Below are 57,510 nucleotides of genomic sequence, written 5' to 3' on the forward strand. Positions count from 1 at the left end.
GCCCTGCGTCGAGGGTGATGGTGAAGGCCGATCGCGCCCCGTCGGACTCGGTCACCGTCACCGAGCGCACCCGGGAGGTCACGTCGGGCGGCAGCGGGGTGGGCACCGTCGGTCCGGCGAGGACGGTGAGGTGCACACCGAGCAGCGACATCAGCCGGTCACCCCCGGCACGGGCACGACGATCTCGGTGCCGACCGCCTCGGCGTCGACGAGGTCGTCGGGGTCGAGGGCGGCGTTGGCGTCGCAGATCCGCCAGAAACCGAGGGGGTCCCCGGTGTAGCGGAAGCTGACCAGGTCGAGGCGGTCGTCGGGCACGACGAGGTGGCGGGCCAGCGTGCTGTGGTCGGCCGGGTCGGGTGGGAAGCGGCGGCGGTAGTGGCGCACGAGGCGGCGGGTGCCGTCGTCGGCGATGGCCTCGTAGGTCGTGGTTTCGACGTCGGAGTAGCGCGACACGGTCAGCCCCCGATCGAGACCGAGCCGCTGGCGGATCCGCCGGCTGCGCCACCGACGGCGCTCGCGGCCGCCCCGGCCACCGAGGCCACGGCCGCCACGGAGGCCATCGTCTCCTTGAGCACCTGGTGCACGAGGAAGAGGGCGAAGCCCGGATCGGTCGGTGACAGGTCGTTGTAGGACAGCACGTCGAGATTGACGTCGACGCTCGCCCGGATCGGCATGAGGCCGGTGTTGAAGGCCTGCTCGCGGATCGTGAGGCTCTCGACGCGCACCGGCACCACCCGCCCGGGGCCCCAGACCAGCACCGTCAGCGGAGCCTCCGGCGGCAGGACCTCGATCGTGCCGGCGAGGAGCAGGGCGGCGTTCGTCACGACGGTCACGGTGTTGGGATAGAGCAGCATCTCGAGGGTCGCGAGGCGTCCGGCGACCCCCATCGTCGCCGCCAGTGGGTCACCGCGCTCGAGACCGTCCGTCGCGTCGAGCTCGACCGTCATCGAGATGCTCTCGGTGGGCGCCCCCCAGATGCGGTGCGCGTCGGACGCCGAGCTGCCACCGCTCGGTGCGGCTCTCGGTCGGAGGCTGCGGGTGACCTCGTCGGGGTTGTACTGGAAGATCACCGTGCGGGCGAGCGGGCTCAGCGGGTCGACGGCGACGATCGCGCCCGGCATGGTGCGCGGGCTTCCCGGGAAGCTGCTCATGTCGGCGATGGTGCTCGGGTCACGTCACGTCGGTGTCACACCCCTGTCACGCCTGCCGCGACGAGCCGGTGTCCGGCCAACTCGGTGTGCGGCGGACTCGGCACGGGAGTGGGCGAGTTCTTGCGGACCGGCAGTGGGGCGCGCAGGAACGGCGTACCGTCGGAAACGGTGAGGTATCAGGCGCGCCCGCTGTGCGCTCTTGACCTGCACCACGGTTGACGCCCGGCGTGGGCGGCACGCAGTCTCCTGCGGCGACGTCGACCTCGGCGAGACGACCCGTGCGATGCGCAGGAGGTGACGTCGTGACAGAGCACTCGGGGGTGCGTCTGCCAGGGCCCAGGGCAACACCCGTCGTGTCGATCCGCCTGCTCGGCGCCTTCGCCGTCGAGGTCGACGGTCGACCCGTCGCACTTCCGGCGGGAGCGCAGCGACTCGTCGCGCTCCTCGCTCTGCGCGGTCGCACGGGCCGCAGCCGCCTGGCCGGTCTGCTCTGGTCGGGCACGACCGAGCACCGCGCGCTCGCGAGCCTGCGCACCGGCATCTGGCGCGTCAACCAGGCCGCGCCCGGACTCGTCGTCTCGGCGCACGGCATCGTCGAGCTCGGACTGACCGCCGATGTCGACGTGACCGACCTCATCGACGGGGCGCGCGCCGTGCTGCACGGCACGACCGACACGCTGGCCCCCGTCGACGGAGGGGTCGGGCCCGGCGAGCTGCTGCCCGACTGGGACGACCCGTGGCTCGACGCCGAGCGCGAGCGGCTCCACCAGCTGCGGCTGCACGTGCTCGAGGCGGCGGCCGGGCAGCTCGCCGAGCAGGGTCACTACGGCCTCGCCCTCGAGTCGGCGCTCGCGGCACTGCGCGCTGACGACCTGCGCGAGAGCGCCCACCGGGCCGTCATCTCGATCCACCTGGCCGAGGGCAACGTCGCCGAGGCGCGCCGTGCCTACGACCTGTGCCGCCGCACCTTCGTCGAGGAGCTCGGCATCGAGCCGTCGTCCGCCATCGCCGCGATGCTGGCCCGTGAGACCCGCGAGACCCCGGGCCACTCCCGGGGCACGCTCCACGCCGTGACCCGCTCCACGCCCTGACCGCGCCCCGACCGCGCGGTGGGGGGGCACACCAGGAAGGCGGCCCTTCCGGAGAAGGACCGCCTTGCTGTCGTCCTGACGGTGTCGTCGCCGTTGGCGAGTCACGTCTGGACGGTGGTGGTCGAGGGGAGTGAGTCCTGAGGACCCTCGACCACCGACCCGCATCACCTCAGGATGCCGTTACCGACGTGGCGGCCCCACCACTTGCCAAGTCCCCAGGTGTCCCCGGCGAGGGTCGCGGCCAGCACGCCGATGGCGAGGGCCTCGATCCAGTGGCTGTCGATGAGCGGGTTGGTCATACCCTCGGCGCCGAGGGGGAACTGGGCCAGGTACATGAGGAAGAGGAGCAGCGCGGCGGTCCAGGCGGCGATCTTGAGACCGGCGCCGGCGAGGAGGGCGATGCCGATGCCGAACAGGCCGGCCATGAACAGCCAGTCGGCCCACGGGCCGGCGATGTTCTTGAAGAACTCGGCGAACGGGCCCTCGGAGTTCTTCATGAAGCCCTGGGCGGGGGTGCCGCCGTTGACCCAGGCGCGGGCCGCGGGGGTCGCGTAGCCGAGGCCGAACATCTTGTCGAAGAACGGCCAGAGGAACATGAAGCCCATGGCGATGCGGAGGGCGGCGAGCAGCTTGCGAGCGACGCTCGAGCGGACGACCTCCTCCTGGTAGGTGACGACGCCGGTGGTCGGGTCGTGGGTCGAGGCGTCGGCTCTGTTGCGGCTGTCGCGGGGGAGGGTTGTCATCTTTCTCAACTCCAGAACTCAGGTGGGTTCCGGCAGCTTCTCTGTCGGTACTACACAGCGTAGTAGTAGGTGGTGCACAGCCGCCACCCAAACGAGTGTGATCTGGCAGTCATCCAGCCGACCCACCCGGCATACTCGTGCGCACGGCGACCCCGGCGCGGAGGACGGCTCCAGCGCACGTCGCGGCGGCACGGACGGGAGGCAGTCATGCGGGTGCTCGTCCTCGGTGGCACGGCGGAGGCCCGCGCCGTGGCCTCCCGCCTGCTCGACCGGGGAGACGACGTGGTCTCGAGCCTGGCCGGGCGGGTTACGTCGCCAGCCCTGCCCGTCGGCGACGTGCGCACCGGAGGCTTCGGTGGTGTCGAAGGTCTGCGCGACTTCGTTGTGACAGAGGGCTTCTCGGGCGTCATAGACGCGACACACCCCTTCGCCGCGCAGATCTCCGCCAACGCTGCAGCCGCCCTGGCGCCACTGCGCCAGCCGCTCGTGCGCCTGGCGCGGCCGGGCTGGGAGCACCACCCGCTCGCAGCACACTTCACCTGGGTCGCCGACGTGGCGGCGGCCCGTGACGTGGCAGGGGAGCTCGGCCGGCGTCCCTTCCTGACGTCGGGCCGCCAGCAGCTCGACACCTTCGCCCCGTGGTCCGACCGCTACGTGCTCGCCCGCGTCGTCGACCCGCCCGACTGGGTCGTGCCGGCGACGTGGGAGGTGCTCCGGGCTCGCGGCCCCTTCACCCTCGACGCCGAGCTCGCGCTCCTGCGCAGCCGAGACATCGACGTGCTCGTCACGAAGGACTCCGGCGGCCCGCTGACGGTGGCCAAGCTGGAGGCCGCGCACACGCTCGGCCTGCCCGTCGTGGTCGTGCGCCGACCACCCGAGCCCGTCGACGTCGCTGTGGTCGAGACGGTCGACGACGCCGTCTCGACCCTCGACGCCCTCGACGCCATGGGCGCCATCGACGACCGCGCGCGCGGGGTGCAGGCATGACGACGTCCCCGCCGGCCACCTGGGAGCGCTTCCTCCCTGGGGTTGCGGTGCTGCGGCGCTACGAGCGGGCGTGGCTGCGAGGTGACGTGCTCGCGGGAGTGACCGTGGCGGCCTACCTCGTGCCGCAGGTGCTCGCGTACGCCGAGGTCGCCGGGTTGCCGGCCATCGCCGGGCTGTGGGCCGTCGGGCCCGGACTGCTCGTCTACGCCGTGCTCGGGTCGTCGCGGCAGCTGTCGGTCGGCCCCGAGTCGACGACCGCGCTCATGACGGCGGCGGGCGTCGGCGCGATCGTCACCGCGTCCGGCGGTCTCGTGGCGCGGGAGGAGGTGGCGGCCCTGCTCGCCATCGCCGTCGGCGTCGTCTGCCTCATCGGCTGGGTCTCGCGTCTGGGGTTCCTCTCCGAGCTGCTGTCGAAGCCCGTGCTCGTGGGCTACATGGCCGGCATCGCCGCGCTCATGATCGTCAGCCAGCTCGGCAAGGTGACCGGCATCGAGGTCGAGGGCGACTCTTTCCTCCAGGAGCTGAGGTATGCCGTCACGCACCTCGCCGAGGTGCACGTGCCGACGCTCGTGCTCTCCCTTCTCGTGCTCGCCGTGCTGCTCCTCCTCCAGCGGCTCCGGCCGACGTGGCCGACCCCCCTCATCGGCATGCTCGGTGCGACCCTGGTCGTCTCCGTGACCGGGCTCGCCGAGACGAGCGGCATCGAGCTCGTCGGCCCTGTGCCACAAGGACTTCCGCCCTTCTCGGTGCCGACCTTCACCGAGGTCGACCTGTGGCAGCTCGCGCCGGCGGCGCTCGGTGTCGCCATCGTGGGCTACTCCGACAACGTGCTCACCGCCCGCGCGTTCGCCGCGCGCCACCGCGAGACCATCGACAGCAACCAGGAGTTCCTCGGGCTGGGTGCGGCGAACATCGGGGCGGGGCTCGTGCAGGGCTTCCCGATCAGCTCGAGCGGCAGCCGCACCGTCATCGCCGACAACCTCGGCGCCCGCACCCAGCTGCACTCGCTCGTCTCGCTCCTCCTCGTCATCGCAACGCTGCTGTGGCTCGGGCCGCTCATCGCGCTCTTCCCGCTCGCCGCCCTCGGGGCCGTCGTCGTCTATGCCGCGCTGCGACTCATCGACATCGCCGAGCTGCGCCGCTTCGCCGCCTTCCGGCGCAGCGAGCTCGTGCTCGCGCTGTCGACGACGGCGGCGGTGCTGCTCTTCGGGGTGCTCCCGGGCATCGGCGTGGCCATCGCGCTGTCGGTGCTTGACCTGCTGCGGCGGATCGTCCACCCGCACGACGGGGTGCTCGGCTACGTGCCGGGCATTGCCGGCATGCACGACATCGACGACCACCCCCGCTCGGTGCAGGTGCCGGGGCTCGTCGTCTATCGCTACGACTCGCCGCTCTTCTTCGCCAACGCCGACGACTTCCTCACGCGGGCCCGCCGAGCGGTCGCCGACGCCCAGAGCGCCGCGCCGGTCGAGTGGCTCCTGCTCAACGCCGAGGCGATCAGCGAGATCGACCTGACCGCGATCGATGCGCTCGAGGAGCTGCGCCGGGGCCTGTCCGACGAGGGCATCGTCCTCGCGATGGCGCGCGTCAAGCAGGACCTGCGCAGCTCGCTCGAGGCCGGCGGCCTCGTCCAGGCCGTCGGCGACGACCGCATCTTCCCCACCCTGCCGGCGGCCGTCGTCGCGTATGCCGAGTGGTACGAACGCCATCACGGCGCCCCGCCGCCGGGGCTGACGATCCCCCCGGTCCCCCCGACACCCGCAGGCTGAGCACGACTGTCGCACAGGCCTGCTCAGGTGGGACGGAACGGGCCCGGGGAAGATCAGGTCGAGTGCCCACTTTCTGACGCCGAATCTGCGTCGAGTGCCCACTTTCCGACGCATTTCCTGTCGGGAATTGAGCACTCGATGGGGTGGATCAGGTCGAGTGCCCACTTTCCGACGCCGAATCTGCGTCGAGTGCCCACTTCCCGACGCCAGATCAGGTCGAGTGCCCACTTTCCGACGCCAGCTCCTGTCGGGAATTGAGCACTCGATGTGGTGGATCAGGTCGAGTGCCCAGTTCCCGCCGCCCCTCTCCGTCCAGTGGTGAGTGCGGCGAGGGCGACGGCGGTGAGGGCGGCGCCGGCCGAGACGCGTCGGGCGAGCCGTCGGGCCCGTGCGATGTGGCGGACGGTGGCCGGCGGACCGGACGCCAGGGTGCCGCGGTGCTCGACGCGCCCGTCGTAGGCGTTCGACCCGCCCAGGCGCACCCCGAGCATCCCGGCGAAGGCGGCCTCGACCACCCCGCCGTTCGGGCTCGGATGAGCCGGAGCGTCGCGCCGGATCGCCTGCAGTGCCGCTGACCCGTCACCGACCCCGACCCCGGGGCCGGCCACGATCGCCAGTGCCGCGGCAACCCGTGCTGGCACCCAGTTGACGAGATCGTCGAGTCGCGCTGCCGCCCAGCCGAACTCGGCATAACGCGGGCTACGGTGGCCGATCATCGCGTCGAGGGTGTTGATCGCGCGATAGCCGAGCAGGCCCGGCACGCCGGCGACGGCTCCCCAGAGCAACGGTGCCACGACGGCGTCAGACGCGTTCTCTGCCACGGACTCGATGCAGGCGCGGGCCACCTCGTCGGCGTCGAGCCTCGTGGTGTCGCGACCGACGAGGTTGCGCACCTGCACCCGTGCCGCGACCACATCCCCTGCGGCGAGCTGTCGCTCGATGGTCGCCGCCTCCCGGGTCAGGGAGCGACCACCGAGCACCGCCCAGGTGGCAGCGGCGGTCACGAGCGTGTGGGCCAGCGGCCGCCCGCGCGTCACGCGCTCCGCGAGGCTTCCGGTCGCGACGACGGCCCCCAGCAGCAGCGCGACGTGGGCCGCGCCCGGAGCCCGCCGTGCGGCATACGTGCGATGCTCCAGGGCCTTTGCGGCAGAGCCGAATCCGGCGACGGGGTGCCAGCGGCGCGGGTCGCCGAGGGCCTGGTCGGCCGCCCAGCCGAGTGCCAGGCCGAGCGCGCGGCTCACGGGCCTGCGAGCACGTCGAGAGCCGCCACCGCGCCGACGACCGCGACCGCAGGGGCGCCGATCCCCTCCGAGACGCACACCTCGGCGATGCGAGACAGCGGGGCTCGCACCGACCGCATGCTCGGCAGGCCCGCGTCGGCGACCACGGCCGCAGGCGTGTCCGGGGGGAGGCCGTGGACCGTGAGCTCGTCGGCGATGGCGCCGAGGGTGGCCACCCCCATGAGCACGACGATGGTCGTGTTGGAGCGGGCGATGGCCCCCCAGTCGAGCGTGCTGCGCGGGTCGCCGGGTGGCACGTGGCCACTGACGACCGTGAAGCCCTGCACGAGCGCCCGGTGCGTGACGGGGATGCCGGCGAGCGCGGGTGCTGCGATGCTCGACGACACGCCCGGCACGACGACGACGGGGATGCCCGCCTCGGCACACGCCTCGGCCTCCTCACCGCCACGACCGAAGACGAAGTTGTCGCCGCCCTTGAGCCGCAGCACATCCCGGCCGGCGAGCGCGTGCTCGACGAGCACCGCGTTGATCGTCTCCTGCGGCGTGAAGTCGCCGCGCGGGATCTTGCCGACGTCGATGACGACGGCATCGGCTCGCGCATGTCTCAGCGCGTCGAGCGGGGCCAGCCGGTCGTGCACGATGACCTCCGCCGTGCGGATCGCCTCGAGACCGGCCACCGTCAGCAGCCCCGGGTCACCCAGACCACCGCCGACGAGCGTCACCCTGCCGGCCGGCCGCCCGCTCGCCTCGGGGGCCATCGCGGGCGTCGCGTCAGCCCGGGCCCGGATGACGACGTCGTATGCCGCGTGGTCGGCGTCCGTCGTCCGCGTGACCAGTCCTCGCTGCACGAGGTCGTCGAGCGTTGCGCCGATCGTCGCTGCGGGGGCGTCGATGGTCACGTGCGCGCCTCCCCGCAGCAGCGAGTGCACGGCTCCGGCAGTGCCGGCGTCGGTGCCGACGAGGAGCACGCGGCGCCCCCGGAAGGTCAGCTCAGGCGACATGACGACCTCCGAGCCGGCCGAGAGCGCCTGAGACCCGGCGGGAGGTGAGCGGGTCGCGCACGGCGAGGCGGATCCACGTCGGTCCCAGGCCCGGGAAGCTCTCACCGCGCCGCACGGCGAAGCCCAGCGCGGCAAGCGCCTCGCGAGCCGACTCCGGTCCGAGCGCACTGGTGTCGACGAGCACGAAGGGCGCCCGGGACGGCACGGGGGCCAGGCCCACCGCCCTCAGTTCCTCGACGAGCACCTCACGGTGACAAGCGATCTCGAGCGCCGCCGCCTCAGCCTCGGCAAGGCCTCGCGCAGAGAGACACGCGACCGTGGCAGACAGCGCCGGCGACGACACCGACCACGGTGGCTGCACGGCTCGCAGGGCACTGACCAGGGCGGGGTCACCGACGACGTAGCCGGCGCGCAGACCCGCGAGGCCCCACGTCTTGGTCAGCGACCGCAGCACGAGCAGGCCCTCGAGGTCGCCGCCGACGAGCGACTCGGTCTCGCCCGGCACGGCGTCCATGAAGGCCTCGTCGACGACGAGCACCCGTCCGGGCCGCCGCAGAGCGAGCAGGTCGGAGCGGCGGTGCAGCACGCCGGTGGGGTTCGTCGGGTTGCCGACGAGGAGCAGGTCGCAGTTCGCGCCGACGCCCCCTGCCGCAAAGGCACCGGGGTTGAGCGCGAAGCCGTCGCCGGCCTCGAGCAGGTGGCGACGCACCGGCCGTCCCGCGCTGACGAGTGCCGCCTCCGGCTCGGTGAACTGCGGGTGCACGACCCACGGCTCGGCCCCGGTGACCGCGCGGGCGACGAGCGTGAAGGCCTCGGCGCCACCCGCGGTCGGCAGCACCGACTCCTCCGGCACACCGTGGCGTCGGGAGATGGCTCGGGTCGCAGCGCGCGGGTCGGGATAGCTGCCGAGGTCTGCGACCGCGCGGACGATCGCCTCGGCGATCCACGGTGGGGGCCCGGGCAGGCGCACGTTGACCGCGAGGTCGACCAGACCGGCCGCCGTGTCCTGGTCGCCGTGGTGGTGCAGATCGACGGTCATGCCGTGGCCTCCTCGCGCACGAGCAGTCCGGCGCGGGTGTGCACCGCGGCAGCGAATCGCCGGGCCAGCTCAGGATGCCCCGCCCAGTGGGTGTGCAGGTAGGACGTGTGGAGCGTAGCGCCGCCCGTGCCCGCCGGGTCGAGTGCGAAGCCGTCGGCCACGCCGTCGAGCAGCCACCCCGAGGCCGTATGCTGCGTGGCACCGCCACCGGTGTCGGGCGTGGGCACGCACGTGGTGCGGTGGAACTCGTGGCCCGTGACCCGCTGGCCCGACGCCGCGAGCACCGAGTCGGTCGTGGCGATCGCCGAGCGATAGCCGATCGTCAGGCGTGCCCCCATCGTCGCCATGGCGGGCACGGCGCCGACCATCGGCACACCGTCGACCGACTCGCAGAGATAGACGAGACCGCCGCACTCGGCGATCGTGGGCATGCCGTCCGCCACGGCCGCGCGCAGGGCCGAGCGGAGCGAGGTGTTGGCGCTCAGGGCTGCCGCGTGCACCTCAGGGAAGCCACCGCCGACGATGAGGCCGCAGGTGCCGGGGGGCAGGTCGCGGTCGGTCATCGGGTCGAAGGCCACCGTCTCGAGACCGGCAGCGTGCAGCAGCTCGTCGGTCTCGGCATACCGGAAGGTGAAGGCGGGCCCCGCTGCGACGGCCACGACGGGTCGCGGTGTGCTGGACCGGGCTGCGCGTCCGAGTGCCCTGATGGGGAGTGCACCGATGGCCTGACTCGGGTCCCATGGACGTGCCGCGAGCTCGGGAGCCGACCGGGCGATCTCGAGCACGGCGTCGAGGTCGACGTTGTCGGCGATGAGTGCCGCGAGCCGGTCGACGGCAGCACCGGCCTCTTCCCGCTCCTGCACCGGCACGAGACCGAGGTGGCGCGAGGGTGCGCTCACCGCCTGGTCACGCGGCAACGCGCCGAGCACCGGCACGCCGGTGGCCTCGAGCGCCGACCGGGCCTCGCGCAGGTGCCGCTCCGAGCCGGCCCGGTTGAGCACGACACCGGCCACGCGGACCGTCGGGTCGAAGGTGGCGAGCCCGTGCACGATCGCGGCTGCCGTGCGGGTCGTGTTGCCGATGTCGACCGCGAGCACGACCGGGGTACGGGTGAGGGCGGCCACGTGCGCCGTCGAGCCGAAGCCGTCGCCGCCGAGGCGCCCGTCGAAGAGCCCCATGACGCCCTCGATCACGGCGACGTCGGTGTGGCCATGGGCTCGCGCGGCGTGCAGCAGCAGCGGCTCGACGAGTTCCTCGCCGCAGAGCACCGGGTCGAGGTTGCGCCCGGGGCGTCCGGTGGCGAGGGCGTGGTAGCCCGGGTCGATGAAGTCAGGCCCGACCTTGAGGCCGCCGACGGCCTGCCCGGCAGCGCGCAGGGCGGCCATGAGACCCGTGGCGACCGTCGTCTTGCCGTGGCCCGAGCCGGGCGCCGCGACGACGACACGGGGCAGCTGCGTGCGAGGCGGATCGGTGGCGGCGGTCACCACTCGATCCCCCTCTGGCCCTTCTGGCCGTCGTCGAAGGGGTGCTTGACCTTGGTCATCTCCGTCACGAGGTCGGCGAGCTCGAGCACCTCTGCGGGGCAACGCCGCCCGGTGATGACGACGTGCTGGTGACCGGGCCGGTCGCGCAGCGTCGACACGACGTCATCGACGTCGACCCAGCCCCACACCATCGGATAGGTGAACTCGTCGAGGACATAGAGACCGTGCGCCTGCGCCGCCAGCCGACGCTTGATCTCCGTCCACCCCTCGCGGGCCGCCTCGGCATGGTCGGCCTCGGTGCCCTCCTTGCGGGCCCACGACCACCCGGCCCCCATCTTGTGCCACTCCATCGGCCCGCCGAGACCGGTGCGCTCGTGCAGGTCACCGAGGGTCTCGACCGCGGTCTGCTCGCCGATGCGCCACTTCGCGCTCTTGACGAACTGGAAGACCCCGACCGACCACCCCTGGTTCCACCCGCGCAGGGCGAGCCCGAAGGCAGCGGTCGACTTCCCCTTGCCGTTGCCGGTGTGCACCATGACGAGCGGCCTGTTGCGGCGCTGGCGAGTGGTCAGCCCGTCATCGGGCACGGTCATCGGCTGACCCTGCATCAGGCCACTCTCCTTGCGGCAGAGCCGTGCTCGCGGCCGGGCCGCGCCACAGCGACGATCGCGGAGGCCGCGAGCTCCCCGACCGGCAGGTGCTGGGCGCCGAGCTGGTGGGCGAGCCGCGCTGCGAGCCCGAGCCGGAAGCGGCCGGCCTCGCAGTCGAGCACGACGGCGTCGACGGCGTCGCGGCGCAGGTGACCTGCCACGGTGGCCGCGCGGCCGACGGCGTCGGGGCCGCTCGTCGCCCGCCCGTCTGTGACGACGACGAGCAGGGCTCGCCGGTGCGGGTCGCGCAGCCGCTCGACACGGAGCGTGTCGTATGCCGTGAGGAGCCCTTCGGCGAGCGGCGTGCGTCCGCCGTGGGCCAGGTCGGTGAGCCGGCGGGCAGCCACGTCGACCGAGCCCGTCGGCGGCAGCGTCAGCTGGGCGCCGTCGCCGCGGAAGGTGACGAGCCCGACCTTGTCGCGCCGTCGGTAGGCGTCGAGCAGGAGGGAGAGCACGGCCGACTTGACGGCCTCCATCCGCTTGCGGGCGGCCATCGAGCCGGAGGCATCGACGCAGAGCAGCACGAGGTTGGACTCCTTGCCCTGCAGGACGGAGCGGCGCAGGTCGGCCGCTCGCACACGCAGCGCGCGGGAGGAGGGGGCGGCCGCGCCGTGATCGGGTCGCGCGTGGCGGGCCGCGGCGTTGCGGATCGTCGCCGGCAGGTGCACGGGCCCGCTCGGTGCCGAGGTGGCTCCGATGCGCCGACCCGAGCTCGTCACCGCCGGCGAGCGGCGCCCGACGTCACCCCGTCCGAGGCCCCGGGCCCGGAGCAAGCGTGCGCGGAAGGGATTGGCGGGGGTGCTGACACCGGCTGCCTGCACACCTCCCCGCCGTTGGCGGGGCTCGTCGGACTCGGCGGGATCGCCCGAGGCGCCGGAGTCGCCGGAGTCGCTGGAGTCGCCGGGATGGTCGTCGGACGGCTCGTCGGGCCCGGCCGTCTCGCCGGCCCCCCGGGGTGCGTCGCCCCAGGGGCGACCGTCCCCGTCCGTCGACGCGCCACTTCGGTCACCAGCATCTCCAGCGTCGCCGTCAGGGCCGTCCCTGTCCCCAGGGCCGGGGCCACGGTCAGGCTCCGGGTCAGGCTCGGGTTCAGGATCGGGGTCGGGCTCCGTCTCCGGGTCGTCCCCGAGGAGCGCGTCGAGCAGGTCCTCGTCGAGGCCGGGGGAGTCGAAGGGGTTGCGGCGACGCCGGTGCGGCAGGGCCAGCCGTGCGGCGGTGCGCACATCGGCGAGGGTCACCTCGGCGCGCCCCGACCACGCCGCATGCGCCACGGCCGCGCGCGCTGTGACGATGTCGGCTCGCAGGCCGTCGACCTCGAATCCCGCACACACGTGGGCGATCCGCTCCAGCACGGCGTCGGGCAGGGCGACGTCAGCGACTCGCGCACGCGCCGTGGCGATGCGTTGGCGCAGTGCCTCCTGCTCGTCACCGAAGCGCGCGGCGAAGGCGGCCGGGTCCGCGTCGAAGGCCATCCGTCGGCGCACCACCTCGGCTCGCGGCGAGGGATCGCGCGGCGCGGCGACCTCGACGGTGAGGCCGAAGCGGTCGAGCAGCTGCGGCCGCAGCTCACCCTCCTCCGGGTTCATCGTGCCGACGAGCACGATGCGGGCCGCGTGCGTCACGGACACCCCGTCGCGCTCGACGGTGTTGCGCCCCATCGCCGCCGCGTCGAGCAGCAGGTCGACGAGGTGGTCGTGCAGCAGGTTGACCTCGTCGACATAGAGCAGGCCGCGGTGCGCGGCAGCGAGCAGCCCTGGCTGGTAGGCCGTTTCGCCGCGTGCCAGGGCCCGCTCGAGGTCGAGTGAGCCCACGACGCGGTCCTCCGTCGCCCCGATCGGCAGCTCGACGAGTCGGGCCTCGCGGGTCGTGACCCCGCCGACGCGGTCGTGGGGTCCGTCGGGACAGGACCCCGCGGCATACGTCGTCGGGTCGTCGGGGTCGCAGCCGTAGCGGCAGCCCGCGACGACCGACTGCTGCGGCAGCACGGCGGCGAGACCGCGCACCATCGTCGACTTCGCGGTGCCCTTCTCGCCGCGCACGAGCACGCCCCCCACCTCCGGCGACACGGAGGTGAGCACGAGCGCGAGGGCCAGGTCGTCGGAGCCGACGACGGCCGTGAAGGGGAAGGTGGCGGGACCCCGCGGGTGCGTGGGGTCGTTCGAGCCGTCGTCCATGTGGATCCTCCTGCGGGTGCCTCGCCCGCGTGGTTGACCGGACGCGCCCGGCGGGCGCGACCAACGACGGGAGATGTCCTGGCTTCCACCGCGTCAGCAGTGGTTCACAGTGGCGGGACCGCTCCGGACTTGCACCGAATTCCTCTCCAGTCGCCGGTCGCAGTCTGCCACGGCGACAGCCGGGCCGCCCGGCAGGGCCATCGACGGGCGCTAGGGTCGCCGCTGTGATCGAGGTCGTGGGGGTCGGTGCATCGGGGCTGGAGTCGTTGGGTGCTGCCGAGCGGCGGCTCGTCGAGTCCGCCGAGGTCGTCGTCGGTGGTGAGCGTCATCTCGCGATGCTCGATGAGCGGCCCGACCGCGAGCTCGTGCCGTGGCCGTCGCCCCTGCTCCCTCACCTCGGCGAGGTGCTGGGCGGGCTCGCTGGGCGACGCGCCGTGGTGCTCGCCAGCGGCGACCCTCTCGTGTCGGGCATCGGCTCCACGCTCGTCGAGGCGCTGGGGCCGGAGGCCGTGCGGATCCGCCCCAACCTGTCGTCGGTCACGCTCGCCAGGGCCCGGATGGCCTGGAGCGCAGAGGAATCCGAGGTCGTGACCCTTGTCGGTCGAGACCTCGACCTGCTCCGCGCGCGTCTCGCGCCAGGCGCGCGGCTCGTCGTGCTCACCTCGGGGGCCGATGCGCCGTCACGGGTCGCCGCACTGCTCGTCGAGGAGGGGTATGCCGCGAGCCGCCTCTGCGTGCTCGGTGACCTCGGCGGGCCGGCGGAGTCGCGCCTCGACGGTGTGGCCGCATCGTGGGACGACCGTCCCATCCCTCGGTTGCATCTCGTCTGCGTCGAGTGCGACGGCCGACCGGCCGGTGGTGGACGCCCCGTGACGCCCGGGCTGCCCGACACGGCCTACGACCACGACGGGCAGCTGAGCAAGCGGCTCGTGCGCGCGGCCGCCGTCGCGCACCTCGCGCCTCGCGCGGGCGACGTGCTGTGGGACCTGGGGGCCGGTGCGGGCTCCGTGGGCATCGAGTTCGCCCGGGCTCACCCGCGCAACCGCGTGCACTCCGTCGAGCGCGATGCGACGCGGGCGGCGCGCATCCGGGCCAACGCCCGGGCGCTCGGGGTGCCCACGCTCGACGTCGTCGAATCGCCCTCGATCGAGGCGGTCGGCACCCTGCCGCCCCCCGACGCGGTCTTCATCGGCGGCGGTGCCACGACCCGCCTCGTCGACGCGTGCTGGGAGGCCCTGGCGCCGGGCGGGCGGCTCGTCGTGCATGCCGTGACCGTCGAGACCGAGCTGCTCCTGCACGAGGCCCGCCGGCGGCACGGCGGGGACATGGCCCGGATCTCCGTCGAGGAGCTCGAGCCGCTCGGCGCCCTCACCGGCTGGCGCCCTGCCCGCCCGGTGGTCCAGTGGTCGGCGACCAAGCCTGCAGCACAGAACGACCCGGAGGACGCGTCATGACCGTGCACTTCATCGGCGCGGGCCCGGGTGCCGCCGACCTGCTCACCATCCGGGCAGCGCGTCTCATCTCCGAGTCGCCGGTCTGCCTCTATGCCGGCACCTACATCGGTGCCGACGTGCTGAGCCACTGCCCGCCGGACGCCTTGCTCGTCGACACGCAGCACCTCGACCTGGACGCCATCGTCGCCGCCTGCGTCGAGGCGCACGCGGCCGGACACGACGTGGCTCGGCTGTGCTCGGGTGACCCCTCGCTCTACTCCGCCGTCGCCGAGCAGACCCGCCGACTCGACCGCGCCGGCGTGCCGTGGGACGTCACACCCGGCGTGCCGGCGTATGCCGCGGCAGCAGCGCTCGTGGGCCGCGAGCTGACGGTGCCCGAGGTGGCCCAGTCGGTGGTGCTGACGAGGGCCCACCGCGACTCGACCCAGATGCCCGAGGGGGAGTCGCTGGCCCACTTCGCGCGCACGGGCGCCACGCTCGTGCTCCACCTCGCGATCCGCCGCACCCGCGAGCTGATGGCCTCGCTCGTCGGCGACTACGGCCCGGCGTGCCCGGTGGTGGTCGTCGCCGAGGCGGAGCAGCCGGGTCAGCTCGTGCTGCGCGGCACTCTCGCCGACATCGCCGACGCGGTCGAGGCCGCGGGTCTGCGGCAGGCCGCCGTCATCCTCGTCGGCCCCGCCCTGGGAGCCCGTGACACCGACGACTTCGTCGAGTCGCACCTCTACGGCACGCGAATCAGGCCTCGCACGTAGGCAGTTCGGCCCCTCGTGGCGCGCTTCGGCGGCGTGTGTCAGGATGCCAGTGCCGCAGTGCACGGGAAGTCGGTGTGATTCCGACGTGGTCCTCGCCACTGTGACCAGGGAGCAAGTCCCCACCATCGCCACTGGTGACCGCAGGTGCAGAGCCGGGTCGCTGGGAAGGCTGGGGAGGCGTGACGATCTGGAAGCCAGGAGACCGGCTGCGGCGTGATCTGTCCACGAGGCATGGAAAGAAAGGGTCAATCTGCCATGGCCACTGCTGCATCGGCTTCCGCCGTCCCCACGTCCACCCGCGCCGCGATCCACGTCCCCAGCTGGGCCTGGGTCCTGCTCGTGGTCGCCGTCTTCACGCTCTACGTCCTCTCGCAGGAGAACGGTGCGCTCCTCAGCGCTCCCGCCGCCGAGATGCTGCACGAGCTGACGCACGACGCGCGGCACGCTCTCGGCGTCCCCTGCCACTGAGGTGACTCTGAGCTTCGGCTCCGTGCTGCGGCGCGGGGTCCTTGCCGGCCTGTCCGCGGGCGTTGCGTCCGCGGTCGTCACCTGGCTCGTCGTCGAGCCGGTCATCCGTCGGGCCCTCGTCATCGAGGAGTCCCGCACCACCGCCGTGCACGGCGGCGGCCAGTCCATCGCCGTGCACGTGCCGGCCCACGGCGGTGACGAGCCGCTGGTCTCGCGCACCGTCCAGGTCGTCGGTGGCGGCGTCACGGCCGCGCTCGGGGGCGTCGCTGTTGGCGTCATCTTCGCCGTCGTCTATGCGCGCGTGCGCGAGCGACTCGGCAGCAGAGGCGATCTCGTCGGATCGTTGACACTCGCTGCGATCGGTTTCGGTGCCGTCAGCCTGCTCCCCGCGCTGGTCGTCCCGGCAAACCCTCCGGCGGTCGGTGACGCCGACACCGTCGGGCGACGCACCATGCTGTATGCCGTCGTGCTGCTCCTCGGGGTCGCGATCCCGCTCGTCGTGGCGACGGTCGACAGGCGCCTCGCGCAGCGGGGGACCCTGACATCGACCCGCCGCACGGTCGACGTGCTGACCGCGGTGGTCCTGGTCGTCCTCGTCGTCACGCTCGTGCCCGGCTCACCCGACGTCGTGGCCGATGACGTGCCGGCCGACCTGCTCTGGGACTTCCGGCTCGCGTCGCTGGCCCAGCTCGCAGCGATGTGGCTGACGCTTGGCCTCGTCTTCGGGGTGCTCATGGAGCGGGCGGTGACACGCGACCGCGCGCTGACCGCCGTGCCCGCATGACGGCATACGGCGATGACGTGTGCACTCTGCGGGTGTGCCGCGACTGCTGCTGCGGCACGGCGACCAAGCACCCGGGGGTCGACCACGACGGGCTGCTCGACCGCCTCGAGTCCCGCACTCGGGGCCGTGCCCGCGTGCTGCGCAGTGCCTGCCTGCTCGCCTGTGACGAGTCCAACGTCGTCGTCGTCAGCCCGTCACCCGCGGGGCGACGCCGTGGGGGGCGGCCGGTGTGGGTGCGCCGCGTGCTCGACGCCGACGCCGTCGACGCCATCACGGACTGGGTCGCCGCCGGAGGCCCCGGGGTCGCGCCGGTGACCCCGGAGGCCGCGGCGGGCGCTTTTGCGCCGACGTCCCTGGCCCGCGGCTACCTCGAGACGTGACCGCTCACGCCTCCCCGCGCACAGTGAGCGTGACCGTGACGACGTCGCCGATGTCGATGCGTTCGGCGGTGCGCACGGCCGTCTTGAGCGGCACGATGTAGCCGTCGTCCTTGGGCCACAGCGACGTCGCCCACTCCGTGCCACCGACCCGCGCGGTCACGGGGATCATGCCCCACCCATAGCTGACGTGGGCGACGTCGTGCAGCGCGCCGGCCTCCTCGTCGGGCACGGTGACGAAGTGCCACGGGGCGGGGCCGCGCCAGTGCCAGACCTCACCGCTGAACTGCAGCCTCATGGCTCGAGGATGCCAGCCCGGTGCCGCTCAGCGGACGAAGCGTGGCGTCCAGACCTGGCCGCGGTCGGTGACCCGTGTGCCCGAGGCGCCGATGACGACGAGGCACAGCATGTCGATCGAGGCGGGGTCGAGCTCACCGAGGGTCGTGACGGTGAGCGACTCCTCCGCGCGTCCGACGTCGCGCCCCACGACGACGACCGTGTCGGCCGGGCGCTCCTCGAGGAGGATGTCCCTCGCCCGGGCGATCTGCTCGGTGCGGGTGCGTGATGCCGGGTTGTAGAGGGCGATGACGAGGTCGGCGGCCGCAGCGGCGCGCAGCCGTCGCTCGATGACCGACCACGGTTTGAGGTGGTCGGAGAGCGACAGGATCGCGAAGTCGCCGCCGAGGGGAGCGCCGGCGCGCGCCGCAACGGCTTGCGCTGCAGTGACACCCGGCACGACGCGCACCGGCACGTCGCCGTAGCCGTGCTCCTCGGCCGCCTCGAAGACGGCGGAGGCCATGCCGAAGACGCCGGCGTCGCCGCCCGACACGACAGCCACCCGCTCACCCTTGCGGGCGAGCTCGAGGGCGTGGCGGGCCCGGTCGACCTCGACCGTGTTGCCCGAGGCGTGGCGGGCGAGGCCCTCACGCTGCGGCACCCGCTTGACGTAGGGCGCGTAGCCGACGACGTGGTCGACCTCCGCGAGCGCGGCCGAGGCCTCCGGGGTCAGCCACCGGTCAGGTCCGGGGCCGAGCCCCACGACGACGACCTCACCCGACCCGGTCTGCCGTTCGGCCGGCTCCGGGAAGGTCGCCACGAAGGTCGCCGGGGTCGAAGTCGAGGTCGGGGGTCGGGTCGCGGTGGCCGTCGGGATGGGGCGCTGCGCGGGTGGGCTCGAGGATCCGGTGCGACCTACGGCCCGACCGGCTGCGTCGGCCCGCAGGTCGCGCCCCGGCACGACGACCATCGACATGTAGGGGACGGTCGTGGCATCGACCTCTGCCACCGGCAGGACGCGCTCGGCCTCGGAGCTGGCCCGCTCGACGTAGCGGGCCTCGTCGAGCCGGCCGGCCTGGCGCAGCGCCTCCCGCACGTTCTCGAAGGTGCGACCGAGCTTCATGACGACGGCGGCCTCGGTGTCGGCCAGCCGGCGGGCGAGCTCGGGCACGGGCAGGGTGCCGGGCAGGATCGTCAGCACGTCCTCGTGGCGGCACAGGCCCGTGGCGACGGCTGCGGCCGACCCGCTGACCGAGGTGACGCCGGGCACGACAGCGGTGTCGTAGCGGTCGGCGAGGCGGTCGTGGAGATACATGTACGTGCCGTAGAAGAGGGGGTCCCCCTCGGCGATGACGACGACGTTGCGGCCCGAGTCCAGATGGGCCGCAAGGCGATCGGCCGAGTCGTCATAGAAGTCGGCCATGAGTCCGTGATAACCCAGCGGATGGTCGGTGGCGCCGGTCGTCACGGGATAGACGAGCAGCTCCTCGAGCACCCCCGCGCGGAAGTAGGACGCCGCGATGCGGCGGGCGATGGAGTCACGCCGCGGTCCGCTGTGGAAGGCGACGACGTCGGCCTCGCCGATGAGACGGGCCGCCTTGACGGTGACGAGCTCGGGGTCGCCGGGTCCGACACCGACGCCACGCAGCCAGCCGGGGGAGACGGCAGGGTCGGGGCTCACAGCTCCTCCTCACGGGCGAGGGCGTTGACGGCGGAGGCGGCCAGGGCGGATCCGCCGCGACGACCGTGCACGACGAGCCAGGGGATGTCGAAGGGGTTGTCGGCGAGGGCGACCTTCGACTCCGCTGACCCGATGAAGCCCACCGGGATGCCGACGATGGCCGCCGGCCTCGGGCCGCCGTCAGCGATCAGCTCGAGCAGGTGGAAGAGCGCGGTGGGAGCGTTGCCGATGGCGACGACGGCCCCCTCGAGCCGATCGCCCCAGAGCGAGACGGCAGCGGCGGAGCGGGTGGTGCCCCACGTCCGCGCGAGCGCCGGCACGCGCTCGTCCCGCAGGGTGCAGATCACCTCGTTGTCACGAGGAAGCCGGGCTCGGGTGACGCCCGCGGCGATCATGTGGGCATCGGTCAGCACCGGTGCCCCGGACTCCAGTGCCGCCCGCGCCGCGGTCACGAGACGGGGGTGCACGGCGATGTGCTCGGTGAGGTCGACGTCGCCGCTCGCGTGCACCATGCGCACGGCGACGACGCGGGCCTCCTCCGGCAGGTGGTCGAGGCGGGCCTCGGCCCGGATCGTCGCGAACGACCGCCGATAGATCTCAGCACCGTCCGTCACGTAGCCGTAGCGCCGCGTCGGCCGAACCACCGCCCCCTGCTCAGTCGAGTGGGCAGTTTCCCCCACCCCCACCACCGTCGAGTGGGCAGTTTCCCCCGCCCTCTGCTCAGTCGAGTGGGCAGTTTCCCCCGCCCCCTGCTCAGTCGAGTGGGCACTTTCCACCGTTTCCTCGGCGCGACGGATCGCCGCAAGCGCCTCGCCCACGGACGCCGGGGCCACCACGTCGACGTATGCCGTGGACGGCGTCCCGCAACGACGCTCGCATCCGCTGAGGTGCACCGGGATCCCCCCTGCAGGGAGGGCCGGGGCGAGCTCACGGGCGAGGGCGCGCGTGTCGAGAGCCGATCGCGCGCAGCCCGGCAGGCCCGTGCACGCGTGGAGGCGCTGCCACGGTGAGTGCCGGTGTGTGACGAGGCCCGCCGCCTCGAGCATCGTGAGCGACGGGGCGCCCTGCTCGATGACGAGGGAGCGCCACGGCGTCACCCGCACCTCGTCGGTGACCTGGGCGAGGACGGAGAGGTGGTGGGGTCGAAGCAGGCCGAGAGGCACGGCGACGACTGCGTGGTCGCCCACGACGCCGAGTGGTGGGTCCGAGCGTGAGGGCAGAGTTAACGCGGTCGTCGTCTCCGGGCCCAGGGCACTGTCGAGTTCGTTGACGTGCCAGACGGATTCACCCCAGCGGGAGGTCTCGCTCTCAACTCGACGCATGAACTCCCGAGCGAGCCTCAGCACCTCTGGCACGGCCTCATCGAGTGGCATGGCCCAGCCACGCGCCGACCCGCCGACGACCACGACGCCGCGCCCCGGCCCGGTGGCCAGCACGCCGAGGTCGAATGCCTCGTGGATGACGTCGCCCCGCCCGTCGTCGAGGGCGAAGAGGAAGCGTCCGGGCAGCTTCGCCAGCGTCGCGTCGGAGCAGAGCGCGACGTCCAGTGCGCCGACCATCGGGCGCAGGTCGCAGTGCCCCTCACCGTCGAGCCCAGACAACGGGGAGGCGACAATGTTGCGGACGAGCTCGTGCGATGCCGATGGCACGAGGCCCGTCCCGCTGATCGCGGCGGTGACGTCCGGGCTGAGTGGAGTGGGCAGGCCACGCAGCTGGACCGCCCCCCGTGACGTCAGCTGGAGAGACGAATCAACTTGTGCCGCAACGATATCCATGAGAGTCACGAGCGCCGACACTCTCACTGGCTGGGCGGCCGGACGAAGCCTCACGATCGCACCGTCTGCAGCTTCGAAGGGGCGAGTGACTCCGGGGCAGGCATCGGTCGTCGGGTGTCGTCGGGTCGTCGGGGCGCTCACGCGGCAAACCATAGGCCCCCCTCCGGCGAGCGCAAGACCAGCGTCCGGAGGGGCGGGCCTCGCACCCACCGGCTAGGGTGGGCGCAGCGTCGTCGACCAGGAACCCGGTGAGAGTCCGGGACGGTCCCGCCACTGTGAGCCCTCCGTCGAGAGACGGCCGGGTGAGTCAGGAACTGCCGGCAGCGCTTCACATCCGACCGACCGCGGGGCGTGGACACCCCGCCGAGGAGCCTTGATGACGCGCACCCGCGGTGCCGGCGACGGCCTACCCGTCGAGTCCGGCAACCCTCCCGCCACACCCGTCCGGGTGGCCCTGCTCTCGACGTCGGACACCGACCTGCTGTGCGCTCGGGGCAGTGGCGCCGACTACCTGCTCGCCAACCCGTCACGCCCCGGGCACACCTCGATGGCCGAGGCCATCGAGGCCGCCGACATCGTCGTGGCCCGCATCCTCGGTGGACCGCAGGACCTCTGCGACGGGTTCCGCCGCATCCGCGTCGCCGGCTCCACCCCCCTGGTCGTGCTCGGCGGCGAGCAGCCGCCGAACGCCGCGCTCATGGAGCTGTCGACAGTCAGCCCCGGGGTCGTGGCCGAAGCCCACCGCTACCTCGCAGAGGGCGGTGCTGACAACCTGCGCGAGCTGCACGCCTTCCTCGGCGACACGCTGCTCATGACCGGCGAGGGCTTCGCGCCCCCGGCCGAGCTGCCCAGCTGGGGCGTGCTCGGCCGGCCCGAGCCGGCTCCCCGGCACGACGACCAGCCGGCCCCACGCGTCGGGATCCTCTTCTACCGAGCGCAGTTCGCCGCCGACAACGTCGCCTACGTGCACGCCCTGGCCGATGCGGTCGACGCCGCAGGGGGGATCGGTGTGCCCGTGCACGTGTCGTCGCTGCGCGAAGCCAGCGCTGACCTGCTCGAGCACCTCACGGCATACGACGTGCTCATCACGACGGTGCTCGCAGCCGGTGGCACCAAGCCCGCGGGAGCGAGCGCCGGCCAGGATGACGAGGCGTGGGACGTGCAGGCCCTCGCCGCGCTCGACGTGCCCATCATCCAGGGGCTCTGCCTCACGTGGAGCCGCGAGCAGTGGGCGGCGAGCGACGATGGCATGAGCCCGCTCGACGTCGCGACGCAGGTCGCGGTGCCCGAGTTCGACGGTCGCATCATCGCAAATGCCTTCTCCTTCAAGGAGACCGATGCCGACGGGCTGCCGCACTACGTGCCCGACCCCGAGCGCTGCGCCCGCCTCGCCACGCTCGCCGTCAACCACGCCCGCCTTCGGCACACACCTCCGGCCGAGCGGCGCCTGGCGATCGTCCTGTCGGCCTACCCCTCGAAGCACTCGCGCATCGGCAACGCCGTCGGTCTCGACACCCCGGTCTCTATCATCCGGCTGCTGCGTGCCCTCCGCGCCGCGGGCTACGACCTCGGTGCCCCGGGGGAGATCCCGGGCACGGGCCCGCTCGACCCCGTCGACGGCGAGACGCCCGACACGACCGCGGGCAACGCCCTCATCCACGCCCTCATCGAAGCCGGTGGCCAGGACGAGGACTGGCTGACGCAGGAGCAGCTTTCCGGCCAGCCGGTGCGCATCCCCGCCGCGCGCTATCGCGCACACTTCCAGACGCTGCCGGCCCAGCTGCGCGACGCCGTCACGGAGCACTGGGGCGAGGCTCCGGGTCAGGTCTTCGTCGACCGCCACGGCGCCGCGGCGGACCCCGACGGCGAGCTCGTCGCGGCGAGCATCCGCGCCGGCAACGTGGTCATCCTCGTGCAGCCGCCGCGTGGCTTCGGCGAGAACCCCATCGCGATCTACCACGACCCGGACCTGCCGCCGACCCATCACTACCTCGCCGTGCACGACTGGCTGGCAAGGGACTTCGGCGCCCACGCCATCGTGCACATGGGCAAGCACGGCAACCTCGAGTGGCTGCCGGGCAAGACGCTCGCACTCTCGGCGTCGTGCGGCCCCGATGCGACGATCGGCTCCATCCCGCTCGTCTATCCCTTCCTCGTCAACGACCCCGGCGAGGGCAGTCAGGCCAAGCGCCGCGCGCACGCGACGATCGTCGACCACCTCGTGCCGCCCATGGCCCGGGCCGAGTCCTACGGCGACATCGCGCGGCTCGAGCAGCTGCTCGACGAGTACGGCAACGTCTCGGTCATGGACCCGGCCAAGGCCCCGGCCCTCCGAGCGGAGATCTGGACCCTCATCCAGTCCGCCCAGCTGCACCACGACCTCGGTCTGACCGACCGCCCCGACGACAACGAGTTCGACGAGTTCGTCATGCACGTCGACGGTTGGCTCTGCGAGGTCAAGGACGTCCAGATCCGGGACGGCCTCCACATCCTTGGTGAGGCCCCCGCGGGGGAGGGCCTGACCAACCTCGTGCTCGCGATCCTGCGGGCCAACCAGGTCTTCGCCGGCGCGGTCGGCGCGGTGCCTGGTCTGCGGACCGCACTCGGGCTGGGTGAGGGGCAGTCCGAGCGCGGTGCCGTGGATGCCGCGGAGGAGCAGGCGAGCGCGCTCGTCAGCGCCCTCGCCGAGACCGGTTGGGACGCCGAGGCGGTGCCGGGCGTCGTCTCGCACGTGCTCGGGCTCGGCTCGACCGCCGGCTCGACCGTCGACACCGATGGCGTATGCCGTTCGCTGGCCTTCGCGTGCCGGGAGGTCGTGCCGCGCCTGCTGGCAACGACCGGCGAGATCGATGCGGTGCTGCACGCTCTCGACGGCCGCTACGTGCCGGCCGGCCCGTCGGGCTCACCGCTGCGGGGCCTCGTCAACGTGCTGCCGACCGGGCGCAACTTCTACTCCGTCGACCCCAAGGCGATCCCGTCGCGGCTGGCGTGGGAGACCGGGCAGGCCCTGGCCGCCGACCTGCTCGCCCGGCACCGGGCCGACACGGGCGAGTGGCCCCGGTCTGTCGGGCTGTCGGTGTGGGGCACGTCGGCGATGCGCACGTCGGGCGACGACATCGCCGAGGTGCTGGCCCTCATCGGGGTGCGCCCCCGGTGGGACGAGATGTCGCGCCGCGTCGTCGGGCTCGACCCGATCCCGCTCGCCGAGCTCGGGCGCCCACGCGTCGACGTGACGGTGCGCATCTCCGGCTTCTTCCGCGACGCCTTCCCCCACGTCATCGCCATGATCGACGACGCGGTGCGGCTCGTCGCCGGGCTGGACGAGAGCGCCGATGACAACTTCTTGCGCGCCCACGTCGCCGGCGACCTCGCCGAGCACGGCGACGAGCGTCGTGCGACGACGCGCATCTTCGGCAGCAAGCCGGGCTCCTACGGCGCCGGCATCCTCCCGCTCATCGAGGCGGGCAACTGGCGATCCGACGACGACCTCGCGGAGGTCTACGCCACGTGGGGCGGCTTCGCCTATGGTCGCGAGCTGGACGGCATACCGGCCCGGGGCGACATGGAGCGCACCTATCGGCGGATGGACGTCGCGGCCAAGAACGTCGACACCCGCGAGCACGACATCGCCGACAGCGACGACTACTTCCAGTATCACGGTGGCATGGTCGCGACCGTGCGGGCGCTGACCGGGCGCGAGCCGCGGGCGTACGTCGGCGACTCGACAACCCCCGCCGCAGTGCGCACCCGGTCGCTCGCGGAGGAGACGTCACGCGTCTTCCGGGCGCGAGTCGTCAACCCCCGCTGGATCGCGGCGATGCGACGGCACGGCTACAAGGGTGCCTTCGAGCTCGCGGCCACCGTCGACTACCTCTTCGGCTTCGACGCGACGGCGGGTGTCGTCGCCGACTGGATGTACGAGCAGCTGGCGCAGACCTACGTCCTCGACAAGGAGAACCGCGACTTCCTCGCGCACGCCAACCCGTGGGCCCTGCAGGGCATGATCGAGCGGCTGCACGAGGCGGTCGACCGGGGGCTCTGGGCGGAGCCCGACCCGGACCTGCTGGCGGAGCTCCAGCAGGTCTACCTCGACGTCGAGGGCGACCTCGAGGACTGATCGAGAGAGCGATCGTGCGCGCCCACACGGGACTCCGGACCCAATCGAGAGAGCAATTCCGCACGCGCCTGGGGACGGCAGACCCGCGTAGGGGGGCCGTCCGGATCGCTCTTTCGATCGAGCACGCGCGGATCGCTCTTTCGATCGCGCACGCGCGGATTGCTCTTTCGATCGAGGACGCGCGGATCGCTCTCTCGATCTGTCTAGATTGGTGGGTCGACAGTGCCTCACACCGACGAGCACAGGAGCAAGCATGGCCGACGTCCTCCTCTTCCACCACGCTCTGGGCCAGACTCCGGGCTTCCTCGCCTTCGCGGACGCGCTGCGCTCGGTCGGCCACACCGTCCACGCGCCCGACCTCTATGGCGGGGAGAGCTTCGCCACCCTCGACGATGGCCTGGCCAAGGCGCGCTCGATCGGCTTCGGCAGCCTGCAGGAGCAGGGCGTCGCCGCCGCGGACGCCCTCCCTGTGGACCTCGTCTATGCCGGGTTCTCCCTCGGCGTCATGGCAGCCCAACGCCTCGCGCAGAGCAGGCCCGGCGCCCGGGGTGCCGTGCTGCTCGACTCAGCGATCCCGCTCGGCGAGTTCGCTGCCGACTGGCCCGCGGGGGTGCCGCTCCAGATCCACGGCGGGGAGGCTGACGAGTTCTTCATGGACGAGGGTGACATCGATGCGGCCCGTCAGCTGGTCGAGGCCGCCGACGACGGCGAGTTCTTCACGTATGCCGGGTGCGGGCATCTCTTCGCCGACCCCAGCGCCGCGGCCTACGACCCCGACGCGGCAGCGCTCGTGCAGCAGCGGGTGCTCGACTTCCTCGCCCGGGTCTGAGCCTTCACCTCGAGGTGGAGGGCGGTCGGTCACTCCACGCGGTGGGACTCCGTCAAAGCCCGGGAAGGACGAATCAGGGCGTAGGTGACCTCGTCCGACCGGGTGCCGTCGGGGTTGGGCAGACGACCCGAAAGGCGGCCCTCGGCGATGAAGCCAGCCCGCTCGGCTGCCCTGCCGGAGGCGACGTTGCCGACCTTGTGCCCGAGCTCGAGCCGCTCGAGATCGGTGTGGGTGAAGGCCCACGCAGCCACCAGCCGCAGCGCCCTCGTCGTGAACCCCCGCCCCCGGAAGCCGGGCACCACGCCGTAGCCGACGAGCCCGACGCCCGGAGGACCCATCCGCATCACCATGAGCACTCCGGCTCGCTCGCCCGAGGCGACGTCGACGATGACGAAACGTGCCACCCGCCCACGCCGCCACTCACGGGGCGCCTCGGCTGCCTTTTGCCTGGCCGCCGCCTCGGTCAGCGCCTCGCCGTCGAAGCCCCAGCGCAGCGACTCCTCGTTGTTGTGCTCGGCGCGCACGACCTCCCAGTCGGCTGCGTCCAGCGGCCGCAGTGCGACGACGCCGTCGCCCAGCGGCTCCCACTCGATGGACAAGGGAAACGGGGTGAAGGCCGGCCCCACGTGCGAGGTGGTCGGCGCGTCGGCCGGCTGTCGCAGCAAATAGGTGTCCATGATCCAGCCGTGCCGCTCACGAGCCTCCGCCCGCACCCGGCGCACCTCGTCGATGACGTCGGCGAGGCGGCCGCGCACGAGCAGCTCGTCGGCCGACCCGAGGTAGGCGCCCCAGCAGAGCTCGAGGTCGGGGTAGCCGTTGACGAGCGCGGAGCAGGCGAGGTGCCCGTCGAGCATCACCACGACGTCGCCGAGACCGGGGTCGAACTCGTCGACGAGGCGGCGCCCTGTGGTGATGTGCACGGGAGCACCGATGCGGTTCAACGGGATTCGATGACGGGCCGCCAGTAGCTGCGGTGCGCTGATGCCCGCGATGACGTCGTGATCGACGGTGACGCCGCGGGCGGCCCAGCGCTCGACGAGCGCGTCGACCACCCGGATGGTGGAGTCATAGAGCGCCGGGTCGCCCCACACGAGGAAGCCGACCGTGGTCTCCTCGGCGGGCAGCATCTCGATGACGTCCGCGTAGGCATCGACCCGCTCCGCGTGCCAGTCGCGCACCCTTCTGCCGTATGCCGCCGGGTCGCGATCGGCGTCGGGGCTCCGTCGCGGGTCGGTGACCTCCACGACGCGGTAGGCGTGGTCGCTGGGGATGAGGGCGTCGCACACGGCCTGTCGAGCCGCGACGAGGTCGGCCGTGGTCTCGCCCTTGTCGGCGACGAGGAAGACGTCGACGGTGCCCAGTGCGCGCGCAGCCTCTCCCGTCACGTGGTCGGGGTCGCCCATGCCGATGCCGATGATGCGAATCCGCTTGATCACGTGGGCCTCCCGACGCGTGTGTGGGCGAGCAGGGCGTCGATGTCGACATGCTCCTCGATGGCGTCGGCGAGGATCTCGACCATGGCCTCCCGCCGCTCGGCAAAGCCGGGCGCACCCTCCGCCGGAGCCCACTCCGAGCCCACCGCCGCCGAGATCTGACTGAGCCAGGCACGGCGGAAGTCGTCGCTCTCGAGCGCGCCGTGCCACATCGTGCCCCAGACCGATCCGGCCCTCCAACCGTCCAGGAAGGGTTGCGGCTCAAGAGGATTCGTGGCCACGGAGCGATCTGCACCCGCACCCGCGCCGACACCGCGGGCGATGCCGTGGTGGATCTCGTAGGCCGTGCTGACCGCATGGCCGTCCCACGAGCCGACCGGCCTGGCCAGCACCTTCTCGACGCCGAACTCGACGCGCGTCGGCAGGAGCCCCAGCCCCGGCACGACGCCCACCCGACCCTCGACGTCGTCCTCGATCTCGTGAGCGAGCATCTGGTAGCCGCCGCAGATGCCGAGCACCGGTCGTCCGGCAGCTGCCCGACGCATCACCACGTCGGCCAGCCCGCGCTCGCGCAGCCATGCGAGATCTGTTGCAGTGGAACGTGATCCGGGCAACACGACGAGGTCGGCCGCCTCGACGACGGCCGGATCGACCGTGACGAGCACGTCGACTCCAGGCTCGGCGGCGAGGGCGTCGACGTCGGTGGCGTTCGAGATGCGGGGCAGCCGCACGACGGCCACCCTGAGCCGGTCGCGGGCCAGGGCCGAGAGCCTCGTCGAGGCCCGCCAGTGGCCGACCGCGAGGGTGTCCTCCGAGTCGAGCCACACGTCGAGCAGCCACGGGATGACCCCGGCGAAGGGCACTCCGGTGCGCGCGGTGATCTCCTCCAGGCCGGGCTCCAGCACCGAGACGTCTCCACGGAACTTGTTGATGACAAAGGCTTTCAGCGTCGCGCGGTCGGCCTCGTCGAGCAGTGCCCAGGTGCCGTAGAGCGAGGCGAGTATGCCGCCACGGTCGATGTCGCCGACGACCACCACCGGGAGCCCGAACTCACGAGCCAGCCCGAGGTTGACGTAGTCACCGGCACGCAGGTTGATCTCTGTCGGCGACCCCGCTCCCTCGCACACCACGAGCTCGTAGTCGTCGGCGAGCTCGCGGTAGGCGGCGAAGGCCGCGTCGCGCAGGTGCCCCCGCCCAGCGGCATACTGCCCGGCCTCGAGCGTGCCCGCGGGCTCACCACGCACGACGATGAAGGCCCGGCGGTCGGTGCCCGGCTTGAGCAGCACGGGGTTCATCGCCGTCGTCGGCTCGAGTCGGGCGGCCCGCGCCTGCAGATACTGCGCGCGCCCGATCTCGCCGCCGTCGCGGCACACCATCGAGTTGTTGGACATGTTCTGCGCCTTGAAGGGGGCCACCCGCAAGCCTCGGCGCACGAGAGCCCGGCACAGGCCCGCGACGACGACCGACTTGCCGGCGTCGGACGACGTGCCGGCCACGAGGATCCCCGACGCTGAGCTCACCGGGTCATCCTGCCCGACTCCGCCCGGGTGGCTCGTGCCGGTCCTAGCCTTGGGGCATGCAGTCGCGCCGGTTCGACGAGGCCAACGCCGTCCAGCGGGCCGTGCGGCGGCTCGTCGCGTCGCGGCCGGGGGCCTGGGTCTCCAAACGCGTGATGCACCGCGTTGACCTCGTCGCCCACCGGATCGCGCCGCACCGGTCCCCACCGAGCCAGTGGCTCGCCGCCGTGCCGATCGGGCTGCTGACCACCACCGGGGCCCGGTCGGGCGAGCCGCGCACGGTGCCACTGATGCTGGCGCCCCTCGACGACGGGTGGGGTGTCATCGCCTCGCACTACGGCTCGACGCGGCCCCCCGCGTGGTTCTTCAACCTGCGGGCCCACCCGGACGCGATGCTGGAGATCGATGGCGTCACGCAGCCGGTGCGGGCGGAGCAGGTGCATGGAGCCGATCGCGAGCGGGTCCGGCAGGCGGCGCTCGCCTACTACGACGGTTACACGGCCTACGAGCAGCGGGCCGGTGGCCGCGACCTCGGCTTCTTCATCCTGCGCCCCACCTCGCTCCCCAGCCGGCGTCCGGAGCCGGGCCCCGAGCACGACTGAGCCGTATGCCACCGAGCTGGCTCAGCGGCATACGGCTCCGTGGTCGTGCGGTGACGCGGGGTGACGCGGGGTGACTCGAGTGACGCCTACTCCGGGTCGCCGTCGGCGAGCAGCTGATAGAGGCGGCGCCGGGTCTCGGTGAGGATCTCGGCGGCCTCGGCACGCTGCTGCGCGGTGCCCGTCGTGACGATCTGCCACATGCCGCCCATCACCTGGCCGACGATCGGCATGAGGTCGGGGCCGTCGCTCGACGAGCGCTGCCTCGGCTGCTCGGGCTCCTCCTCGAAGGCGCGCCACGTCGCCGCCATCTCGTCGGGGTGCTCCTCGACGTACGAGCGACCGGCGTCGGTGAGGCGCAGCAGGCGCCGCCCCTCGACCTCGCGGCCCTCGACGAGGCCCTCGTCCTCGAGCTGCTGCACGGTGGGATAGACCGAGCCGGGGCTCGGCTTCCACGCGCCGCCGGTGCGCTCGGAGATCTGCTGGATGAGCTGGTAGCCGTTCATCTCGTCGCCGGCGAGCACGTCGAGGATCGCGGCTCGCACGTCGCCGCGCCGGGCGCGCGGGCCGCGGCGACGACCGCCGCCGAAGTCGGGGCCGACGCCCGGGCCGCCGAAGGCTCGGACGAGCTCGCTGACCCACGGCGGCGGGCCGGGCCGTCCGGGCCCTCCTCCCCAGGGGCCGCCCCCGCCTGAGGGGCCGAAGCCGCCGAACCCGGGTCCGAAGCCGAAGCCCGGACCGAAGCCGAAGCCGGGTGCTCGTCCTTCGCCGCGCGGGCCCCCCGACCGGCCGTGGTGGCCGTGCTCGTGGCCGTGCTCGTGGTCGTGCTCAGAACTGTGGTCGTGCTGGTTGTTGCTCATGGTGGACTCCCTCCACTCTCGCGCGACAAGTGAACAGTCGCGATACGTCAACGATATATCGGCGAATACCCATCGAGCAAGAGATTGACGGAGAAGAGCCCGCTGAGCAGGCGATTTCGCACGGTTCATTGAGCTCCGGCCAAGGTTTCGTTACGGTGCTCGACGGGGCGAGGTGTCGCCCGTGAAGGAGGTCACCCACGGTGACGAACCAGGGAAGAGGCGCCGCCAGCGCGAGCGCCACCACGATCACGCGCACCGCCGCGACCACCGGGAGCCGGTCCATGTCCACAGGGTCGCCCGCCGCATCCGGTGCTCCGCTCGGCGAGAAGCGCACGCTCCGCCTCCAGTGGGCACCGTCCGCCGCACCACGCATCCGCCGCGAGCTCGTCGAGGACCTCGTCGCCCGCGGCGTCTCGGCGCCGGTCATCGACGAGTCCGAGATCGTCGTCAGCGAGCTCGTGGCCAACGCGATCCGGCACGCCCGCCCGCTAGCCGACGGTGCGATCCGCGTGCACTGGAAGGTCAAGAACGACGTCGTCGAGGTCGAGGTCTCCGACGGGGGCGCGGCCACGGTCCCGCGGCCCGCGCCGCCCACGACGTGGGGGCCGGGCGGCCGCGGCCTGCGCATCGTCCGCTCGCTCGCGCACGAGTGGGGCGTCATCGAGGACCCCAACGGCCGCACCGTGTGGGCCTCGCTCGGCGGTCCGTCGCGCCGCCGCTCGCACTGACCGCCTGATCCGCGTCGGCCACCATGCCAGCCGACCTGCCCGCCGACCCGCCGCCCGACCTGCCGGACCCGGCGCTCGTCGTGCTGGTCGGCCCCTCGGGGTCCGGCAAGTCGACGTGGGCCGCCGCCCGCTACCGCGCGAGCGAGGTCGTCTCGTCCGATGCCCTGCGCGGCGTCGTCGGCAGTGGTGAGCACGACCTCGACGCCTCGGCGCCGGCCTTCGCCCTGCTCGAGCAGATCGTCGCGGAGCGACTGCGCCGCGGCCTGACGACCGTCGTCGACACCCTCGGCACCGACGTGGAGCGTCGGCGCGCCTGGCTCGCTGCGGCGCGCGCGGCCGGACTCCCCGCCGTCGCGCTCGTGCTCGACACCCCTGCTGCCGTATGCCGTGCGCGCAACTCAGCACGGGACCGCCCGGTGCCAGCGCGCGTCCTCGCCGTCCAGCTCGCGGCTCGCCCGGCCACCGGGTCGCAGCTCGCCGACGAGGGGTGGGACGCCGTCGTCGTCATCCCCCACCGCCCAGCCCCAGCAGCCCCAGCCCCAGTCACCCCGGCCCCGGACACCCCGGCCCCAGCCGCCCAAACCCCAGGCGCCCCGCCCCCGACGGCGACGCCAGCGACGGCTGCGCCCAGCGATCACCCCCCAGTCGAGTGGGCACTTTCCACCGGCGTCGTGCTCCAGATCTCGCGCTTCCCGGGCGACGTGGACCTGCTGCCGTGGCTGCGCGAGATCGCCCTGGCCGCGGAGGACGTCGGCTTCGTGGGCCTCGCACTCATGGACCACCTCATCCAGATCCCGCAGGTCGGACGGGCGTGGGATCCGATCCCCGAGCCGTGGGTCACCCTCGGCGCGCTGGCGGCCGCGACAACGCGGCTCCGGCTCGGGACGCTCGTCTCGCCGGTGACCTTCCGGGCCCCCGGTGTCACGGCGAAGGCCGCAGCGACCCTGTCGGCACTCTCGGGCGGACGGGCCTTCGTCGGGGTGGGGGCCGGGTGGTGGGAGCGCGAGCACCAAGCATACGGGCTCGAATTCCCCTCAGCCGCAAAGCGACTCGATACCCTTGAGCGATCGATCGAGACGATGAGGGCGCTCTGGGCGCCTGGCACCAAGCCGTATGCCGGGCAGCGCGTCTCGCTGCCCGAGACGACGTGCTACCCCCGCCCCGTCGGGGACCTCCCGGTCATCGTGGGCGGCGGGGGCGCTCGCACGCTGCGCATCGCCGCCCGGCTCGGGGACGGCTGCAACGTGCCGTCCGACGAGGCCGGCCTGGCCAAGATCGCCACGTATCTCGACCTCGTGCGCGAAGCGGGTCGTCGCGTCGACGACGTGCACGCCACGGTGCTCGACCTCCCGCTCGTCGGACGCGACCGCGATGACGTGTGGCGCCGGGTGGAGGTCCTGCGCGGACGGACCGCTGCGGCGACGTTCGCCGCCCGACACCACGCGGGCACGGCCGCCGAGCACGCCGAGCGGCTCCGCGGGCTGGCCGCGCGCGGGGTGTCGACGGTCTTCGTCTCGCCGCTCGGCCTCGAGGGCGCCGACGACGTCCTCACCCTCGCCCCGCTCGCCACCGCCCTCACCTGACCGCCTCCCCGTGAAAGGTCGAGTGGGCACTTTCCACCGAGTGCTCCCGTGCTGCGCCCTCGCCCCCGACCCCGCTCTCGAGTGGAGTGGGCACTCCGCACCGGGTCGCGGCGGTGCCAACCGCCCACGCCACGGGTGTATGCCGTGTGGCCACTAGGGTTGCCGCCATGGGTAAGGCATCACGCAAACCGCGCCGCGAGCGCTCCGACCAGTCCTCTCGTCCTGCGGCGGCGCCGTTCGTGGCGCGGCCCTTCGAGGGCCTGCCCAACGAGACCGACTGGGTCGCGATGCGCGAGATCGTCCCCTCGGCCACGGCGACCGTGCGCCTTGCCGAGGGCGCAGTCTCGGGTGACGGCCCGACCGAGGTCACGATCGCGACCGTCCTGCCCCTCGCCTGGCCGGGCCTGCACCGCGACTCGGGCGAGGTGCTCGTCGGCATCCAGTCCGGCAATGCCAGCGGCGACACCAGCCGCGACATCGCGCAGGCCATCCAGCTCGCGATCGCCGCCGAGCCCGGCTCGCCCGTGACGACCCTCGCGGTCTCCTCGGTCGACACCCCTCGGCTGCAGGAACTCCTCGACACGAACGAGTCCTTCGAGATCACCCTGCACGACGGCTTCGACTTCTGGGTGGCTGACGCCGACCTCGACGCCGACGGCAAGGAGTCGCTCGAGCGCGCCAACGAGTCCGCCATCCCGACCGCCAAGCTCGAGTCCGCGCCCTCCGCCTTCTGGTGCCGCATCGGTGAGCGCACCTACGTGCGCTGGGTGCTGCCCTTCGACGAGGACACCTCGACCAACGCGCTCGCACGACTGCACGCCGCTGGCGAGAGCCAGCTGGGTGACGACGGCCGGCTGCTCGGGTGCTTCCGCTCCAGCGGCCTGCTCATCCCGGTGTGGGAGGTCGATGCCACGAGCGACGCCGCCGACTTCGAGGACGCCGTCGCGGCGATGAAGAAGCGCATCGACACGGCTGCCGCCGAGACGACGCCGCTCGACGCCGCCGAGCGCGGAGCCAAGGCCGGGCTGCTCAACCGCCAGGTCACCCTGCGCTGACGGTCCGCGCCACGATGAGCCCGTCCGTCAGCGTGGGAGGTGCCGTGCCCGATGCCGGCTCTCCCACGCTGCCGGTCGCCGTGGTCATCCCCGCGCGTGACGAGGCGAGCCGCATCGGCGACACGATCGACGGGGTGCGCCACATCCCCGGCGTGGTCGTCGTCGTGGTCGTCGACGACGGTTCGACCGACCGCACCGCGGTGATCGCGGCCCAGCACGGCGCCGAGGTCGTGCGGCACGTGCGCAACCACGGCAAGGCCGACGCGCTGATGAGCGGTCTCGGTCGCGTCGCCGGCCTGCGCCGCGTCGGACGTCTGGCGGCCGGCGCATCGGTGCTCTTCGTCGACGCCGATCTCGAGGCCTCGGCCGAGGCCGTGGGGGCGCTCGTCGGCCCGGTCGCCGCAGGCGAGGCCGACCTCACCATCGCGTCACTGCCCGACGACGGGTGGGGGGCCGACCGCAGCGGGGGGCGCGGTGTCGTCGTCGGGCTCGCCCGTCGCGGCATCGAGGAGCTCACCGGCTGGTCGCCCGAGCAGCCGCTCTCCGGACTGCGCTGCCTCTCCCCGGCGGCGATCGCGGCGGCGACCCCCTTCGCGCGCGGTTGGGGGGTCGAGGTCGGCATGACGGTCGACGTGCTCGACGCGGGCCTCACCCTGGTCGAGGTGCCCTGCGAGGTGCGTCACCGCGCGGTCGGCACCGACTGGCGCAGCCAGGTGCACCGCGCCGCGCAGTATCGCGACATCGCCCTCGCCCTGGGAGTGCGAAGGCTGCGTCGCCGCCTCGGACCCGGCTGACAGGGCGCACCCGGCCCGGCGGCATACCGGCTGCTGGTGGTGGAAAGTGCCCACTCGACGTGGGAGGGGGGCGGCATTCCGGCTGCTGGTGGTGGAAAGTGCCCACTCGACGTTGGGGGGGCGGGTCAGAGGTGGTGGCGGTCGCGGCGCCGGCGCACGGGGACCTTGCGGGCCTCGACCGTCAGGAAGTGCATGACCGCCGAGATGACGACCGGCACGGTGAAGAGGGCGGCCACCGGCGGGATCGCGGCGCCGCTGTCGTTGGTGACGAAGCCGATCGCGGCCATCAGGATGATGCACCAGAGCGCGCGGTGCAGCAGGGGTGCCTCGACGAAGAGCCGGGCGAGCGGCTCCGTGCGCAACGCACCCGGCCGGGCCACGACGAGCACGCACATCGCGAGCAGCACGGTGACGACGACCGCGAGGAGCGGCACCGACAGCACCGCCTCGATGTTGCCGACGAGGCGACGTGACATGACGTCGAACGCGCCCCCGTCGATGACGGTCTGGAGGAAGCGCCCCGGGTGCGAGCGCTCGTCGACCGGGCGACGCCAGTCGAGGTAGCAGACCAGCCCCACGACGAGGGCGGCGACGAGGACCACCACGCCCACGGTGCGCCATGTCGCGCGCACCTGCATCACGCCGAGGAGCAGGATCCCGAGCGCCGGCACGAGCGCGATGGGGCCGCCGAAGTCGGCGCCCCACGCGGGCAGCACGTCGACGGCGAGGGCCACGCCGGAGACCGCGAGCACGACGGCGACCGCGAGGCGCGGCGCCCCCCGGCGGCGCAGGGCGTGTGCGAGCGCCGCGCAGAGCAGGATCACCGCCGACCCGTAGAGCGCGAAGGCCACGTTGCCCATCCCGTAGAAGCGCCCACCGAGCAGCGGCTGCAGCCCGAAGATCGAGCTGATCTGCAGGTGCGACCCCGTGATGAGGTCGAGGGCGATGATCCCCGCCGTCAGCGCCGACATCGCCGCCATCGGGCCGAGCGCCGACGAGCTCCACGGCCCGCCGAGCGCGATCACGGTGAGGCCGGCGCTAATGAGCAGGACGAGCACGAGCAGCACTGCCGTCAGCACGGCCGTCGTCGTCGACCACCGCCACCACGGCAGGAGGTTGGCCACGAAGGTCGCGGCCGGCATACCGGCTCCGATGAGCCCGACCACGCGCACGAGGCGCAGCACCCGTTGGCGGGCGAGGCGCTGGTTCCACGGCGCGGAGCGGCGCAGCATGATCCACAGCGCGAGCATCGTCAGGGCCGTGCCGATGAGCCAGATCAGCAGGAAGGGACCGATGACGCGGCTCATCGCGTCGGCCTTGGTGTCGACGTCGGTGAGCACGGTGAGCTTGGCGGCGGCCGTCGACTCGCTGTTGTTGGCCGAGGGCACGACGCTCACGGCGCGGCCGCTGATCGGCGTCTCGGGCCGCACGCCGCCCCGCTGGAGCACCGTCGCGGTCACGTCGGAGAGCTGCGCGATGCCCGTCGTGCGGGTGGAGGCCGAGGCGAGCAGCCCCGGGCCGTAGTGCGGGCCGGTCGCGGCCAGCAGCCGCAGGCGCTCCTGCTGGTCGCGGTCGGCGAGGCTCACCACGACCAGGTCGGCGCCGTTGGGCATCGCGTCGATGACCTGCTCGAGGCGCCGCTCGATCTCGTTGATCCGCTCGACCTGCCGGGTGGGGTCGGGCTGCGTCGTCGCGAGCGACCCCACGTCGACGATCGCCACGGGGCACTGGGCGAGGTCGGAGACGAGCGTGGTGGCCGAGAAGGGGGTGTAGTTCGCGACCCGGCCGTCGCCGGTCGCGGCGGCGAGTCCGGCTCCGGGCCCGACCGCCTGCACGCACGTCCCTGCCGTCGCGAAGCTGTCGCCCAGCAGGCCGAGCCGTGCCCGGGAGGCGGACTCGCTCGACGCCGAGGCGATCTCGTCGAAGCCGATGACGCGCCAGCCTGCCGTCGCGTCGCCCGCCACCGAGGGCTGCGGGGTGCAGGCCGTGGCGTCCGGCTCGGCCTCGAGCCCGGCTGCCTCGCCCGCCGACACCGTCGACCAGCCGTCGGTCGGGCACGTCGCGGGGCCCACCGCGCGCACCGAGACCGAGGCGGCGGAGCCGTCGCGCAGCAGCCCCCAGAGGACTGGGGTGTCGGTGGCGTTGACGTCGTCCCACGACAGGCCGCCGAGCCCCACGACGACGAGCGACTCCCCGGGCTGCGGGGCCGTCGTCGCCGGCACGGGCACGGTCGTGCGGTTGACGTAGGCGGTGGTGAGCACGGCCACCAGGGCCACGAGGACGGCGACGAGCGTCTTCAGTGGGTGGCGGCGGATCACGGGGGACACCCTACAAACCGATGGTGTGCCCAGGGCCCGCGCGACCAGCCCGGTCACGGACTGGAATCCCCCGGGCGCCCCGGGCACCCGGGGCTACCCTTGCCGATCGTGGACGACTCGACGCTGACGACCCTGGCCCTGGCGGCTGCAGTGGTCGCGGTGCTCGCGCTCGTCACCGCCCTGGTGGCTCTGCTGCGCCTGCGCGGCGTGCGGCGCGACTTCACGACGCTGGGGGGCGACGGCACGACCGACATCGCCCGCGTCGCCGCCAACCAGAACCGGCGCATCGAGGGCCTCGCGACCGAGGTGACGCGGCTGCGCGAGCAGGTCGCCACCGCGGAGGACGACGTGCGCCAGAGCCTGCGCAACGTCGCCGTCGTGCGCTACGACGCCTTCGGCGACATGGGAGGGCGCCTCTCCTTTTCTGCCGCGATCGTCGACGACGTGGGCGACGGGCTGGTCATCAGCTCGATCCACGCCCGCGGCGAATCGCGCACCTATGCCAAGGGCGTCGTCGGCGGACGGTCGAGCATCACCCTGACCCCCGAGGAGCAGCAGGCGCTCGCCTCGGCGACCCAGGGCGAGACGCGGACGTCGGCCCCCACCGCTCTGCCCCACCCCGATCGCACGAAGGACGCGTCGTGACGCCGCCCCGCACCCCCGACCAGCTGCACCGTTTCGGCTACCTCGGCCCCCGCGGCACCTTCACCCAGATGGCGCTCGACGCCTGGGACGCCGCCGCCGGGCGCGAGCAGGTGCCCTTCGGCTCGGTCGACGCCGCGCTCGCCGCCCTGCGCGCAGGTGACATCGACGCCGCCATGGTGCCCATCGAGAACTCCGTCGAGGGCGGGGTCTCCGCCACGCTCGACGCGCTCGCGACCGGCGACCCGCTCGTCGTCGTCGGCGAGGTGCTCGTGCCGATCACCTTCGTGCTCTGCGCCCGAGCCGGTATGCCGCTCGGCGAGGTGCGCACGGTCGGCACCCACTCGCACGCGTGGGCCCAGGTGCGCGGCTGGATGGCGCAGCACCTGCCCGATGCCGTCTACGTGCCGACGCTGTCGACCGCCGCGAGCGCCGCGGCCCTCGGGGGGCCCGGTGACGTGATGTTCGACGCCGGGGTCTGCGCCCCGGTCGCGGCCCGTGACGAGGGGCTCGAGGTGCTCGCCGAGGACATCGGAGACAACAAGGCCGCCGTCACGCGCTTCGTGCTCGTCGCCCGCCCCGGCACGCTGCCCGAGCCAACGGGCGCCGACAAGACGACCGTCGTGCTCTTCCAGAAGGACGACCACTCCGGCGGCCTGCTCGAGCTGCTCGAGCAGTTCGCGGTGCGGGGGGTCAACATGACCCGCCTCGAGTCGCGCCCCACCGGCGAGGCGATGGGCTCCTACTGCTTCTCGATCGACTTCGAAGGCCACGTGCAGGACGCCCGGGTCGGCGAGACCCTGATGGGCCTGCGGCGGGTGTGCGCCGAGGTGCGCTTCCTCGGCTCCTACCCGCGCGCCGACGGCATCTCGGCCGAGACGCGCTCCGGCACAGCGGACTCGGACTTCGACCGGGCGCGCGCCTGGCTCGACGAGCTGCGCGCCTGAGCGGCGTCACCTGTCCACGCAGCCGGACGGCATACCCCCCCGGGTCACCGGACCCGCTGCCCCTCCGCAGCGCCCCTTGCAGTCCGGTGACCAACGCCCCGTGACCCTCAGTGGCGGTTGCGGACGGTCTGATACGTCTTGTCCCGATCGAAAGAGCAATCCGTCCGGAGTCCGTGGATCCGCGCGGTCGCGCGGTCGGGCGGGCGGATTGCTCTTTCGATCGGGGGGAGCTTCGGTATCAAATGTGAGTACGCGGACTCTGTCCGGGTGAAAGTGTCGTTTCGACACGTCGTCGTCCCTGCAGGAGGTCCTTGATGTCCGAGTCCGGTCCCGGTTCCACCGAGGGTACGAGCACCGACGGCGACGGCGGTCGCCCGACCCGGTCGCCGATCCGCGCCCTCGACCCGGCCACGGCGAAGCGTCAGATCAGTGGCGACCCGCCGCGTCCGGCGCTCTACCTCTCGGACCGGCTCATCTCTCGGTCGATCGTGACGGACACGCCCCGCGATCCCGAGACGGCGGACCCGCTCCAGGAGGCGCTCGAGACGCTCGGGCAGCGCTACCGGGTCGACCGGCGACCCGGTGGACCGCGCGACATCGACGACGCCGGCTGGGGCACCACGATCACGCTCGAGGCGCTCGACCCCATCGAGCCCGTCGACGCCTGGAGCACCCTGCAGGACCTGCGCCAGAACTATCCCGAGCTCGCCGAGGGCCTCAGCCTCGACCACGTCCTGCGTCCCGCCGACGGCTACTGGGGCGGGATCGGCGGCTACTGGGGTGGCATCGGCGGCTACTGGGGCGGGATCGGCGGCTACTGGGGTGGCATCGGGGCCTCGGCGCTGCAGGAGTATGCCGTGCCCGGCCGCGGTGGCCGCATGCCCGTGAGCCTCGCCCTGCCCGACCCGGCGCTACGAGCGCGGAAGGTCGACCGCAGCCCCGTCGTCGCCGTGCTCGACACCCCGATCGCCGACCACCCGTGGTTCCGCGGCGAGGCCTCGGGGGTCGTGCGGCTGCGCTTCGAGCACGGCCGGCTCGTGCCGGACCGGCGCAGCGAGCCCGTCACCGACCCCTCGCCCGAGAGTGAGCCCGAGACCCCGCCGCCCGTGGAGCCGGTCGGGCTGCTCGTGGGCCACGCGACCTTCATCGCCGGCCTCATCCGCCAGGGCTGCCCCGAGGCGACGATCCTCTCGATCCCGGTCATGGACGACGACGGCGTCGTCGACGAGAGCCACCTGCTCGACGTGCTCGAGGCACTGCTCGCCCGGCACGTCGCCGGCCAGAAACGGGGCGGCACCAAGGCCGACGTCGTCGACGTGCTCTCCCTGTCGATGGGCTACTACGCCGAGGACGGGAAGTTCCGCACGGGGCCGGTGGCCGACATGCTCGACCGCTTCGCCGACGCCGGCGTCACGGTGGTCGCGGGCGCGGGCAACGACGGCACCGACGCGCCCTTCGTGCCGGCGTCGCTCGCCGCACACCTCCCCAAGCCCTCCGCGGCTCAGGTTCCGCCGGTCTCGAGCGTTGGGGCGGGCAACCCGGACGGCACGACGGTGGCGCTCTTCTCCAACCCGCTCACCGTCATCAGCGCCGTGCGCCCGGGTGTCTCGCTCGTCAGCACGCTGCCTCCGACGGACGGGATGGGTCAGCCCTCATCGAGCGTCACGGCCTTGACCGGCGTGCGCTGCACGGTCGACCCTGACAACTACACCGGCGGCTTCGGGGTGTGGAGCGGCACCTCCTTCGCCACCCCCGTCTTCGCGGCCGAGGTGGCCGCCGCGATCGTCGCCGCGGGCCCCCTCAAGACCGTGTCGGCCGAGGCCATGCGCCAGCGGGCTCTCGCAGCGCTCCACCACTGCATCGGGAAGGACGCCAAGTGACCCCCACCCCGACCGCGCCCGACGGGCTCGGCACCCGAGCCGGCAAGGCCTTCGCGGCCTACCTCGGCGGCGATCGTGAGCGACTCTCCGAGCTCGTCGACATCGTCACCCCCGTGCTGTGGAACGCCGCCCGGTCCCAGGGCGCGGGCGCGCCCATGTGCGAGGACGCCATCCAGACGGCCTTCCTCCAGCTCGTCGACCGCGCCGAGTCGATCAAGGAGCCGGCGGCCGTGCTGGGCTGGCTCGTCGTCGTGGTCAAGCGCGAGGTGTGGCGCCTGTCGCGCGGCTCGCGCCGAGAGATCGGGGTCGACGAGGTGCCGGAGGGCCCGGCCCAGCAGCTCGACCCGGAGTCGCAGTCGATCCTCAGCGAGCGTCAGCGCGTGCTGTGGCAGCACGTCTCCACCCTCACCCCGCGATGCCAGGAGCTGCTCCGGGTCATCGCCTTCGCCGACCGTCCCGACTACGCCGCCATCGCGGAGTCGTTGGGGATGCCGGTCGGCAGCATCGGCCCGACCCGTGGCCGCTGCCTCCAGAAGCTGAGGACGACTCTCGGCTCCGACCCCGGATGGGCGGTCTGACATGACATCGCACACGGAAGCCATCGATGCCCGCGACATCGCCAACCTCGGCCAGATCCGCGACCTGTTCGCGCACGCCGACCCCGTGCCCAGTGACCTGGCCGAGCGGATGAAGTTCGCCATCACGGTGCACGCGCTGCACGCCGAGGTCGCGGAGCTGATGGACTCGGCGCTGCTCACCACCCGCGGCGCCGACTCCAAGGTGGAGCCGACACCGACCGACTCCGTGACGTTCACGGCCGCGTCGGTGAGCCTCATGGTCTCCGCCAGCCCCAGCGGTCAGGACGACACCGACGCCCGGGTGCGGGTCGACGGGTGGGTCACCTCGCCGGGCGCGCAGGTCGAGGCGGTGACCACCGAGGGCAGCCTGTCGGCTATTTCGGATGCGAACGGGCGGTTCGTTCTGGATGATCTACCTCACGGGCCCGTGCATTTCGTCATCACCGACCCGGACAACGAGGACGTGCGACCGGTCATCACCCCGACGATCCAGATCTAGGCCGATGACCGGCCCTGACGGAGAGGCCGGTTCGACTCATCGATCTCCTCGAGAGAGCGCGGACGCTGCGCGAGCGTGCGGTGGCCGACAACCTGGCCGGCCGGCCGGTCGAGGCCGCGCAGTCACTGACGGCGGCCCTCGAGGAGATCGAGCGGCTCGACGGCTCCGCCCCGTCGCGTGACCGGCTCGAGCTGCGGTGCAACACTCTCATCACCCTGGCCCTGACCGACTTCATGCTCTCGGGGATGGAGTCGGCCGCCGCCCGCTTCGCCGAGGCAGAGATCGTCATCGCGCAGCTCGGCGATCCCGGACTGCAGGCACGCCTCGACTACCAGCGGGCCAGCATCTACGGACGCGTCGGCGACCTCGCCTCGGCCTGGGACGGGCTCGAGGGCGCCGTCCAGCGGCTCGACGCCTTCACGCCTCGCGAGCAGTGCTCGGTGCACCTGAGCCGCGGGATGCTCGCCTTCGAGCTCTCGCGCCCCCAGCAGGCGCTCGAGTCGTTCGCCGAGGCCGCGCGGCTGGCGCACGCGCTCGGCGGGGTCGAGCAGGAGTTCATGGCTCGGCACAACGAGGGGTATGCCGCCTACCTCCTCGGCGACATCCCGCGGTCCCTGGCCGGCATGGCAGCCGCCGAGCTCCTCTCGGCAGACGTCTACCGGGCACCGGCCCGTCTCGACCGGGCACGCGTGATGCTCGAGGCGGGTCTGGTCCGTGAGGCGGCCGATGCCCTGCAGGCCGGCATCGCCGACCTGCCCGACGAGGGGCACGACCAGATCCGGGCCGAGTTCGACCTCGAGCTGGCCCGGGCCGAGCGGCTCGCGGGTCATCTCGACCGCGCGGCGGTGGCGGCCGCCAGTGCCATCGAGACCTACCGCCGGCTCGGTGCGACGGCATGGGTCGCCAAGGCGACGCTCGTGGCCCTGCTCGTCGACCTGGACCGGCAGCGGCGCACGACCCGCACCGGTGACCCCGAGGGCGCCGAGACCACCGTGGCGCGCGCGGCGGCCGCCCTTGCCGACCAGCTCGTCGAGGTGGCAGGAGAGCTCGGAGACTCCGAGCTCTCCGACGGGGCGCGGGTCGTGGCGGCCCAGGCGCTCCTGCTCGCCGGTGATGCCCCGGCTGCCAACACCCGACTGCTCAGCCTCGAGCGCATCTCGTCGGCCTCGCTCTCCGACGAGCTCGACGCGGCGGCCGTCACGGCGACGACCCTCGTCGCCACCGGTGACGTCGGGCCGGCACGTCGCATCCTCGGTCGCGCCGCGCGCCGGCTCGCCGCCGGGCAGGAGGGGAGCGCGAGCCTCGACCTGCGCACGGCCCGGGCCGTGCACGGCGTGCGCCTGGCCGAGCTCGACCTCGACCTCGCCGTCCCGCGGGGCAGCGGTGCCGTGCTCGAGGTGCTGGAGCGGTGGCGCAGCGCGACCGACCGGCTGCCCTCGCTCGGCCGACCTGACGACGAGCAGCTGGCCTCGCTGACCGAGCAGCTGCGCTCGGTGCGCGGGCTCATGCGCCGAGAGCTCGATCCCGAGCAGCTGCGCGAGCTCGAGGTCGACGCGTCTCAGCTCGAGCGACTGATCCGCGACCGAGACTGGGCCCTCAGCCGCCGCGGCACCGCCCGGCCCGTGCCGGTGCGGGTGCGCGAGGCGCGGGCCCACCTCGCCGCCATCGACCGCGACCTCGTCTGGTTCTTCCGGCATCGGGGGCGCATCTGCGGCGTGGGGGTGATCGCAGGGCGAGCGGTCCTGCGCGACCTCATGCCGGCCTCCCGCGCGACGGAGCTGGCGCAGCGGGTCCGGGTCGACCTGCGTGCTGCTGCGACCCACCACCTGGGGCCGTTGTCGGGGGCGGTCTGGTCATCGCTCCGGTCGAGCGCAGCCGAGCTCGACGCAGGGCTGCTCCAGCCGTGGCGCTCGAGCCGCGGGCTCGTCCTCGTCACCTGCCCGGAGATCTCCGGCCTCCCGTGGGCGCTCCTGGCGTCCATGCGCGGCCGGCCGCTCACCATGGCCGTCTCGGTGACCTCCTTCGCCCGACGCGGACTCGGTGCCGTCGGCGGCGACGGTGACGTCGCGACGACGGACCGGGCCGCGGCGACCACCGTCCACGTCAGCGTCGGTCCCGCGGTCCCGAGAGCGTCTGCCGAGGCGCGTGCGATCGCCCGGACGTGGGGCAGCAGCTCGCAGATCGCGGAGCCCTCGAGCCGCAGGGAGCTCGTCGGGGCGCTCGCCCGGCCCGGCATCGTCCATGTCGCGGCCCACGGCACTCACCAGGTCGAGTCACCGCTCTTCTCCTCCTTGGTGCTGCACGACGGGCCGGTCTTCGCGCACGAGCTCCAGCCCACCGGTGTGCGGGCCGACCACGTCGTGCTCTCGGCCTGTGAGGTCGGGCTCGAGACCGGCCGGCCCGGTCACGAGTCCCTGGGTCTCGCCCTGTCGCTGCTCTCACTCGGTGCGCGCTCGGCCGTCGCTGCCGTCGCCCCCGTGCCCGACGACGTCGCTGCCGCGACGATGGCGCGCCACCACGAGCTGCTCGCTGCCGGGGTGCCCAGCGATGAGGCGCTCGCGCGCGCCGTCGCCGAGATCGACGACGTCGCCGCGGCCTTCCTCAACCTCGGGGGTCAGTACCGCCCCTGACGCGGGCCCCGACACGCGTCCCTGACGCGGCCCCGACACCCGTCCCTGACGCGGCCCTGACACCGACCTCGGCCGATCCGGTCACGTCCTGCTCCGCCCAGCGGAGCAGGATGCGACCCGGCGGAGTCCGGGCAGGTGGCCCGGCCGCGAGATCGTCAGGCCGTCAGGGCAGCTGCTCCGCGATCCGGCGGCGCTTGGTCAGGGCCATGGCGAGCGCGATCTTCTTCGCGTCGATCGCGATCTCGCGCAGCATCCCCGAGATGGGGTTGGTGAAGCCGTTGAACCACAGGCCGCGCGCCCCGCGGGGAGTTGCCCCTGCGCGGGTGACGGGGTGGCCCCTGTCGTCGAGCAGGCCGAGGTGCCCGATGAGCGGCTCGAGCCCCTGGGAGTAGCCCGTGGCGAGCACGACGACATCGGGCTCGAGACGGCTGCCGTCCGAGAGCACGACCGCCCCGCCGTCGAAGGACGTGAGCGCGGCGACCGGCTCGACGCGACCGGCGCGGATCGCGTCGATGATGCCGACGTCCTGCACGGGGATCGCGTTGTCGCGCTCGACGCGCGTCAGCAGCCCCGTGTCGGGGCGAGGCAGGCCGTATGCCGTGAGGTCGGGGGTCGTGGCCCGCTCCACGAGCGCTGCGGCGCGGTCGACGAGCGCGGCTGGGAGGTGGCGCACGGTGATGCCGGTGTACTGCGCGGCATACGGCCCCGCGGAGCGGCGCAGGATGTGGGGGATGGTGCGGACGGCGAGGCGGACGCGCGCGGCGCCGTGCTCGACGAGGTCGACCGCCAGCTCGGTGCCGGTGTTGCCGCTGCCGACGACGAGCACGTCCTTGCCGGCATACGGGCTGCCGTCGCGGTAGGTGCGCGACAGGACGACCTCGCCCGAGAAGTCTTGCAGGCCAGGCAGATCCGGCTCGACCGGCGTGTGGTTGAAGCCGGTCGCGACGACGACGTAGGGCGCGGTCAGGGTCGACCCGTCACTCAGGGTCAGGGCCCAGCCGAGGCCGTCGTCGGAGCGGTCGACCCGCTCGACGGACGTGCGCAGCCGCACGTCGAGGTCGTGGTGGGCGGCATACAGCTCGAGGTAGCGCACGACGTCGTCTCGGGCGACCCACCGACCCATCTCCTTGGGGATGGGCATCCCCGGCAGGCCCGAGAGCTCGCGCGGCGTGTGCAGGTGGAGGCGGTCGTAGTGGCGCCGCCACGAGCTGCCGATCGCGTCGCTCTGCTCGAGCACGACGCCGTGCAGGCCACGTGCGCGCAGGGCCGCGGCGGTGGCGAGCCCGGCCGGGCCGGCTCCGATGATGTAGGCGTCGACGACGGGGCTTCGGTGGCTCACCGGGACAACGTAGCGGTCTCGGACCTCGGTGACGCCGACGCCCGCCACGCCAGGTGGACGTGACCTCACGTCGCATGTGGTGTCCGCGACAGCGGGATCAGGTTGTTAGGCAAGGCTTACCTGTGCTTTGCTGATTTCCGTCACGCCCTTGTGGCTTAATTCCTGAGAGTTCCCTGAGAGAGGTCCCCGTGCTCGCGAGCAATGCGCTGATCGGGCTGCGCGAGGGACTCGAGGCGGCCCTCGTCGTCGTCATCCTCGTGGCCTTCCTCGTCAAGACCGACCGCCGCTGGGCGCTGCGCTACGTGTGGCTCGGTGTCGGCGTCGCGGTCGCCCTCTCGGTCGCCCTGGGTGCGCTGCTCACCTACGGCACGAAGCAGCTGACCTTCGAGGCGCAGGAGCTCATCGGCGGCATCGCCTCGATCCTCGCCGTCGTCTTCGTGACCTTCATGGTCTTCTGGATGCGCACGGCGGCACGCACCATCTCCGGCGAGCTCAAGGGCAAGCTCGACAAGGCCCTCGACCTCGGCCCCTTCGCCATCGCCCTCGTCGCCTTCCTCGGCGTCGGCCGTGAGGGCCTCGAGACCGCGATCTTCTTCTACGCGACGACCGAGGCCGCCGGGCAGGGCAACAACCAGCCGCTCATCGGCTGGGTCGTCGGCCTCGGCAGCGCCGTGCTGCTCGGCTGGCTCATCTATCGCGGTGCGGTGCAGATCAACCTCGGGAAGTTCTTCCGCTACACCGGCATCCTGCTGATCCTCGTGGCCGCAGGCATCCTCTCCTACGGCATCCACGACCTGCAGGAGGCGCAGTTCCTCCCGGGCCTGACCACCCTCGCCTTCGACGTCAGCGCCACGGTCGACCCGAGCAGCTGGTACGCCACGCTCCTCAAGGGCATCTTCAACTTCACGCCCGCCACGACCGTGCTGCAGGCCGTCGCGTGGGTGCTCTACGTCGGCATCGTCCTGACGCTCTTCCTCCGGCCCGTCAAGAGCCGTCCCGCCGTGGCGGCGCCGTCGGCCGAGCCACAGCGCACGGTCGCTGCCTGACCGGCCCGCCGACCGGCATACCCCCTCACGAACGCACCTCACGAACGCACCGCACCACACCATCAGGAGCCTCATGTCCCGCCCGTCCCTGCGCCTCGCCGCGCCCGCCGTCCTCGCGCTGACCAGCGTCCTCGGCCTGGCCGCCTGCACCGACAAGGCCGACACGAGCGCGTCCTCGACCGGGGCCGCTGCCGGCGGACCGATCGTCGTCAACGCGACCGACACGGCCTGCGAGCTGTCGGCGACGACGGCCAAGGCGGGCACCGTGACGTTCGAGGTCAGCAACGCCGGCACGAAGGTCAACGAGTTCTACGTCTATGCCGAGGGCGACCGGATCATCTCCGAGGTCGAGAACATCACGCCCGGCATCAAGCGGGAGCTCAAGGTGGAGATCACCGCGCCCGGCACCTTCACCACGGCGTGCAAGCCCGGCATGGTCGGCGACGGCATCCGCGCCCCCTTCACCGTGACGGGCACGGCCGTCGCCGGCAGCTCCGACGAGAAGGTCGCCACGGCGATCGCCGACTACAAGGCGTTCGTCGCGACGCAGAGCGACGAGCTGCTCACGGGCACGGAGGCCTTCGTGGCCGCGGTCAAGGCGGGCGACGTCGCCAAGGCCAAGGAGCTCTATCCGACGGCCCGCCTCCCGTGGGAGACCATCGAGCCCGTCGCCGAGAGCTTCGGCGACCTCGACCCGCGCATCGACGGGCGTGAGGACGTGATCGAGGAGGGCATGGAGTTCACCGGCTACCACCGCCTCGAGAAGGACCTCTGGGTCAGCGGTCTGCAGTCGGACTCGAGCACCATCGCCGACCAGCTGCTCGCCGACGTCAAGGAGATCGCCGCCAAGAGCAAGACGGTCGAGCCCACGGCGCTGACGATCTCCAACGGCGCCAAGGCGCTGCTCGACGAGGTGGCGACCGGCAAGATCACGGGCGAGGAGGAGCGCTACTCGCACACGGACCTCTGGGACTTCCGCGGCAACCTCCAGGGCTCGCAGGAGGCGCTCGAGACGCTCCGCCCCGTCGTCACCGAGCGTGACGCCACGCTGCAGAAGGCGCTCGACACCCGCTTCAGTGAGCTCAACAAGCTGCTCGAGTCGCACCGCGTGGCAGGCCGATTCGTCAGCTACACCGACCTCACCGAGGCCGACATCAAGGCCTTGACCGTGTCGCTCGACGCGCTCTCCGAAAAGGTGTCCAAGGTGCCGGGCGTCGTGGAGGCCAAGTGACCCCCTTCCCCGCGGAGCCCGTCGCCCCCGAGCCGCTGCGGCCCTCGGCCGACGATGCCGGCAGTGGTGTCAGCCGCCGCAGGCTCCTCGGCGTCTCGGGCACGGCTGCCGTCGCCGGCGTCGTCGCAGGCGCCACGAGCGCTTATGCCGTGACGCGGGCTGACGACGCGAGCGCGGCGGGTGCCCCGACCCCTGCGGCCGCGCCCGCCCTGGCGCTCGACGCCGCGATCCCCTTCCGCGGCGAGCACCAGGCCGGCATCGTCACCCCGGCGCAGGACCGCCTGCACTTCGTGGCCCTCGATGTCGTGACGAAGGACCCGGCCCAGCTGCGCGAGCTCCTCAAGGCGTGGACTCGGGCGGCCGAGCGGATGAGCCTCGGGGCAGAGGCCGCCCCGGGTGGTCTCGTCGGGGGCGGACCCAACCGCGCCCCCGAGGACACCGGAGAGGCCTATGGCCTGCCCGCCTCGGGACTCACGGTGACGATCGGCTTCGGCCCGTCGCTCTTCGACGACCGCTTCGGTCTCGCCGACCGCAAGCCGGCTGCCCTCGAGGAGCTGCCCACCTTCGGCGGCGACCAGCTCGACCCGAAGCGGTCGGGTGGCGACCTCTGCATCCAGGCCTGTGCCAACGACCCTCAGGTCGCGGTCCACGCCGTGCGCAACCTCGTGAGGATGGGCTTCGGCGTCGTCGCGGTGCGCTGGTCGCAGCTCGGTTTCGGCCGCACGTCGTCGACCTCGACGGCTCAGGCGACCCCGCGCAACATGTTCGGCTTCAAGGACGGCACCAACAACGTCAAGGCCGAGGAGCCCGAGGGTCTGGCGCAGCACGTGTGGGTCGCGCCGGAGGACGAGCAGGGCGCCGGCGCGTGGATGGCGGGCGGCTCCTACCTCGTCGCCCGGCGCATCCGGATGCACATCGAGGTCTGGGACCGCACCCCCCTGCAGGAGCAGGAGGACATCATCGGTCGCGACAAGAAGGAGGGCGCGCCCCTCGGTCAGGCTGCGGAGTTCGACCCTCTCGACTTCGGCAAGAAGGGCCCGGACGGCCAGCCCGCGATCCCGGTGCACGCCCACGTCAAGCTCGCCCACGAGAGCCAGCTCGGCGGTGTGCGCATCCTGCGTCGTGGTTACAACTTCACCGACGGGTCTGACGGGGTCGGCCACCTCGACGCGGGCCTCTTCTTCATCGCCTACATGCGCAACCCCGGCAGGCAGTTCGTGCCGATGCAGCGTGCGCTCGCGAGCAAGGACGTGCTCAACGAGTACATCGAGCACAATGGTTCGGCCGTCTTCGCCTGTCCGCCCGGCGTCAAGGACGGCGAGTACTGGGGTCAGGCCCTCTTTGCCTGACAGCTCACCGATCGAGAGAGCAATCCGTCGCACGGCGCGCTCACGCCGACGCGGCCGGATTGCTCTTTCGATCGGCAGATGGGGGCGGACGGGGCGCTGACCACTCAGGCGTGGGCCTCAGGGTGGGAGGCGATCCACTCCGCGGGGTGGGCGACGACGTCGTCGAGCACCCGCAGGCCGGCGCCGGCGAGCGAAGCGCCGGGCCCCGCCAGGGCAGGCCCGATCTCGACCGGCGACCAGCGGGCCGCGAGCACCCGGTCGGCGACCTGCGTGCTGATCCCCTCGCGCAGGTGCTCGAAGAGGCGGGCGTAGATGCCGCCGAGCACGACCCGCTCGACGTCGACGAGGTTGAGCGTCGTCGCGACCGCCACCCCGATGGCGTCGGCCGCGGACTCGAGTGCCCGCAGGGCCCGTCCGGGCCGCGACGCCGCCTCCAGGAGGGTCTCGACAGGGGTGTCGAGCGGCAGCCCGGCGCTGCGCATGATGACGTCGCGGCCGGCATACTGCTCGAGGCAGCCGTGGGCGCCGCACCCGCACAGCGGGCCGTCGCGCTCGATGACGGCGTGGCCGATCTCGCCCGACCACCCGTGCTGGCCGCGGGCCAGCTCGCCGGCGACGACGATGGCTCCGCCGATGCCGACCTCGCCGGCGAGGTAGAGGAAGCTCTGCGCGTCTCGGCTCGTGTGCTCGACGGCCGCGCGAGTCTGCACCTCTGCGCGGGCCGACAGGTCGGCGTCGTTGCCCAGGATCAGTGGGATGCCTTGGAGCGCAACGTGATCCGCGAGCAGATCGAGCACGTCGACGTCGTGCCAGCCAAGGTTGGGGGCGAGCTGCACGACGCCGCTGCCGTGCCGCAGCAGGGCAGGGATCGACACGCACGCCCCGGCGATCGTGACCGTCTCGGCGAGCCCGTCGACGATGGGTGCGGCGAGGCGCGCCACCTGTCGCAGCACGACCGCCGGGGTGCTCGCGCGGAAGTCGCCGTCGCGCCGGGCCTCGGCCACGGTCGCGCCCGTCAGGTCGGTCGCGCGCACCGCGAGGTGGTCGACCTGCACCTCGAGGCCCAGGCCCACGACCGTGCGGGCCGCGGGCGCGAGCAGCATGCCCGGTCGCCCTGCGCCGGATCGCAGCTCGGGTGCCAGCTCGACGACGAGACGGGCCTCGATGAGCCGGTCGACGAGGTCGGAGGCGGTGGCCCGGGTCACCCCGAGGGCGCTCGCGATGCGAGCCCGGGTCGTCGGCGCGGGGGCCTCGAGGACTGCGCGCAGCACGAGAGAGAGGTTGTGCTCGCGCAGGCTCGCCTGCTGCGCGGCGCCGCGGGCCGCGCCGCCCACCCGACCGACCCGGCCGGGGTGCCGTCCGGCCATGAGCGCGGGGCTCCGCACGGCAGGTCCGGTCTCGCTCACCCGTTGACCCTACCGCCTCCGAGGCAATATGTTTGTTCAACATACAAATGCCGAGACTCGGTATGCCGTTGCTCGAGGAGGAGCCTCATGGTCCGCACGCCCACCCCTGACGACAAGTTCTCTTTCGGTCTGTGGACCGTCGGCTGGGAGGCACGTGACCAGTTCGGTGACGCCTCGCGTCCGCACCTCGACCCCATCGAGTCCGTGCGCCGTCTCGCCGAACTCGGCGCCTGGGGGGTCACCTTCCACGACGACGACCTCGTGCCCTTCGGCAGCAGCGACGCCGAGCGCGACCGGATCATCGCCGACTTCCGCAAGACTCTCGACGAGACCGGCGTCGTCTGCGAGATGGTCACGACCAACACCTTCAGCCACCCGATCTTCAAGGATGGCGCCTTCACCTCCAACAGCCGCGAGGTGCGCCGCTACGGCCTGCGCAAGGTGATCCGCAACGTCGACCTCGCCGCCGAGCTCGGCGCCGAGACCTTCGTCATGTGGGGCGGGCGCGAGGGCGCCGAGTATGACGGCGCCAAGGACATCAACTCCGCTCTCGACCGCTACCGCGAGGGCATCGACACCGTGGCGGCCTACATCAAGGACCAGGGCTACGACCTGCGCATCGCCATCGAGCCCAAGCCCAACGAGCCCCGCGGCGACATCCTCCTGCCGACGGTGGGCCACGCCCTCGGCTTCATCGCCGAGCTCGAGCACGGCGACATCGTCGGCCTCAACCCCGAGGTCGGGCACGAGCAGATGGCCGGTCTCAACTACACCTCGGGCATCGCCCAGGCCCTGTGGGCGGGCAAGCTCTTCCACATCGACCTCAACGGTCAGCGCTCGATCAAGTACGACCAGGACCTCGTCTTCGGCCACGGTGACCTGCTCTCGGCCTTCTTCACCGTCGACCTCGTCGAGAACGGCTTCGTCAACGGCGGCCCCCGCTACGACGGCCCCCGCCACTTCGACTACAAGCCCTCGCGCACCGAGGACGTCGACGGGGTGTGGGTCTCGGCCGCCGCCAACATGAGCACCTACATCGTCCTCAAGGAGCGGGCTGCGGCCTATCGCGCCGACCCCGAGGTGCAGGCCGCCTTCGAGGCGAGCCGCGTCACCGAGCTCGCCGTGCCCACCCTCGGGGAGGGCGAGACCCTCGCCGACCTGCTCGCCAACCCGGCGGCCTTCGAGGACTTCGACGTCGAGGGGGTGGCCGAGGCCGGCTACGCCTTCGTCGCCCTGAACCAGCTGGCCGTCGAGCACGCCCTCGGCGCCCGCTGACCCGGAGACGGGAGACGCGCCCCACCTCCCGCCGGGGGAAGTGGGGCGCGTCAACACACCGGCTTGTCGTCAACTCCGCGTGGAGTGCCACACCGGGTTGACGACAACCCGGTGTGTTGCCGGGCGGGGGGGAGGCCCGGGGTGCGCGCGAGGCCGCGGTGCCGCGACGCCGCGACGGTGCGGGCAGCGGTGGGTGCGGGTCAGGTCTGGCTGACGCGGACCGTCAGGGCGGCTGGCCGCACCACGGCCGTGACCTCGGTCGCCTCGCCGAGCACGTCTCCGTCGACCTGCACCGGCACGGGGCGGTCGACGACGACGCGGATCTCGGTGCAGACCTTGTGGTCGAGCGTCGGGTGACCCTTGCGCTGCCGCGTCACGACCCGCGTCGCGACGGGCACCCAGCCGACGAGGCCTCGCGGCGAGGCGATCACGGCGTCGAGCCGGCCGTCGTCGACGAGGGCGCTCGGCATGAGGACGAGACCACCGAGCAGGCGCCCGCAGTTGCCGATGACGACCATCCGCGAGCGGCGCCGGAACTCCGGCTCGTGGTCGACCCGCACCTTGACGCGGAACTCCGGCGAGATGAGGTGCTTCGCCCCCGACACGAGGTAGGCCGGCCAGCCGACCTTCTTCTTCAGGCTCTCGTTGGTGCCCGCCATGATCGCGGCGTCCATGCCGATGCCGCTCATAACGAGGAAGTGGTGGGTCTGCGGCCCGAGCCCGCCCTCGTCGGCGGCCGACTCCGTGGCCGACTGGGTGGCCGATTGGGTGGCCGCCTGGGTGGCCGACTTCGTGTCCACGTCCGGCCCGGGTTCGTCCGGCCCGATGCGCAGCTCGCCGACGTCGATGCGGCGGTTGCGCCCCGTCAGTGCCACGACGAGAGCAGCCTCGAGGCCGACCGGCAGGTCGAGGTTGCGCGCGAGCAGGTTGCCGGTGCCCGCGGGCAGGATGGCGAGCGGCGTCTCCGTGCCGACCAGCACGCTGGCGACGTTGCGCACGGTCCCGTCGCCGCCGAGCGTGCACACGACGTCGACGCCCTCGCGCACGGCGGCCGCGGCCTGGCCGGCGCCGGTGTCGTCGGCAGTGGTCTCGAGATAGACCGGCTCGCCCCAGCCGTTCTCGCGGCAGGTCTTGTCGATCCGCTCGCGCACGGGCCGCAGGTCGGTGAACTTCGTCGGGTTGATGATGATGGCCGCGCGCCGCACCGGCGCCTCCTGCTCCTCCCCGGAGCGGAAGTGGCCACGATGGGGTCGGGCCCGCCGACGACGCAGCGGAGCGGTCACCTCGGGGGCGACGCGGTTCATGACGAAGCCACCGATGACCAACGCCAGCACCACGATCCCGGCGACGATCCACGGCAGGTAATCACTGAGCACCCGTGCACGCTATCGCCAGCCCGCCCGACACCCGGCATCGCCGGTGGCCACCGCCACCTCCCGCCGTAGGGTGGGGTCCATGACCGAGCCGTCCACCGCCGGGGCTGCAGACCCGGGACCGGCCACCCCCGATGACGCGGACTGGACGTGGGTCCTGACGCGGCCCTGCCCCGACTGCGGCTTCGACGCGACGGCGCTGACCGTGGGCGAGGTCCCCGCGGCACTGCGTGACGCAGCCACCCGGTATGCCGTCCGGCTGGCCGAGCCCGACGCCCGCACTCGTCCGTCGGCGGGCATCTGGTCGCCCTTGGAGTACACCTGCCACGCGCGCGACGTCAGCGACGTCATGCGGGGACGCCTCGAGCAGATCCTCGACGGCGCTGGCGAGCAGGTGCAGTTCGCCAACTGGGACCAGGACGAGACGGCCGTGCAGGAGCAGTACTGGCGCGCCGACCCCACCACCGTCCAGCGCGAGGTCACCGCTGCGCTCGAGGCGGCCGCCACCACGTACTCTCGCCCCGTGGGGGACCAGTGGGAGTGGCCGGCGTTGCGCAGCAACGGTTCCCGCTTCACCGCCCGCACCCTTGCCCTCTACTTCGTCCATGACATCCGCCACCATCTCTGGGACGTGAACGCGTGACGCTACCGATCGACGTGCCGCTCCAGCTGCCTGCGCCGCGCACCCCCGACCCCCACGACGCCCCGGCCATCCGCTGGGGCATCATCGCCCCCGGTGGCATCGCGCACACCTTCGCCGAGGCGGTCGCGGTCGGCACGGCGTCGCAGGTCGTCGCGGTCGGCTCGCGCAGCAGCGAGCGGGCGCGGGACTTCGCCGACGAGTTCTCGATCGGGACGGCATACGGCAGCTATGAGGAGCTCGTCGCCGACGACGAGGTGGACGCGATCTACGTCGCGTCCCCGCACTCCGAGCACCGCGACCACGCCCTGCTCGCCCTCGAGGCGGGCAAGCCGGTGCTCGTCGAGAAGGCCTTCGCCCGCAACGCCGCCGAGGCGCGCCAGGTGGTGCTGGCCGCCGAGGCGCGCGGGCTGCTCGTCATGGAGGCGATGTGGAGCCGCTTCCTCCCGCACTACGACGTCGTGCGCCACGTCGTCGAGTCGGGGCTCATCGGCGACGTCGTCGCCGTCTTCGCCGACCACGGTCAGCGGCTCTACCCCGACGGGCCGGCGCGGCTGGCCCAGCCCGAGCTCGCGGGCGGCGCGCTGCTCGACCTCGGCGTCTATCCCGTCGCCTTCGCCGACCTCGTGCTCGGCCCGCCCGAGCAGGTGACGGCCACCGGCACGCTGACCGACCTCGGCGTCGACGCGACGACGACCATCACGGTCACCGGGGCGGGCGGCGCGCACGGTGTGCTCTCGTGCACGATGGCCGCCGTCACTCCCGGCACGGCCGTCGTGGCCGGCACCGAGGCGCGTCTCGAGCTGAGCGGCGCCTTCTACGGTGCGGGCTCCGGCATCCGGCTCGTGAGCCGCACCAACGAGGTCATCGACGAGCACCCCGGCGGTGTGCCGGAGGACGTGCGCGGATTCTCTTACGAGGCAGCCGAGTTCGCGCGTTGCCTCGTCGCCGGTGAGCGCGAGTCGTCGATACTGCCGCATGCCACGACGCTCCGGGTCATGGAGACGATGGACGAGGTGCGTCGCCAGATCGGTGTGACCTACCCCGGCGAGTAGCCTCCGGCGAAGAGGCCGTCACCCGCCCGGGGTGATGCCGGGTCCAGCCCGCAGAGGTCATGATCGGGACTCGTGGACGGAGGACCCATGACGACCGATGCCACTCGCGACCTGGCCTTCCGCGCGCTCCGGGTGTCGGTCGTCGCAGGCGCGGTCTCTGCCGTGCTCGCCGTCGTCTGGGGCATCGCGTCCGGCTCGCGCGTCATCCTCTTCGACGGCGTCTCCGCCGGCATCGGCCTGCTCATGAGCGGCCTCTCGCTCGCTGCCGCCCGGGCCGCGGCCTCCGGCTCGTCGCACGCCTTCCCCTACGGCCGGCAGACGATGCTGCCGCTCGCCCTCGGCGGGCAGGGGATCGCCCGCCTCGGCTTCACCGCCTACGCCGTCGCCGACGCCGTGACGGTGCTGCTCGCCGGCGGAGACAGCGTGTCGACGGGGTCCGCTCTGCTGTATGCCGCCATCGCCGCCTGTCTCTGTCTCGGCGTCACGCTGTGGCTGCGTCGGCACGAGGGCACGAGCGAGCTCGTCGCTGCCGAGGTGCTCGGGTGGCGCATCGCGACGATCCTCTCCTTCGCCATCCTCGCGGGCTTCGCCTTCGTCGCGCTCCTGCCCGAGGGCGACCTCAAGACGACGGCCGCTGCATACGTCGACCCTGTATTGGTCATCGTCGTGTCGCTCATCGTGCTGCCGAGCCCGGTGCGGCTCGTGCAGACCATGCTGCGCGAGCTGCTCGACATGCGGCCTCCGGCGGAGATCGAGGCTCCGGCCCGGGCCGCGGTCCTCGAGGTCTGCGCAGCCAACGGCCTGACCGAGCCCGTCATCCGCATGACCAAGACGGGCGGCAGGCTCTACGTCGAGATCGACCACCTCGTCGAGGCTGGCACCTGGGACGTCTCCGACATCGACCGGCTGCGGGTGGCGCTGACCGAACGGCTGCGCTCACCGGCCTACACGACGTGGATCAACGTCGAGCTCTCGTGCGACCCCACCTGGCAGCTCGGCTGAGGCCTCCCGCACGTCCTCCCGTCGGCCCCCGCCTTCGTCCGGGGTGCCTGACCGGGACGGGTGCCGGGACGTGGGCGCTGCACCACCCACGACGAGCGGTCGTATGCCGTGTCCGTCCCGCCAGCTGTCCCGCTCGTCCTGCGGAGGCTGGGTCAGCAGGAGGGGTCAGGAGGAGGTGACGGCGGCGGGCTCGTCGTCCCTGCGGTCGGCCCGAGCCCGCGTCAGGCGGTCGAGCCCGAGGCTCGTGGCGACGCCGGTGGCGGTCGCGACGAGCACGCACCCGAGGCTCGTCGTCATCGCGAGGGCCGGCCCGCCGATGCCGATGACCATGGCGACTGCCGTCCACGGGAGCCGGTAGCCACCGGCGATGCCGGAGGCGGCACCGGAGGCGCCGGCGAGGTCGCCGGGGATGCCGAGGTGGGGGGCAAACGACCTGCCCGCGAGGTCACCGATGGCGAGGAAGGGCACGAAGACCCCGCCGCAGCCACCGGCTGCCACCGCAGCGGTCGTGGCCGCGGCGCGCAGGGCCGCGACGAGCAGCAGCAGGCCGGCCGGTGCGGCGAGGCCGACGGGGCTCTCGGCCCAGAGGATCGCCCCGCCGCCGGGGCCGACCGCCGACCTGCCGTCGGCGACGAGGAGCAGGGTCAGGGTCGCGGCGAGCATCGCCCCGGCCCCGATGACGAGCCGTCGCATGGGGCCGGCCTTCCAGCCGCGCACGCGATAGATGGCCCAGCCGGTGAGCGCCGTGAGGAAGCCGGCGATGACGCCGACGTAGAGGCACGTGCGCAGCACCTGGAGCCAGCCGTCCGGGGCGACCATCGGGGTGATGAGCCGGATGAGGTCGAGCTCGAACGTCAGGTTGACGCCCCAGCCGATCAGCCCTCCGATGAGGGCCGCCGTGACCCGGGCCGGGGTCAACGCCACCTGGCGGCGGCGACCCAGCTCGAGGATGAAGGCCGTGCCGACGAGCGCGACCCCCATGAGCGCCGAGACTCCGGCCGCGCCACCGGCCACGGCTGCGCCCCGCAGCAGCTGCTGGCGGCCCGGGCGGAGCTGACCGAGCCACGACCCGGTCGCGACCCCGAGGTGCGCGGCCGGCGCCTCGGTGCCCATGGGCGCCCCGCTGCCCACCGTGATGATGATGGCGAGGGCCCGCAACGGGGCCTGTCGCCACGGGAAGCGCTCCTCCGCGCCGGCCGACAGCACGACGTCGGCGGTGAGGTCGGCCCGCGCCACGTCCGCAGGGAAACGTCGCCACGACAGCGGGATCCGCGGCAGGTAGCGCACCCACCGACGGCGCGGGCCCGTGCCGCCGGGTGCGCCGGTCCTGGAGCCGACGCCGGCGCGGGAGCCGGTGCGGGAGCTGGCTGGGGAAGTAGGCGGCGGCACCGGCAGGGTCTGCACGGGGTCGCCCCGACCGATGACGTGAAGCACGAAGGTGGCAGCCGCGATGCCGAGCACGGGCACGATGATGATGACCCAGGTGTCCTGCCGCGACACGACGGCCAGCAGCTCCTTGATGATCGTCGTCACGGTCACGACGACGCCGGCCCCGACGATCCCGCCGAGGGCGGCGCCTGCGGCATACGGCCCCGTCGCCCGCCAACCCGAGTCGGGGACGGTCGCCTCGCTCACGACCCGACCATCCACTTGGCGGTGCTCAGAGTCACGGCGGCCGCCATCGAGCCGAGCCCCCACCCGATGGACCGGGCGGGGCTGGAGCCACCGGCGCGCAGCTCGGCCCCGACCAGGACGCCGAGGAAGACCGCGGCACTTACCCGCGCGCCGAAGCGGTCGTAGTCGCTCGAGGCCAGCAGTGCGACGACCGTCGCCGTGATCGCGATGAGCGCAGCCATGCCGAGCTGCACGACGAGCAGCACGAAGGGCT

50 protein-coding genes and 3 riboswitches (2 of these 53 running past the window's edge) are annotated in these 57,510 nt (G+C 72.9%); of the genes, 28 read left to right on the forward strand and 22 right to left on the reverse strand.

Annotated elements, in window-relative coordinates; genetic code table 11:
- The 3 genes in view from LG278_RS02360 to LG278_RS02370 are tightly spaced (at most 2 nt apart) and all read right to left on the reverse strand, a layout consistent with a single transcriptional unit that may run on beyond the window.
- On the reverse strand, window positions 1–151 hold the beginning of the coding sequence (locus tag LG278_RS02360; protein ID WP_404390552.1) for a hypothetical protein. The gene continues 992 nt to the left of window position 1, outside the view; 151 of the gene's 1,143 nt are visible here — the first part of the coding sequence; its start codon is at window positions 149–151; its stop codon lies off the left edge, out of view.
- Window positions 151–453: a hypothetical protein gene (locus tag LG278_RS02365; protein WP_404390554.1), complete on the reverse strand. Its 303-nt coding sequence runs from the start codon at window positions 451–453 to the stop codon at window positions 151–153. Before LG278_RS02365 ends, LG278_RS02360 begins: the two co-directional genes overlap by 1 nt.
- Window positions 454–455: 2 nt before the next feature.
- A complete protein-coding gene (locus LG278_RS02370) occupies window positions 456–1,151 on the reverse strand; it encodes a hypothetical protein (protein WP_404390556.1) in 696 nt (231 codons plus the stop codon).
- Window positions 1,152–1,453: 302 nt separating this feature from the next.
- Here LG278_RS02370 and LG278_RS02375 point away from each other — a divergent pair, with 302 nt between their 5' ends.
- Entirely contained in the window at window positions 1,454–2,242 is a 789-nt protein-coding gene (locus LG278_RS02375; protein WP_404390558.1) for a BTAD domain-containing putative transcriptional regulator, read from the forward strand.
- 164 nt (window positions 2,243–2,406) lie between these two features.
- On the opposite strand, the gene LG278_RS02380 is transcribed toward LG278_RS02375, so the two are convergent.
- On the reverse strand, window positions 2,407–2,985 hold the full coding sequence (locus tag LG278_RS02380) for a DoxX family protein (protein WP_404390560.1): 579 nt from the start codon (window positions 2,983–2,985) through the stop codon (window positions 2,407–2,409).
- 207 nt (window positions 2,986–3,192) lie between these two features.
- On the opposite strand from LG278_RS02380, the gene LG278_RS02385 reads away from it, so the two are divergent.
- The gene (locus LG278_RS02385) at window positions 3,193–3,972 is read left to right on the forward strand and encodes a cobalt-precorrin-6A reductase (protein WP_404390562.1); all 780 of its coding nucleotides are present in this window, start codon (window positions 3,193–3,195) and stop codon (window positions 3,970–3,972) included.
- Window positions 3,969–5,741, forward strand: a complete 1,773-nt coding sequence (locus LG278_RS02390; protein WP_404390564.1) for a SulP family inorganic anion transporter — start codon at window positions 3,969–3,971, stop codon at window positions 5,739–5,741. The genes LG278_RS02385 and LG278_RS02390 overlap by 4 nt, the downstream gene beginning before the upstream one ends.
- 275 nt (window positions 5,742–6,016) lie before the next feature.
- Here the strand turns inward: LG278_RS02390 and LG278_RS02395 are convergent, their stop codons facing one another.
- The 6 genes from LG278_RS02395 to LG278_RS02420 are packed head-to-tail and all read right to left on the reverse strand — an operon-like array spanning window position 6,017 to window position 13,330.
- A complete protein-coding gene (locus LG278_RS02395) occupies window positions 6,017–6,982 on the reverse strand; it encodes a cobalamin biosynthesis protein (RefSeq protein WP_404390566.1) in 966 nt (321 codons plus the stop codon).
- The gene (cobA, locus tag LG278_RS02400; RefSeq protein ID WP_404390568.1) at window positions 6,979–7,983 is read right to left on the reverse strand and encodes a uroporphyrinogen-III C-methyltransferase; all 1,005 of its coding nucleotides are present in this window, start codon (window positions 7,981–7,983) and stop codon (window positions 6,979–6,981) included. Before cobA ends, LG278_RS02395 begins: the two co-directional genes overlap by 4 nt.
- Window positions 7,973–9,022, reverse strand: coding sequence for an Rv2231c family pyridoxal phosphate-dependent protein CobC (cobC, locus tag LG278_RS02405; protein WP_404390570.1), 1,050 nt, complete (start codon window positions 9,020–9,022; stop codon window positions 7,973–7,975). The genes cobA and cobC overlap by 11 nt, the downstream gene beginning before the upstream one ends.
- Window positions 9,019–10,506 (reverse strand): cobyrinate a,c-diamide synthase, encoded by a 1,488-nt coding sequence (locus tag LG278_RS02410; RefSeq protein ID WP_404390572.1) that lies wholly within the window; start codon window positions 10,504–10,506, stop codon window positions 9,019–9,021. The genes cobC and LG278_RS02410 overlap by 4 nt, the downstream gene beginning before the upstream one ends.
- Window positions 10,503–11,117 (reverse strand): cob(I)yrinic acid a,c-diamide adenosyltransferase, encoded by a 615-nt coding sequence (gene cobO / locus LG278_RS02415; protein WP_404393512.1) that lies wholly within the window; start codon window positions 11,115–11,117, stop codon window positions 10,503–10,505. Before cobO ends, LG278_RS02410 begins: the two co-directional genes overlap by 4 nt.
- Window positions 11,114–13,330: a VWA domain-containing protein gene (locus LG278_RS02420; RefSeq protein ID WP_404390574.1), complete on the reverse strand. Its 2,217-nt coding sequence runs from the start codon at window positions 13,328–13,330 to the stop codon at window positions 11,114–11,116. The genes cobO and LG278_RS02420 overlap by 4 nt, the downstream gene beginning before the upstream one ends.
- Before the next feature lie 50 nt (window positions 13,331–13,380).
- Window positions 13,381–13,514: riboswitch (cobalamin riboswitch) on the reverse strand.
- Between the two features lie 40 nt (window positions 13,515–13,554).
- Here LG278_RS02420 and cbiE point away from each other — a divergent pair.
- The 5 genes from cbiE to LG278_RS02445 all read left to right on the forward strand — a co-directional run bounded on the left by cbiE (window position 13,555) and on the right by LG278_RS02445 (window position 17,168).
- Entirely contained in the window at window positions 13,555–14,784 is a 1,230-nt protein-coding gene (cbiE, locus tag LG278_RS02425) for a precorrin-6y C5,15-methyltransferase (decarboxylating) subunit CbiE (RefSeq protein ID WP_404390576.1), read from the forward strand.
- A complete protein-coding gene (locus LG278_RS02430; RefSeq protein ID WP_404390578.1) occupies window positions 14,781–15,536 on the forward strand; it encodes a cobalt-precorrin-4/precorrin-4 C(11)-methyltransferase in 756 nt (251 codons plus the stop codon). The genes cbiE and LG278_RS02430 overlap by 4 nt, the downstream gene beginning before the upstream one ends.
- Window positions 15,537–15,574: 38 nt before the next feature.
- Window positions 15,575–15,762: riboswitch (cobalamin riboswitch) on the forward strand.
- 29 nt (window positions 15,763–15,791) lie between these two features.
- Entirely contained in the window at window positions 15,792–16,004 is a 213-nt protein-coding gene (locus LG278_RS02435; RefSeq protein ID WP_404390580.1) for a CbtB-domain containing protein, read from the forward strand.
- Between the two features lies 1 nt (window position 16,005).
- The gene (locus LG278_RS02440; protein WP_404390582.1) at window positions 16,006–16,788 is read left to right on the forward strand and encodes a CbtA family protein; all 783 of its coding nucleotides are present in this window, start codon (window positions 16,006–16,008) and stop codon (window positions 16,786–16,788) included.
- Window positions 16,785–17,168: a hypothetical protein gene (locus tag LG278_RS02445; RefSeq protein ID WP_404390584.1), complete on the forward strand. Its 384-nt coding sequence runs from the start codon at window positions 16,785–16,787 to the stop codon at window positions 17,166–17,168. The genes LG278_RS02440 and LG278_RS02445 overlap by 4 nt, the downstream gene beginning before the upstream one ends.
- A 4-nt stretch (window positions 17,169–17,172) precedes the next feature.
- Here LG278_RS02445 and LG278_RS02450 read toward each other — a convergent pair whose 3' ends face one another.
- Genes LG278_RS02450 through LG278_RS02460 form a run of 3 tightly spaced genes read right to left on the reverse strand, consistent with a single transcriptional unit; the run spans window position 17,173 to window position 19,766 of the window.
- On the reverse strand, window positions 17,173–17,463 hold the full coding sequence (locus LG278_RS02450) for a DUF1905 domain-containing protein (protein WP_404390586.1): 291 nt from the start codon (window positions 17,461–17,463) through the stop codon (window positions 17,173–17,175).
- 27 nt (window positions 17,464–17,490) lie between these two features.
- Complete coding sequence (locus LG278_RS02455; RefSeq protein WP_404390588.1) at window positions 17,491–19,122, reverse strand: precorrin-2 C(20)-methyltransferase; 1,632 nt, start codon at window positions 19,120–19,122, stop codon at window positions 17,491–17,493.
- Window positions 19,119–19,766 carry a precorrin-8X methylmutase gene (locus tag LG278_RS02460; protein WP_404393514.1) on the reverse strand — a complete coding sequence of 216 codons (648 nt, stop codon included), beginning with the start codon at window positions 19,764–19,766 and terminating at the stop codon, window positions 19,119–19,121. Before LG278_RS02460 ends, LG278_RS02455 begins: the two co-directional genes overlap by 4 nt.
- A gap of 1,334 nt (window positions 19,767–21,100) precedes the next feature.
- Window positions 21,101–21,234: riboswitch (cobalamin riboswitch) on the forward strand.
- A 39-nt stretch (window positions 21,235–21,273) separates the two neighbouring features.
- On the opposite strand from LG278_RS02460, the gene cobN reads away from it, so the two are divergent.
- Window positions 21,274–25,014: a cobaltochelatase subunit CobN gene (cobN, locus tag LG278_RS02465; protein WP_404390590.1), complete on the forward strand. Its 3,741-nt coding sequence runs from the start codon at window positions 21,274–21,276 to the stop codon at window positions 25,012–25,014.
- Between the two features lie 253 nt (window positions 25,015–25,267).
- Window positions 25,268–25,843 carry a dienelactone hydrolase family protein gene (locus LG278_RS02470; RefSeq protein ID WP_404390592.1) on the forward strand — a complete coding sequence of 192 codons (576 nt, stop codon included), beginning with the start codon at window positions 25,268–25,270 and terminating at the stop codon, window positions 25,841–25,843.
- A 29-nt stretch (window positions 25,844–25,872) separates the two neighbouring features.
- Here LG278_RS02470 and cobF read toward each other — a convergent pair whose 3' ends face one another.
- The gene (gene cobF / locus LG278_RS02475; protein WP_404390593.1) at window positions 25,873–27,279 is read right to left on the reverse strand and encodes a precorrin-6A synthase (deacetylating); all 1,407 of its coding nucleotides are present in this window, start codon (window positions 27,277–27,279) and stop codon (window positions 25,873–25,875) included.
- Window positions 27,276–28,796: a cobyric acid synthase gene (locus tag LG278_RS02480; protein ID WP_404390595.1), complete on the reverse strand. Its 1,521-nt coding sequence runs from the start codon at window positions 28,794–28,796 to the stop codon at window positions 27,276–27,278. The genes cobF and LG278_RS02480 overlap by 4 nt, the downstream gene beginning before the upstream one ends.
- A gap of 56 nt (window positions 28,797–28,852) precedes the next feature.
- Between LG278_RS02480 and LG278_RS02485 the strand changes: the two genes are divergently transcribed.
- On the forward strand, window positions 28,853–29,395 hold the full coding sequence (locus LG278_RS02485) for a nitroreductase family deazaflavin-dependent oxidoreductase (RefSeq protein ID WP_404390597.1): 543 nt from the start codon (window positions 28,853–28,855) through the stop codon (window positions 29,393–29,395).
- A gap of 86 nt (window positions 29,396–29,481) precedes the next feature.
- On the opposite strand, the gene LG278_RS02490 is transcribed toward LG278_RS02485, so the two are convergent.
- Complete coding sequence (locus tag LG278_RS02490) at window positions 29,482–30,252, reverse strand: PadR family transcriptional regulator (protein WP_404390599.1); 771 nt, start codon at window positions 30,250–30,252, stop codon at window positions 29,482–29,484.
- Between the two features lie 281 nt (window positions 30,253–30,533).
- Between LG278_RS02490 and LG278_RS02495 the strand changes: the two genes are divergently transcribed.
- From LG278_RS02495 to LG278_RS02510, 4 genes are all read left to right on the forward strand, one after another.
- Complete coding sequence (locus LG278_RS02495) at window positions 30,534–30,980, forward strand: ATP-binding protein (RefSeq protein ID WP_404390601.1); 447 nt, start codon at window positions 30,534–30,536, stop codon at window positions 30,978–30,980.
- 23 nt (window positions 30,981–31,003) lie between these two features.
- Complete coding sequence (locus tag LG278_RS02500; RefSeq protein WP_404390603.1) at window positions 31,004–32,563, forward strand: LLM class flavin-dependent oxidoreductase; 1,560 nt, start codon at window positions 31,004–31,006, stop codon at window positions 32,561–32,563.
- Window positions 32,564–32,730: 167 nt separating this feature from the next.
- Window positions 32,731–33,618, forward strand: coding sequence for a DUF5926 family protein (locus LG278_RS02505; RefSeq protein ID WP_404390605.1), 888 nt, complete (start codon window positions 32,731–32,733; stop codon window positions 33,616–33,618).
- Between the two features lie 14 nt (window positions 33,619–33,632).
- Window positions 33,633–34,412 (forward strand): glycosyltransferase, encoded by a 780-nt coding sequence (locus tag LG278_RS02510; protein WP_404390607.1) that lies wholly within the window; start codon window positions 33,633–33,635, stop codon window positions 34,410–34,412.
- A 125-nt stretch (window positions 34,413–34,537) separates the two neighbouring features.
- Here the strand turns inward: LG278_RS02510 and LG278_RS02515 are convergent, their stop codons facing one another.
- On the reverse strand, window positions 34,538–36,730 hold the full coding sequence (locus LG278_RS02515; RefSeq protein ID WP_404390609.1) for a hypothetical protein: 2,193 nt from the start codon (window positions 36,728–36,730) through the stop codon (window positions 34,538–34,540).
- A 108-nt stretch (window positions 36,731–36,838) separates the two neighbouring features.
- Between LG278_RS02515 and LG278_RS02520 the strand changes: the two genes are divergently transcribed.
- From LG278_RS02520 to LG278_RS02545, 6 genes are all read left to right on the forward strand, one after another.
- Window positions 36,839–37,375, forward strand: a complete 537-nt coding sequence (locus LG278_RS02520) for a DUF4446 family protein (RefSeq protein ID WP_404390611.1) — start codon at window positions 36,839–36,841, stop codon at window positions 37,373–37,375.
- Between the two features lie 68 nt (window positions 37,376–37,443).
- Window positions 37,444–38,319, forward strand: coding sequence for a prephenate dehydratase (gene pheA / locus LG278_RS02525; RefSeq protein ID WP_404393516.1), 876 nt, complete (start codon window positions 37,444–37,446; stop codon window positions 38,317–38,319).
- 314 nt (window positions 38,320–38,633) lie between these two features.
- Window positions 38,634–40,199 (forward strand): S8/S53 family peptidase, encoded by a 1,566-nt coding sequence (locus LG278_RS02530; protein ID WP_404390613.1) that lies wholly within the window; start codon window positions 38,634–38,636, stop codon window positions 40,197–40,199.
- A complete protein-coding gene (locus LG278_RS02535) occupies window positions 40,196–40,777 on the forward strand; it encodes an RNA polymerase sigma factor (RefSeq protein ID WP_404390615.1) in 582 nt (193 codons plus the stop codon). Before LG278_RS02530 ends, LG278_RS02535 begins: the two co-directional genes overlap by 4 nt.
- 1 nt (window position 40,778) lies before the next feature.
- Window positions 40,779–41,276, forward strand: coding sequence for a hypothetical protein (locus LG278_RS02540; protein ID WP_404390617.1), 498 nt, complete (start codon window positions 40,779–40,781; stop codon window positions 41,274–41,276).
- An 80-nt stretch (window positions 41,277–41,356) separates the two neighbouring features.
- Window positions 41,357–43,906 carry a CHAT domain-containing protein gene (locus tag LG278_RS02545; RefSeq protein WP_404390619.1) on the forward strand — a complete coding sequence of 850 codons (2,550 nt, stop codon included), beginning with the start codon at window positions 41,357–41,359 and terminating at the stop codon, window positions 43,904–43,906.
- 163 nt (window positions 43,907–44,069) lie between these two features.
- Here the strand turns inward: LG278_RS02545 and LG278_RS02550 are convergent, their stop codons facing one another.
- Window positions 44,070–45,245, reverse strand: a complete 1,176-nt coding sequence (locus LG278_RS02550; protein WP_404390621.1) for a flavin-containing monooxygenase — start codon at window positions 45,243–45,245, stop codon at window positions 44,070–44,072.
- Window positions 45,246–45,433: 188 nt separating this feature from the next.
- On the opposite strand from LG278_RS02550, the gene efeU reads away from it, so the two are divergent.
- The 3 genes from efeU to efeB all read left to right on the forward strand — a co-directional run bounded on the left by efeU (window position 45,434) and on the right by efeB (window position 48,871).
- Window positions 45,434–46,291: an iron uptake transporter permease EfeU gene (gene efeU, locus LG278_RS02555; protein WP_404390623.1), complete on the forward strand. Its 858-nt coding sequence runs from the start codon at window positions 45,434–45,436 to the stop codon at window positions 46,289–46,291.
- A gap of 73 nt (window positions 46,292–46,364) precedes the next feature.
- Window positions 46,365–47,522, forward strand: coding sequence for an iron uptake system protein EfeO (efeO, locus tag LG278_RS02560; protein WP_404390625.1), 1,158 nt, complete (start codon window positions 46,365–46,367; stop codon window positions 47,520–47,522).
- Complete coding sequence (gene efeB / locus LG278_RS02565) at window positions 47,519–48,871, forward strand: iron uptake transporter deferrochelatase/peroxidase subunit (protein ID WP_404390627.1); 1,353 nt, start codon at window positions 47,519–47,521, stop codon at window positions 48,869–48,871. Before efeO ends, efeB begins: the two co-directional genes overlap by 4 nt.
- A 104-nt stretch (window positions 48,872–48,975) precedes the next feature.
- On the opposite strand, the gene LG278_RS02570 is transcribed toward efeB, so the two are convergent.
- Complete coding sequence (locus LG278_RS02570; RefSeq protein ID WP_404390629.1) at window positions 48,976–50,277, reverse strand: ROK family protein; 1,302 nt, start codon at window positions 50,275–50,277, stop codon at window positions 48,976–48,978.
- An 87-nt stretch (window positions 50,278–50,364) separates the two neighbouring features.
- Here LG278_RS02570 and xylA point away from each other — a divergent pair, with 87 nt between their 5' ends.
- Window positions 50,365–51,552, forward strand: coding sequence for a xylose isomerase (xylA, locus tag LG278_RS02575; protein ID WP_404390631.1), 1,188 nt, complete (start codon window positions 50,365–50,367; stop codon window positions 51,550–51,552).
- Between the two features lie 200 nt (window positions 51,553–51,752).
- On the opposite strand, the gene LG278_RS02580 is transcribed toward xylA, so the two are convergent.
- A complete protein-coding gene (locus LG278_RS02580) occupies window positions 51,753–52,928 on the reverse strand; it encodes a diacylglycerol/lipid kinase family protein (protein WP_404390633.1) in 1,176 nt (391 codons plus the stop codon).
- A 79-nt stretch (window positions 52,929–53,007) separates the two neighbouring features.
- Here LG278_RS02580 and LG278_RS02585 point away from each other — a divergent pair, with 79 nt between their 5' ends.
- The 3 genes from LG278_RS02585 (at window position 53,008) to LG278_RS02595 (ending at window position 55,622) form a co-directional block, all read left to right on the forward strand.
- Complete coding sequence (locus LG278_RS02585; protein WP_404390635.1) at window positions 53,008–53,568, forward strand: DinB family protein; 561 nt, start codon at window positions 53,008–53,010, stop codon at window positions 53,566–53,568.
- A complete protein-coding gene (locus LG278_RS02590; RefSeq protein WP_404390637.1) occupies window positions 53,565–54,620 on the forward strand; it encodes a Gfo/Idh/MocA family protein in 1,056 nt (351 codons plus the stop codon). The genes LG278_RS02585 and LG278_RS02590 overlap by 4 nt, the downstream gene beginning before the upstream one ends.
- A gap of 87 nt (window positions 54,621–54,707) precedes the next feature.
- Complete coding sequence (locus LG278_RS02595) at window positions 54,708–55,622, forward strand: cation transporter (RefSeq protein ID WP_404390639.1); 915 nt, start codon at window positions 54,708–54,710, stop codon at window positions 55,620–55,622.
- Between the two features lie 165 nt (window positions 55,623–55,787).
- Here the strand turns inward: LG278_RS02595 and LG278_RS02600 are convergent, their stop codons facing one another.
- Together LG278_RS02600 and LG278_RS02605 are read right to left on the reverse strand one after the other, a co-directional pair.
- Window positions 55,788–57,257 carry a chloride channel protein gene (locus LG278_RS02600; protein WP_404390641.1) on the reverse strand — a complete coding sequence of 490 codons (1,470 nt, stop codon included), beginning with the start codon at window positions 57,255–57,257 and terminating at the stop codon, window positions 55,788–55,790.
- On the reverse strand, window positions 57,254–57,510 hold the 3' portion of the coding sequence (locus tag LG278_RS02605; protein WP_404390643.1) for a hypothetical protein. The gene runs 253 nt beyond the window's last position; 257 of the gene's 510 nt are visible here — the last part of the coding sequence; the start codon falls outside the window, past its right edge — the gene reads right to left on this strand; the stop codon is at window positions 57,254–57,256. Before LG278_RS02605 ends, LG278_RS02600 begins: the two co-directional genes overlap by 4 nt.

Origin of the sequence: Humibacillus xanthopallidus (assembly GCF_044793955.1) — a bacterium.
GTDB lineage: Bacteria > Actinomycetota > Actinomycetes > Actinomycetales > Dermatophilaceae > Humibacillus > Humibacillus xanthopallidus_C.

Excerpts from the sequence above, each read along its gene's own strand:
- LG278_RS02370 (WP_404390556.1), bottom strand. The coding sequence starts at position 1,151 with ATGAGCAGCTTCCCGGGAAGCCCGCGCACCATGCCGGGCGCGATCGTC.
- LG278_RS02380 (WP_404390560.1), bottom strand. The coding sequence starts at position 2,985 with ATGACAACCCTCCCCCGCGACAGCCGCAACAGAGCCGACGCCTCGACC.
- LG278_RS02385 (WP_404390562.1), top strand. The coding sequence starts at position 3,193 with ATGCGGGTGCTCGTCCTCGGTGGCACGGCGGAGGCCCGCGCCGTGGCC.
- LG278_RS02390 (WP_404390564.1), top strand. The coding sequence starts at position 3,969 with ATGACGACGTCCCCGCCGGCCACCTGGGAGCGCTTCCTCCCTGGGGTT.
- cobA (WP_404390568.1), bottom strand. The coding sequence starts at position 7,983 with ATGTCGCCTGAGCTGACCTTCCGGGGGCGCCGCGTGCTCCTCGTCGGC.
- cobC (WP_404390570.1), bottom strand. The coding sequence starts at position 9,022 with ATGACCGTCGATCTGCACCACCACGGCGACCAGGACACGGCGGCCGGT.
- LG278_RS02420 (WP_404390574.1), bottom strand. The coding sequence starts at position 13,330 with ATGGACGACGGCTCGAACGACCCCACGCACCCGCGGGGTCCCGCCACC.
- LG278_RS02430 (WP_404390578.1), top strand. The coding sequence starts at position 14,781 with ATGACCGTGCACTTCATCGGCGCGGGCCCGGGTGCCGCCGACCTGCTC.
- LG278_RS02435 (WP_404390580.1), top strand. The coding sequence starts at position 15,792 with ATGGCCACTGCTGCATCGGCTTCCGCCGTCCCCACGTCCACCCGCGCC.
- LG278_RS02445 (WP_404390584.1), top strand. The coding sequence starts at position 16,785 with ATGACGGCATACGGCGATGACGTGTGCACTCTGCGGGTGTGCCGCGAC.
- LG278_RS02450 (WP_404390586.1), bottom strand. The coding sequence starts at position 17,463 with ATGAGGCTGCAGTTCAGCGGTGAGGTCTGGCACTGGCGCGGCCCCGCC.
- cobN (WP_404390590.1), top strand. The coding sequence starts at position 21,274 with ATGACGCGCACCCGCGGTGCCGGCGACGGCCTACCCGTCGAGTCCGGC.
- LG278_RS02470 (WP_404390592.1), top strand. The coding sequence starts at position 25,268 with ATGGCCGACGTCCTCCTCTTCCACCACGCTCTGGGCCAGACTCCGGGC.
- LG278_RS02485 (WP_404390597.1), top strand. The coding sequence starts at position 28,853 with ATGCAGTCGCGCCGGTTCGACGAGGCCAACGCCGTCCAGCGGGCCGTG.
- LG278_RS02490 (WP_404390599.1), bottom strand. The coding sequence starts at position 30,252 with ATGAGCAACAACCAGCACGACCACAGTTCTGAGCACGACCACGAGCAC.
- LG278_RS02495 (WP_404390601.1), top strand. The coding sequence starts at position 30,534 with ATGTCCACAGGGTCGCCCGCCGCATCCGGTGCTCCGCTCGGCGAGAAG.
- LG278_RS02500 (WP_404390603.1), top strand. The coding sequence starts at position 31,004 with ATGCCAGCCGACCTGCCCGCCGACCCGCCGCCCGACCTGCCGGACCCG.
- LG278_RS02505 (WP_404390605.1), top strand. The coding sequence starts at position 32,731 with ATGGGTAAGGCATCACGCAAACCGCGCCGCGAGCGCTCCGACCAGTCC.
- LG278_RS02510 (WP_404390607.1), top strand. The coding sequence starts at position 33,633 with ATGAGCCCGTCCGTCAGCGTGGGAGGTGCCGTGCCCGATGCCGGCTCT.
- pheA (WP_404393516.1), top strand. The coding sequence starts at position 37,444 with ATGGCGCTCGACGCCTGGGACGCCGCCGCCGGGCGCGAGCAGGTGCCC.
- LG278_RS02530 (WP_404390613.1), top strand. The coding sequence starts at position 38,634 with ATGTCCGAGTCCGGTCCCGGTTCCACCGAGGGTACGAGCACCGACGGC.
- LG278_RS02540 (WP_404390617.1), top strand. The coding sequence starts at position 40,779 with ATGACATCGCACACGGAAGCCATCGATGCCCGCGACATCGCCAACCTC.
- efeO (WP_404390625.1), top strand. The coding sequence starts at position 46,365 with ATGTCCCGCCCGTCCCTGCGCCTCGCCGCGCCCGCCGTCCTCGCGCTG.
- xylA (WP_404390631.1), top strand. The coding sequence starts at position 50,365 with ATGGTCCGCACGCCCACCCCTGACGACAAGTTCTCTTTCGGTCTGTGG.
- LG278_RS02585 (WP_404390635.1), top strand. The coding sequence starts at position 53,008 with ATGACCGAGCCGTCCACCGCCGGGGCTGCAGACCCGGGACCGGCCACC.
- LG278_RS02595 (WP_404390639.1), top strand. The coding sequence starts at position 54,708 with ATGACGACCGATGCCACTCGCGACCTGGCCTTCCGCGCGCTCCGGGTG.